General features: G+C 73.1%; 44 protein-coding genes, 2 tRNA genes, 1 pseudogene and 1 riboswitch (2 of these 48 running past the window's edge). Of the genes and pseudogenes, 10 read left to right on the top strand and 37 right to left on the bottom strand.

The window, feature by feature from the left end; translation table 11 throughout:
- Positions 1-2,128: the 3' portion of an ABC transporter permease gene (locus ABT015_RS07865; RefSeq protein ID WP_350877755.1), read on the top strand. Its footprint begins 431 nt before the window's first position; only the last 2,128 of its 2,559 coding nucleotides appear in the window; its start codon lies off the left edge, out of view; its stop codon occupies positions 2,126-2,128.
- 200 nt (positions 2,129-2,328) lie between these two features.
- On the opposite strand, the gene ABT015_RS07860 is transcribed toward ABT015_RS07865, so the two are convergent.
- The 7 genes and pseudogenes from ABT015_RS07860 to ABT015_RS07830 all read right to left on the bottom strand — a co-directional run bounded on the left by ABT015_RS07860 (position 2,329) and on the right by ABT015_RS07830 (position 10,541).
- Positions 2,329-3,696, bottom strand: a complete 1,368-nt coding sequence (locus ABT015_RS07860) for an NAD(P)/FAD-dependent oxidoreductase (RefSeq protein ID WP_063348030.1) — start codon at positions 3,694-3,696, stop codon at positions 2,329-2,331.
- Positions 3,697-4,124: 428 nt separating this feature from the next.
- Positions 4,125-5,060, bottom strand: a complete 936-nt coding sequence (locus ABT015_RS07855) for a Ppx/GppA phosphatase family protein (RefSeq protein WP_350877790.1) — start codon at positions 5,058-5,060, stop codon at positions 4,125-4,127.
- 149 nt (positions 5,061-5,209) lie between these two features.
- Positions 5,210-5,731, bottom strand: a pseudogene (locus tag ABT015_RS07850) (DUF501 domain-containing protein); the annotation flags it as partial.
- Positions 5,703-6,209 carry an FtsB family cell division protein gene (locus ABT015_RS07845; protein WP_350877754.1) on the bottom strand — a complete coding sequence of 169 codons (507 nt, stop codon included), beginning with the start codon at positions 6,207-6,209 and terminating at the stop codon, positions 5,703-5,705. The gene ABT015_RS07845 and the pseudogene ABT015_RS07850, both read right to left, overlap by 29 nt.
- 181 nt (positions 6,210-6,390) lie before the next feature.
- Entirely contained in the window at positions 6,391-7,677 is a 1,287-nt protein-coding gene (gene eno / locus ABT015_RS07840; protein WP_350877753.1) for a phosphopyruvate hydratase, read from the bottom strand.
- A 267-nt stretch (positions 7,678-7,944) separates the two neighbouring features.
- A complete protein-coding gene (locus ABT015_RS07835; protein WP_350877752.1) occupies positions 7,945-8,862 on the bottom strand; it encodes a transglycosylase family protein in 918 nt (305 codons plus the stop codon).
- A gap of 5 nt (positions 8,863-8,867) precedes the next feature.
- Positions 8,868-9,035, bottom strand: a riboswitch (cyclic di-AMP (ydaO/yuaA leader).
- Between the two features lie 210 nt (positions 9,036-9,245).
- Entirely contained in the window at positions 9,246-10,541 is a 1,296-nt protein-coding gene (locus tag ABT015_RS07830; protein ID WP_350877751.1) for a cytochrome P450 family protein, read from the bottom strand.
- 275 nt (positions 10,542-10,816) lie between these two features.
- Between ABT015_RS07830 and ABT015_RS07825 the strand changes: the two genes are divergently transcribed.
- Positions 10,817-11,242, top strand: coding sequence for an SDR family NAD(P)-dependent oxidoreductase (locus tag ABT015_RS07825; RefSeq protein ID WP_350877750.1), 426 nt, complete (start codon positions 10,817-10,819; stop codon positions 11,240-11,242).
- 17 nt (positions 11,243-11,259) lie between these two features.
- Here the strand turns inward: ABT015_RS07825 and ABT015_RS07820 are convergent, their stop codons facing one another.
- The 7 genes from ABT015_RS07820 to ABT015_RS07790 form a co-directional block, all read right to left on the bottom strand.
- Complete coding sequence (locus tag ABT015_RS07820) at positions 11,260-12,288, bottom strand: nucleoside triphosphate pyrophosphohydrolase (RefSeq protein WP_350877749.1); 1,029 nt, start codon at positions 12,286-12,288, stop codon at positions 11,260-11,262.
- Positions 12,289-12,380: 92 nt separating this feature from the next.
- On the bottom strand, positions 12,381-16,010 hold the full coding sequence (gene mfd, locus ABT015_RS07815) for a transcription-repair coupling factor (RefSeq protein ID WP_350877748.1): 3,630 nt from the start codon (positions 16,008-16,010) through the stop codon (positions 12,381-12,383).
- Positions 16,011-16,783: 773 nt separating this feature from the next.
- Entirely contained in the window at positions 16,784-18,148 is a 1,365-nt protein-coding gene (locus ABT015_RS07810) for a coiled-coil domain-containing protein (protein ID WP_350877747.1), read from the bottom strand.
- 266 nt (positions 18,149-18,414) lie between these two features.
- A complete protein-coding gene (locus ABT015_RS07805; protein WP_350877746.1) occupies positions 18,415-20,961 on the bottom strand; it encodes an SUKH-4 family immunity protein in 2,547 nt (848 codons plus the stop codon).
- A gap of 60 nt (positions 20,962-21,021) precedes the next feature.
- On the bottom strand, positions 21,022-22,023 hold the full coding sequence (locus ABT015_RS07800; protein ID WP_350877745.1) for an HNH endonuclease: 1,002 nt from the start codon (positions 22,021-22,023) through the stop codon (positions 21,022-21,024).
- 104 nt (positions 22,024-22,127) lie between these two features.
- Entirely contained in the window at positions 22,128-23,258 is a 1,131-nt protein-coding gene (locus ABT015_RS07795; RefSeq protein ID WP_350877744.1) for a DegT/DnrJ/EryC1/StrS family aminotransferase, read from the bottom strand.
- On the bottom strand, positions 23,255-24,433 hold the full coding sequence (locus ABT015_RS07790; RefSeq protein ID WP_350877743.1) for a Gfo/Idh/MocA family protein: 1,179 nt from the start codon (positions 24,431-24,433) through the stop codon (positions 23,255-23,257). Before ABT015_RS07790 ends, ABT015_RS07795 begins: the two co-directional genes overlap by 4 nt.
- A gap of 380 nt (positions 24,434-24,813) precedes the next feature.
- Between ABT015_RS07790 and ABT015_RS07785 the strand changes: the two genes are divergently transcribed.
- Entirely contained in the window at positions 24,814-25,275 is a 462-nt protein-coding gene (locus tag ABT015_RS07785; protein ID WP_350877742.1) for a YwqJ-related putative deaminase, read from the top strand.
- Between the two features lie 83 nt (positions 25,276-25,358).
- Positions 25,359-25,868: an SUKH-3 domain-containing protein gene (locus ABT015_RS07780; RefSeq protein WP_350877788.1), complete on the top strand. Its 510-nt coding sequence runs from the start codon at positions 25,359-25,361 to the stop codon at positions 25,866-25,868.
- A gap of 66 nt (positions 25,869-25,934) precedes the next feature.
- Here ABT015_RS07780 and ABT015_RS07775 read toward each other — a convergent pair whose 3' ends face one another.
- Positions 25,935-27,203 carry a sensor histidine kinase gene (locus tag ABT015_RS07775; RefSeq protein WP_350877741.1) on the bottom strand — a complete coding sequence of 423 codons (1,269 nt, stop codon included), beginning with the start codon at positions 27,201-27,203 and terminating at the stop codon, positions 25,935-25,937.
- Positions 27,204-27,462: 259 nt separating this feature from the next.
- On the opposite strand from ABT015_RS07775, the gene ppc reads away from it, so the two are divergent.
- Positions 27,463-30,273: a phosphoenolpyruvate carboxylase gene (gene ppc / locus ABT015_RS07770; protein WP_402451493.1), complete on the top strand. Its 2,811-nt coding sequence runs from the start codon at positions 27,463-27,465 to the stop codon at positions 30,271-30,273.
- A gap of 144 nt (positions 30,274-30,417) precedes the next feature.
- On the opposite strand, the gene ABT015_RS07765 is transcribed toward ppc, so the two are convergent.
- From ABT015_RS07765 to ABT015_RS07740, 6 genes are all read right to left on the bottom strand, one after another.
- Complete coding sequence (locus ABT015_RS07765) at positions 30,418-30,741, bottom strand: hypothetical protein (RefSeq protein WP_350877739.1); 324 nt, start codon at positions 30,739-30,741, stop codon at positions 30,418-30,420.
- A gap of 137 nt (positions 30,742-30,878) precedes the next feature.
- Complete coding sequence (gene pth, locus ABT015_RS07760; RefSeq protein ID WP_063348046.1) at positions 30,879-31,457, bottom strand: aminoacyl-tRNA hydrolase; 579 nt, start codon at positions 31,455-31,457, stop codon at positions 30,879-30,881.
- Positions 31,458-31,566: 109 nt separating this feature from the next.
- Positions 31,567-32,154, bottom strand: a complete 588-nt coding sequence (locus ABT015_RS07755; RefSeq protein WP_350877738.1) for a 50S ribosomal protein L25/general stress protein Ctc — start codon at positions 32,152-32,154, stop codon at positions 31,567-31,569.
- Between the two features lie 284 nt (positions 32,155-32,438).
- Positions 32,439-33,416 (bottom strand): ribose-phosphate diphosphokinase, encoded by a 978-nt coding sequence (locus ABT015_RS07750; protein WP_350877737.1) that lies wholly within the window; start codon positions 33,414-33,416, stop codon positions 32,439-32,441.
- Between the two features lie 200 nt (positions 33,417-33,616).
- A complete protein-coding gene (gene glmU / locus ABT015_RS07745; protein WP_350877736.1) occupies positions 33,617-35,071 on the bottom strand; it encodes a bifunctional UDP-N-acetylglucosamine diphosphorylase/glucosamine-1-phosphate N-acetyltransferase GlmU in 1,455 nt (484 codons plus the stop codon).
- Between the two features lie 145 nt (positions 35,072-35,216).
- Positions 35,217-35,287, bottom strand: a tRNA-Gln gene (locus ABT015_RS07740).
- A gap of 248 nt (positions 35,288-35,535) precedes the next feature.
- On the opposite strand from ABT015_RS07740, the gene ABT015_RS07735 reads away from it, so the two are divergent.
- The gene (locus ABT015_RS07735; RefSeq protein ID WP_350877735.1) at positions 35,536-36,537 is read left to right on the top strand and encodes an acyl-CoA desaturase; all 1,002 of its coding nucleotides are present in this window, start codon (positions 35,536-35,538) and stop codon (positions 36,535-36,537) included.
- Between the two features lie 26 nt (positions 36,538-36,563).
- Entirely contained in the window at positions 36,564-37,331 is a 768-nt protein-coding gene (locus ABT015_RS07730) for a TetR family transcriptional regulator (RefSeq protein ID WP_402451488.1), read from the top strand.
- 63 nt (positions 37,332-37,394) lie between these two features.
- On the opposite strand, the gene ABT015_RS07725 is transcribed toward ABT015_RS07730, so the two are convergent.
- The gene (locus ABT015_RS07725; protein WP_350877734.1) at positions 37,395-38,186 is read right to left on the bottom strand and encodes a methyltransferase domain-containing protein; all 792 of its coding nucleotides are present in this window, start codon (positions 38,184-38,186) and stop codon (positions 37,395-37,397) included.
- 110 nt (positions 38,187-38,296) lie between these two features.
- On the opposite strand from ABT015_RS07725, the gene ABT015_RS07720 reads away from it, so the two are divergent.
- Positions 38,297-38,794 carry a MarR family winged helix-turn-helix transcriptional regulator gene (locus tag ABT015_RS07720; RefSeq protein ID WP_350877733.1) on the top strand — a complete coding sequence of 166 codons (498 nt, stop codon included), beginning with the start codon at positions 38,297-38,299 and terminating at the stop codon, positions 38,792-38,794.
- Between the two features lie 15 nt (positions 38,795-38,809).
- Here ABT015_RS07720 and ABT015_RS07715 read toward each other — a convergent pair whose 3' ends face one another.
- The 5 genes from ABT015_RS07715 to ABT015_RS07695 form a co-directional block, all read right to left on the bottom strand.
- On the bottom strand, positions 38,810-39,757 hold the full coding sequence (locus ABT015_RS07715; RefSeq protein WP_350877732.1) for a LuxR C-terminal-related transcriptional regulator: 948 nt from the start codon (positions 39,755-39,757) through the stop codon (positions 38,810-38,812).
- Positions 39,758-40,057: 300 nt separating this feature from the next.
- Complete coding sequence (gene galE / locus ABT015_RS07710) at positions 40,058-41,020, bottom strand: UDP-glucose 4-epimerase GalE (protein WP_350877731.1); 963 nt, start codon at positions 41,018-41,020, stop codon at positions 40,058-40,060.
- 151 nt (positions 41,021-41,171) lie between these two features.
- Positions 41,172-41,840, bottom strand: coding sequence for a helix-turn-helix transcriptional regulator (locus ABT015_RS07705; RefSeq protein WP_350877730.1), 669 nt, complete (start codon positions 41,838-41,840; stop codon positions 41,172-41,174).
- Positions 41,841-42,035: 195 nt separating this feature from the next.
- Positions 42,036-42,111: transfer RNA gene (locus ABT015_RS07700), tRNA-Thr, on the bottom strand.
- 184 nt (positions 42,112-42,295) lie between these two features.
- Positions 42,296-42,745, bottom strand: coding sequence for a winged helix-turn-helix transcriptional regulator (locus ABT015_RS07695; RefSeq protein WP_350877729.1), 450 nt, complete (start codon positions 42,743-42,745; stop codon positions 42,296-42,298).
- Between the two features lie 200 nt (positions 42,746-42,945).
- Here ABT015_RS07695 and ABT015_RS07690 point away from each other — a divergent pair, with 200 nt between their 5' ends.
- Positions 42,946-43,542: a flavodoxin family protein gene (locus ABT015_RS07690; protein WP_063348057.1), complete on the top strand. Its 597-nt coding sequence runs from the start codon at positions 42,946-42,948 to the stop codon at positions 43,540-43,542.
- Positions 43,543-43,562: 20 nt separating this feature from the next.
- On the opposite strand, the gene ABT015_RS07685 is transcribed toward ABT015_RS07690, so the two are convergent.
- From ABT015_RS07685 to ABT015_RS07670, 4 genes are all read right to left on the bottom strand, one after another.
- Positions 43,563-44,897, bottom strand: coding sequence for an MFS transporter (locus ABT015_RS07685; protein WP_350877727.1), 1,335 nt, complete (start codon positions 44,895-44,897; stop codon positions 43,563-43,565).
- Positions 44,898-45,020: 123 nt separating this feature from the next.
- Positions 45,021-46,340, bottom strand: coding sequence for a S8 family serine peptidase (locus ABT015_RS07680; RefSeq protein WP_350877726.1), 1,320 nt, complete (start codon positions 46,338-46,340; stop codon positions 45,021-45,023).
- A gap of 99 nt (positions 46,341-46,439) precedes the next feature.
- A complete protein-coding gene (locus ABT015_RS07675; protein WP_350877724.1) occupies positions 46,440-48,128 on the bottom strand; it encodes a WXG100 family type VII secretion target in 1,689 nt (562 codons plus the stop codon).
- 43 nt (positions 48,129-48,171) lie between these two features.
- Complete coding sequence (locus ABT015_RS07670) at positions 48,172-48,630, bottom strand: DUF2563 family protein (protein ID WP_350877723.1); 459 nt, start codon at positions 48,628-48,630, stop codon at positions 48,172-48,174.
- A 417-nt stretch (positions 48,631-49,047) separates the two neighbouring features.
- Here ABT015_RS07670 and ABT015_RS07665 point away from each other — a divergent pair, with 417 nt between their 5' ends.
- Entirely contained in the window at positions 49,048-50,946 is a 1,899-nt protein-coding gene (locus tag ABT015_RS07665) for an FUSC family protein (RefSeq protein ID WP_350877722.1), read from the top strand.
- 107 nt (positions 50,947-51,053) lie between these two features.
- On the opposite strand, the gene ABT015_RS07660 is transcribed toward ABT015_RS07665, so the two are convergent.
- From ABT015_RS07660 to metG, 6 genes are all read right to left on the bottom strand, one after another.
- The gene (locus ABT015_RS07660; RefSeq protein ID WP_350877721.1) at positions 51,054-52,913 is read right to left on the bottom strand and encodes an ABC-F family ATP-binding cassette domain-containing protein; all 1,860 of its coding nucleotides are present in this window, start codon (positions 52,911-52,913) and stop codon (positions 51,054-51,056) included.
- A 248-nt stretch (positions 52,914-53,161) separates the two neighbouring features.
- Positions 53,162-54,079: a 4-(cytidine 5'-diphospho)-2-C-methyl-D-erythritol kinase gene (locus tag ABT015_RS07655; RefSeq protein WP_350877720.1), complete on the bottom strand. Its 918-nt coding sequence runs from the start codon at positions 54,077-54,079 to the stop codon at positions 53,162-53,164.
- Positions 54,076-55,062, bottom strand: a complete 987-nt coding sequence (gene rsmA, locus ABT015_RS07650) for a 16S rRNA (adenine(1518)-N(6)/adenine(1519)-N(6))-dimethyltransferase RsmA (RefSeq protein ID WP_350877719.1) — start codon at positions 55,060-55,062, stop codon at positions 54,076-54,078. The genes ABT015_RS07655 and rsmA overlap by 4 nt, the downstream gene beginning before the upstream one ends.
- 28 nt (positions 55,063-55,090) lie before the next feature.
- Complete coding sequence (locus ABT015_RS07645; RefSeq protein WP_350877718.1) at positions 55,091-55,690, bottom strand: Uma2 family endonuclease; 600 nt, start codon at positions 55,688-55,690, stop codon at positions 55,091-55,093.
- A 70-nt stretch (positions 55,691-55,760) separates the two neighbouring features.
- Complete coding sequence (locus ABT015_RS07640) at positions 55,761-56,639, bottom strand: TatD family hydrolase (protein WP_350877717.1); 879 nt, start codon at positions 56,637-56,639, stop codon at positions 55,761-55,763.
- Positions 56,639-57,671, bottom strand: the 3' portion of a protein-coding gene (metG, locus tag ABT015_RS07635) for a methionine--tRNA ligase (protein ID WP_350877716.1). Its footprint extends 587 nt past the window's final position; 1,033 of the gene's 1,620 nt are visible here — the last part of the coding sequence; its start codon lies off the right edge, out of view; the stop codon is at positions 56,639-56,641. The genes ABT015_RS07640 and metG overlap by 1 nt, the downstream gene beginning before the upstream one ends.

The following is a 57,671-nucleotide window of genomic DNA, read 5'->3' as shown; positions in this document are numbered from 1 at the left end:
GGGCCCGAAGAACAGCAAGGAGATCGCCCTCGACCGCAAGACCGCCGACAAGGCCGGCTACAAGATCGGCGACACCGTCCGGATCGCCATCAACGGCCCGGTGATCGAGGCGAAGCTCACCGGCGTCTTCACCACCGACGACCCGGTGGTGAACAGCGGCGGCACCCTCACCCTGTTCGACCGCGCCACCGCCCAGCAGCTGCTGCTGGAGCCCGGCCACTTCAGCAGCATCGTGCTCACCGCCAAGCCCGGCACCAGCGAGGACGCGCTGCTCGCCCAGGTCCAGCCCAAGGTGCCGTCCGACCAGCACTTCGACGTCGAGACGGGCGCCAAGCTCAAGGCCGACGAGCAGGAGATGATCACCAAGGCCACCGACGGCATGCGCACCATGCTGCTGGTCTTCGCCGGGATCTCGCTCTTCGTCGGCATCTTCATCATCGCCAACACCTTCACCATGCTGGTCGCCCAGCGCACCAAGGAACTCGCGCTGCTGCGGGCGATCGGCGCCAGCCGCAAGCAGGTCACCCGCTCGGTGCTGGTGGAGGCCCTGGCGATCGGCACCATCGCGGCGCTGGCCGGGCTGCTCGCCGGCATCGGAATCGGCGCCGGCATGCAGTCCCTGATGAGCCGGCTGAACGAGAACATGCCGCACGGCACGCTGGTCATCAAGCCGCTCACCATCGCGGTGACCCTGGCCGTCGGCGTCCTGGTGACGGTGGTGTCCGCCCTGCTGCCGGCCCTGCGCGCCGCCCGGATCGCCCCGGTGGCGGCGATGAGCAGCGGCGACCAGCCGACCAGCCAGAAGAGCCTGCTGGTCCGCAACGCGATCGGCTCGGCGCTCACCGCCGGTGGCCTCGCGCTGATCGGCTTCGGCGCCTCCACCGGCAACGACAGCGGCCGCCTGCCGGTCGGCCTCGGCGCCCTGCTCGCCCTGATCGGCGTGTTCGTCCTGCTGCCGCTGCTCTCCCGCCCGGTGGTCGCGCTGATCGGCCCGCTGCTGCGCGGGCTCGGAGGCACCCCGGGCAAGCTCGCCCAGCAGAACGCGGTCCGCAACCCGCGCCGCACCGCGTCCACCGCCGCCGCGCTCACCATCGGTCTGACCCTGGTCAGCGGCCTCACCGTGATCGGTGCCTCGGTCGGCGGCGCGATCGACAAGGCCGTCACCAGCTCGATGAAGTCCGACTACATCGTCTCGGGCGCCAACCACATGAGCCTGTCCGAGCAGGTGCCCGGGGAGATCGCCAAGGCCCCCGGGGTGGCCGCCTCCTCCGCGGTGACGACCGCCAACTGGAAGTTCGACGGCACCGGCGTGACGATCACCGGCATGGACGCCGGCTCCTTCGAGCAGCTCGTCGAGGTCAAGCTGACCAGCGGCGCCGCCGCCGCGCTCGGCCAGGGCAAGGTCCTGGTGGACCAGGACCTCGCCACGGAGCTCCACCTCACCGCCGGCTCGACGGTGGCGGTCTCCTACCCGGACCAGTCCACCGGTCAGCTCACCGTCGGCGGCGTGTACGAGAAGGGCGGCATGCTCGGCCCGGTCCTGCTGGCCAACAGCGAGGTCGCCAAGCACGAGCCGAAGCCCTACATCACCGACGTCGCGGTCAAGGGCAAGGACGGCGCCACCGCCGCGCTCAAGCGGTCCCTCAAGGACGCCACCGGCGCCAACCCGGTGATCGACGTCAAGTCCAAGCAGGACGTCCGCGACGAGTTCAGCCAGGCCATCACCTTCGCGCTGAACCTGATGTACGGCCTGCTGGCGATGTCCGTGCTGGTCGCGATCCTGGGCGTGATCAACACGCTGGCGATGTCGGTCTTCGAGCGCAAGCGCGAGATCGGGATGCTGCGGGCGATCGGCCTGGACCGCCGGGGCATCAAGCGGATGGTCCGCCTGGAGTCCGTGGTGATCTCGCTGTTCGGCGCCGGCATCGGCCTGCTGCTCGGCTGCTTCATCGCCTGGGCGATCAACGGCACCCTGAAGTCCAGCCTGAGCGGCCTGACCACGGTCCTGCCGTTCGGCCAGCTGGCGCTGTTCCTGGCCCTGGCCGGTGTGGTCGGCCTGGTGGCCGCGATCTGGCCCGCCCGCCGGGCGTCCAAGCTGGACATCCTGGCGAGCATCAAGACCGACTGACCGCCCCTCACGGGCCCGCCCAGCGGGCGGACGACGAGAAAGGGCCCCTGCCGGAGGGTTTCGGCAGGGGCCCTGCTACTTCTGTACTCCGCCCGGTCGCACGGCCGGCTGAGCACCACGGAGGTCGTGGTCCGGCGACACTGCCGGGCGGAGGGCCTCCGACTCATACCCCGGTGCTCCCACACCGGGGTCTCAGTCGCTTACTTGCTGGCGAGTTCCTTCTCGGCGGCCGGCTTGGCGGCCTCCACGGGCTTCGTGGGCGCCGTGACCTCCTGGATCGGCAGGCGCGGCTGCTCCATCTGGGAGAGGCCGACCATCTCGCGCTTCAGGAACATGGCCAGCGTCCAGTCGGTGAAGACCCGGACCTTGCGGTTCATGGTCGGGACCATGGCGCCGTGGTACGCGCGGTGGAACCACCAGGCCAGACGGCCCTTCAGCTTGACCTTGCCGAAGAGGATCGCAACGCCCTTGTGCAGGCCCAGGCCGGCGACCGCACCGAGGTTCTTGTGCTCGTAGTTCTTCTGCGGGAAGCCCCGCATGCCCGAGATGACGTTGTCACCGAGGACGGCGGCCTGGCGCACGGCGTGCTGCGCGTTCGGCGGGCACCAGGCGCCCTCGCCGGAGGCGAGGTCCGGGACCTGGGCGTTGTCGCCGGCGGACCAGACGTAGTCGAAGCCCTGGACCTGGAGGGTCGGCGCGGTGTCGACGTGGCCGCGCGGGCCCAGCGGCAGGCCGAAGTTGGCCAGCACCGGGTTCGGCTTCACGCCGGCCGTCCACACGATGGTGGAGGCGTCCATCTCCAGGCCGTTCTTCAGCACCACGTGCTGGTCGACGCAGGAGTCCATCGAGGTCTCGATGTAGACCTCGATCTTCCGCTCCTCGAGCTTCTCCTTGGTCCACAGACCGAGGTCCGGGCCCATCTCCGGGAGGATGCGGTTGGCCGCCTCCACCAGGACGAAGCGCATGTCGTCACGGCTGACGGTCTTGTAGATCTTGGCGGCGTCGCGCGCCATGTCCTCGACCTCGGCGATCGTCTCGACACCGGCGAAGCCGCCGCCGATGACGACGAAGGTCAGGGCCTTGCGGCGGACCTCCTCGTCGGCGGTGGACTCGGCCTTGTCGAGCTGGGCCATGACGTGGTTGCGGAGGCTGATGGCCTCCTCCACCGTCTTCATGCCGATGCCGTGCTCCGCCAGACCCGGGATCGGGAAGGTGCGGGAGACCGAGCCGGTCGCGACGACCAGGTACTCGAAGGGCAGCTCGTAGCTGTCGCCGGCCGCGGGCTGGATGGTGGCGACCTTGCGGGCGTGGTCCACACCGGTGACCGCACCGGTGAGCACCTCCGCCTTCTTGAGGGCGCTGCGCAGCGGCGCGACGAGGTTGCGGGGCGCGACGTTGCCGCCGGCCGCCTCGGGGAGGAAGGGCAGGTACGTCATGTACGACCGCGGGTCCACGACCGTGACGGTCGCTTCGCCGTAACGCATCTTCTTGAGGATGCGCATCGCGGCATACAGGCCGACGTAACCACCGCCGACAATGAGGATGCGAGGACGCTCCGTGGTGCTCATATCCGAAAGTATCCAGCACCGTCCGGAGCAGCCTTCGTGAGCCCGGTCACAAGCTTCTGGACACCCCGTGCTACACTGCGCGGCCGCAAATCCGGGCCCAGCGCGTCGGCTCACGGTCCCGGGCGCCCCCTCGCGAGCGCACGCCGGAATACCACCCTGCTGAGCAGCAACGATCCGTACGGTGCCCGGGTTCCCGCTCGTGATTTCGATTTTCAAACCTCAACCGAGGCTTGACCTGCGATCCAGGGGTCGTCACGGCGAGCAGACCTTCGGTCCCACATTTCGGACGTAGCGGGCGAGCAGGTGCGGCGAATGACTGGATCGCCATGTGAAGAAATTCACGAACTTTCCCGCACCGGTCCGGGCGCGCCCCGGCCCCGGACCCCCGAAAGGGGTGCCGGGGCCGGTCGGGTAAGGCCCGCAGGAGGTCAGGAGGCCATACTCCAGGCGATGCCGTCCAGGATGTCGTGCTCGCTCACGACCACCTCGGCCGCGCCCGTCCGCTCCATGATCTCCAGCAGCTCCAGCGCGCCGGCCGCGATCACGTCCACCCGGCCCGGGTGCATCGACGGGATGGCCGCGCGCTCGGCGTGGGTGGCGCCCAGCAGCTCGCGGGCGATCCCGGCGACCCGCTCCCGGCCGATCCGCGAGTGGTGGATCGCCGCCGAGTCGTAGGCCGGCAGGTCCTGGGCGATCGCGGACACCGTGGTGACCGTCCCGGCCAGGCCCACCAGGGTGGCCGCGCCGCGCAGCGGGACGACCTCCTCGGCCTTGTCCAGCTCGGCCCGCACGTGCGCCCGGGCCGTCTCGATCTGCTCCGGCGAGGGCAGCTCGGCGCCGCCGAAGTGCCGCTCGGTGAGCCGGACGCAGCCGATGTCCACCGAGCGCGCCGCCTGCACGTCCGCACCGCCCAGCACGAACTCGGTCGAGCCGCCGCCGAGGTCGAACACCAGGTACGGCGCCGGGAACTGGCCGCCGGTCAGCTCCTTGGTGGCGCCCACGAAGGACAGGTGCGCCTCCTCCTCCCCGCTCACCACCTCGGGCTCGACGCCCAGGATCGCGCGCACGCCCTCGACGTACTCGTCGCTGTTCTCGGCATCCCGCGAGGCGCTGGTGGCGACGAAGCGGGTGCGCTCCGGGCCGACTCCGAACCCGGCGATGACCCCCCGGTACTCGCGGCAGGCCGCGAAGGTGCGGGCCAGCGCGTCCGGGTGCAGCCGGCCGGTCTGGTCCACGCCCTGGCCCAGCCGGTTGATGATCATGCGGCGGTCGAGGTCGGTGATCTCCCCGGTGGCCGGGTCCAGATCGGCGACCAGCAGCCGGATCGAGTTGGTGCCGCAGTCGATCGCGGCCACCCGGGTCATGCTCACGCGGACTCCCCGGGGTCGGACTCCTCGGCGGCCCGCTTCTTCGCGGCGCGCTCGGCGGCCTTCTGCTGCTTGGCCTCGATCACGGCCTGGTGGTCATGGTCCTTGGCCCGGTTGCGGGCGACCCGCGCACCGGCGGCCTCGACCTCGGCCGGGGAGACGCAGGGGCCCTTGGCCCACCAGTCCTCCAGCAGGCCGATCGCCTCGTCGCCGAGCGGGTTGACGCCCTCGCCGGCCGCCAGCGAGTGGCCGACCAGCACGTGCAGGCACTTCACCCGGTCCGGCATGCCGCCGGCGCTCGGGAAGCCCTCCAGCACCTCGATGGCGTCGCGCCGGGCGATGTAGTCCTCGTGTGCCTTCTGGTAGGCGGCGGCCAGCTCCGGGTCCTCGGCGAGCCGGGCGGTCTGCTCCTTCATCACGCCGTCCGCCTCCAGGGTGCCGATCAGCGAGGCGGCCTTGGGGCAGGTCAGGTAGTACAGCGTCGGGAACGGCGTGCCGTCCGGCAGTCGGGGGGCCGTCTCCACGACGTCCGGGTTGCCGCAGGGGCAGCGGTGCGCGACGCCGCGCAGGCCACGCGGCACCCGGCCGAGCTGGGCGGCGATGGCGGCGACGTCGGCGTCGGAGACGGCGGGGTGGTTCTCAGTGGTCATGGGGGGAGGTGTCTCCAGCGGGGGACGGTGGGAGCGGACGGGGGGAGGCGGGGGCCGGGGCGGCGGCGTCGGTGGTGTCGGCGGCGTCGACCGAGTCCCAGATGCTGGCGTACCAGGGCTTGGCGGCCCGCGCCGAGCCGCCGGGCGCACCGTCGGAGGCGGCCGGACCGGCGGCGGCAGCGGAGGCGGACGCCGAGGGCCGGGCGGCGGCCGGACCGGCCGGATCCACCGCGATGTACGGGGTCTCCCCCGGCATCGCGTAGTGCAGCCGGGCGCGGGCCTGCGCCTTGACGTACTCGGGGTCCTGCCAGCGGGCCTTCTCCCGGCGCAGCTGCTCGACCTGCTGGCGGGAGCGGTCGGCCTTCGCCTGCTGGGCGGAGATCTCGGCGCGCTGGGAGATGAACTGCCGCGTCGGGTAGGCGAGGATCGCCACCAGCGAGCAGAGCACCAGGACGAGGACGGTCGCCCGGCTCGTGAAGCGAGGCCGGGCCGCCAAGCCCGGGATCCTCCAGCCTGCCATCTCCCGTTCCCCTCCTGGTCGCGACGGTGCCCCGCCGTCCACCCTACGGGGTGAACGGCGGGGCACCGGTCAGGCGTGCTCACCGGTCGGCGGAGCGACCGTGCTCGCCGCTCCGAGGAGCGGCTGTGCTTGCTATTCCGCGGCGCGGCTGTGCTTGCTATTCCGCAGAGCGGAAGCGCGGGAAGGCGCCGCGGCCGGCGTACTCGGCGGCGTCGTCGAGGATCTCCTCGATGCGCAGCAGCTGGTTGTACTTGGCGACGCGCTCGGAGCGGGCCGGGGCACCGGTCTTGATCTGGCCGCAGTTGGTGGCGACGGCCAGGTCGGCGATGGTGACGTCCTCGGTCTCGCCGGAGCGGTGCGACATCATGCAGCGGTAGCCGTTGCGCTGGGCCAGCTCGACGGCGTCCAGGGTCTCGGTCAGCGAGCCGATCTGGTTCACCTTCACCAGCAGCGCGTTGGCGGTGCCGGTCTCGATGCCCCTGGCCAGGCGGGCCGGGTTGGTGACGAACAGGTCGTCGCCGACCAGCTGGACCTTGTCGCCCAGCTTGACGGTCATGGCCTTCCAGCCGTCCCAGTCCGACTCGTCCAGCGGGTCCTCGATGGAGACCAGCGGGTAGGCGTCGACCAGCCCGGCGTAGTACTCGATGAGCTCTGCGGCGGAGATGGCCTTGCCCTCGAACTGGTAGGCGCCGTCCTCGTAGAACTCGGACGCGGCGACGTCCAGGGCGAGCGCGATGTCGCGGCCGGGCACGTAGCCGGCCTTCTGGATGGCCTCGGTGATGAGGTCCAGGGCCTCGCGGTTGCTGTCCAGGTTCGGCGCGAAGCCGCCCTCGTCGCCGAGGCCGGTCGACAGGCCGCGCTCCTTCAGCACGCCCTTGAGGGTGTGGTAGACCTCGACGCCCCAGCGGACGGCCTCGGAGAAGGACTCCGCGCCGATCGGGGCGATCATGAACTCCTGGATGTCGACGTTGGAGTCCGCGTGCGAACCGCCGTTGAGGATGTTCATCATCGGAACGGGCAGCACGTGCGCGTTCGGGCCGCCCAGGTAGCGGAACAGCGGCAGGTCGCTGGCCTCGGAGGCGGCGTGCGCCACGGCCAGCGAGACGCCCAGGATCGCGTTGGCGCCGAGCGAGGACTTGTCCGGGGTGGCGTCCAGGTCGAGCATGGCCTGGTCGATCAGGCGCTGCTCGGTGGCGTCGTAGCCGACCAGCTCCGGGCCGATCTGCTCGATGACGGCCAGGACGGCCTTCTCCACGCCCTTGCCGAAGTAGCGGTTCTTGTCACCGTCGCGCAGCTCCAGCGCCTCGAAGGCGCCGGTGGAGGCACCCGACGGGACAGCGGCACGGCCGGTGCTGCCGTCGTCGAGGCCGACCTCGACCTCGACCGTGGGGTTGCCACGCGAGTCGAGAATCTCACGGGCTACGACGACATCGATGGACGGCACGAGGCATCTCCTTGCGGAAGCAGGGTCCGGCTGACGTTGGGTGCTGCCGGCGGGACGATTGCGGAGTCGTTACGACCAGAGCCTAACCGCCCCGGCCCCCGGGGCCGCGCTGGCCTCGGTCCCGTCTCAGCGTGTGGCCCGGCTACCCGCCAGTAGTTCACCTGCTTGCCCGATCGAAGCGGGCGAATACGGGGGAATGCGGGCGAAGGGGGACGGCACTCGTCCCCCTTCGCCCGCAGGGCGCGGGCCGTTCGGGGCCCGGGCCGCTCAGCCGAGGTGCAGCACCTGGCCGGGCATGATCAGGTTGGGGTTGCCGCCGACGGTGCCGCGGTTGCCGTCGTACACCGACTGCCAGCCGCCGGACACGCCCTGGGCGGCGGCGATCGTCGACAGCGTGTCGCCGGCCCGGACGGTGTAGTCGTGACCGCCCTGCGCGGCGGCGGACTGCGCGACCGGGGCGGACTGCGCGGGCTGCGCGGCGCGGGGCGCGGACTGCGGCTGGGCGGCGGGCTGGCCCGCGTACTGCTGGTAGACGCTCTGGTGGCTGGTCCAGTACCAGGCGCCGTTGTTCTGGTACCAGTACACCTTCGCGTCGGCGTCCCAGCCGGCCTTGCCGGAGAAGCCCTGGGTCTGCGGCTGCGTCTGCTGCGGGGCCTGCTGGACGGGCTGCTGGGCGGCCGGCTTCGGGGCGGCCTGCTTGACCGGCTGCTGGGCGGGCTTCGGGGCCTGCGTCTGCTGGGTCTGCTTGGCGGCGGGCTGCTTGGCGGGCTTGGCGTCCGTGGAGGTGTCCACGGAGGCCGGGGCGCCGCCCTTGGTCAGGCCGGCCTTCTGGGAGCAGACGGGCCAGGCGCCCGGGCCCTGCGAGGCCAGCACCTTCTCGGCGACCGAGATCTGCTGCGCCTTGCTGGCCTGGTTGGCCTGCGGGGCGTAGGAGGTGCCGCCGTACGCCTTCCAGGTGCTGGGCGTGAACTGCAGGCCGCCGGAGAAGCCGTTGCCGGTGTTGATGCTCCAGTTGCCGCCGCTCTCGCACTGGGCGACGGCGTCCCAGGTGGAGGCCGGGGCGGCGGAGGCGCCGGTGGCGGTGAGGAGCGGCATCGCGAGTCCGACGCCGGCCACACCGGCGACGGCGATGGCCTTCTCGGCCTGGGTGCGACGACGGTGACGGCCAGTTCCAACGAACAGCATGAAGAGGTCCCTCTCCGCACGCCTGCGAGGTGAGCTGTCGGGTTCGGACCGGGAGGTGGCCCGGCCGCCGAAAGCGGAAACGATTCCGCTCGGGCGGCTTCACCCCAAGCCGTTGGGGAACGGCAACAAACCTGGTTCCCCCGCCCCTGCCCAGGGTCTGGTCGGTTTCCCGTGGCGCGGCGGGCAGGATTCGGCGTTCCGCGCACGAGGTCCGCAGCTGCGAACTCCAGGGAGAGTAGACAGATCATCAGACCAATAACAAGCTCATATCGCCGATATCACACACAAATTACGGCGCGTGGTCAATCGCCTACCAACGGCGGCGGTATGTCCGGATTGATACGGGTTCAGACCCGGTCCCATGAGCCGCCGGAGACGTGCAGTCAGCGTGTCGAAGCGTCGGTCGGCGTGACCGGAGGCGCGTGCGGAGAGCGGGTCTCCGGAGTGAATTCGACCGGGAGTTCCCGCAGGCCACGCATGATCAGGCCACCTCGCCAGCGCAGGTTCTCCGGGTTTTCCGCGAGCCGCAGGTCCGGCAGCCGGGAAAGCAGCGTGGCCAGTGCGCTCCGTCCCTCCAGGCGGGCCAGCGGGGCCCCGATGCAGTAGTGGATCCCGTGGCCGAAACCCAGGTGCGGATTGTCCGTGCGGGCCAGGTCCAGGGTGTTCTCGTCCGAGAACCTGGCCGGATCGCGATCCGCCGCGGCCAGCACCACCAGCACCGGATCGCCCACCGGGATGTCCACCCCGCCGATCGACAGCGGCCGCGTCGCGAAACGCCACGTCGCCATCTCCACCGGACCGTCGTAGCGCAGGAGTTCCTCGATCCCGGTCTCCAGCAGCGCCGTCTCGCCGCGCACCACCGACTCCTGCAGCAGCCTGCGCTGCTCCGGGTTGCGCAGCAGCGCGTACGTGCCGTTGCCGATCAGGTTGACGGTCGTCTCGAACCCCGCGAACAGAAGGATGAACGCCATCGCGGCGGCCTCGTTCTCGTTCAGGTGCTCGCCGTGGTCGCTCGCCCGGATCAGGCCCGAGATCAGGTCGTCACCCGGATCCGCCCGCTTGCGGTGGATCAGCTCCAGCAGGTACGCCCGCATCCGCTTCACCGCCCGCCCCACGCCGCCGCGTTGGCCGCCGCCGTGCCGGATCATCATCCCGGCCCAGTCCCGGAAGTCGTCCTGGTCCTCGGCCGGCACGCCCAGCATGTCGCAGATCGCGTAGATGGGGAGCGGGAACGCGAACTCGTGGATCAGGTCCGCCGAACCGCGCTGCGCGAAGCCGTCGATCAGCCGGTCCGTGAGCTGCTGCACCCGCGGCTCGAACTCCGCCACCCGGCGCGGCGTGAACGCCTTCGACACCAGCCGGCGCAGCCGGGTGTGGTCCGGCGGGTCGATGTTCAGCAGATGCGTCATCAAGTCCGCCTGGCGCTCCCCCGGAATTCCCACCCGCCCGGTGCGGTGCGCCTGCTCGCTGTGGTGCGCCGGGTTCTTCGACAGCCGGCCGTCCGCCAGCGCCTGCCGCGCGTCCGCGTAGCGGGTCACCAGCCAGGCCTCCACCCCGCTCGGCAGCGTCGTGCGGTGCACCGGGGCGTGCTCGCGCAACCAGGCGTAGGCGGGGTACGGGTCGGTGGCGAACTCCCAGGTGAAGAGCTGCGGGGCGGCGGGGTCGGGCTGCACTGGCATGCGTCGACCGTATCCGGTGGGTCGCGGCCGCACCGCCTCCGGCGACCGCGACCGGCGGGGCCGGATCGTCAACACCCGGCGGACGGCCCGCCAACGCTCCGTGGACGCCCCGTGGACGGTCCGTGGACAGCTCTTGGACAGCTCTTGGCCGGGTGGCGGGCGTGACCCTGGTCACCTGAGGGGTAATCCCTGTTGCGGAGGGTCAGGACCTGCCTACGATCCTCCGCAGAAATCGTGGGCGCCGGTGCGGTGTCGCCCACAGGGAGGAGCAGACCATGCGGGTCAGCGGGGCAGTCGTCGTCATCGCGGTACTCGACGGCGGATCGGGAGCCGAGCTCGCCCGCCGGTTCACCGCCGCCGGCGCCGCCGGAGTGCTGATCGCCGACCAGCGTGCGGGCGTCGCCGAGGACCTCGCCACCGAACTCGACCGGCCGGGCTGCCCCGTCGTCGGCGTCGGCGGCGACATCCGCCGCCCCAGCGACGTCGCCGCCCTCGTCGACACCGCCGAGAAGCACCTCGGCCCCATCGACCTGTTCTGCGTCGCCGGCCCCGACGGCGAGCGGATCGTCTCCCTCGCCGAACTGCCCGCCCGCCTCGACCTCGAACGCCTCGCCGAACTCCTCGCCCTCGTCGGCGAGGCCATCGGCGAAGTCGTCCCCCGGCAGCGGCGGCCGATCGAGAACACCGCCACGGCCGCCTGAGGCCCCGCCCGGGCCCGCTACCCGCCGACCGGCCCGAGGCCCTCGGCCGCGCGCACCGCGTCCCGGTAACCGCGCGCGGCCGAGCGCAGCGCCGCGTCCACGTCCACCCCGGCGTCGTACGCCCGCTGCGCCACCGCCAGCAGCAGCCGGCCCGCCGACTGCGCCGTCAGCTCCGTCGGCAGCGCGTACGGCTCGTCCGGCACGCCCGCGAAGCCCGCCCGGCGCACCCGCGACACCAGCTTCGCCGCGTACGCCAGCGACGGCAGCCCGGCCGGCACGCCGTCCAGCACCGACTCCCGGTCCGCCTTCTCGGCCGCCTTCAGCTGCTCCCAGTTCGCCTCCACCTCGGCGGTGCCCTCCGCCTCGACGTCCCCGAACACGTGCGGGTGCCGGTACATCAGCTTCTCGACGATGTCACCGGCCACGTCGTCGATCGAGAACGCCTCCGCCGGGTGCTCCTCGGCGATCCGGGAGTGGAAGAACACCTGGAGCAGCACGTCGCCCAACTCCTCGCGCAGCGTCTCCCGGTCCCCCTCCTCGATCGCCTCGACCAGCTCGTAGGCCTCCTCGACCAGGTACTTCACCAGGCTCTCGTGCGTCTGCTCGGCGTCCCACGGGCAACCGCCCGGCGAGCGCAGCCGGTCCATCACCGACACCAGGTCCAGCAGCCGCGCCCCCGGCAGGTCGTACGACCCCGGCAGCACCTCGATCTCCGGCACCTCACCGGCGTGCTCCACCGCCAGCCGCGCCAGCGCGTCCGTCAGCCCCGGATCCCCGTCCGGGCTGCCCAGCCACACCGTCGGCCCCGCCCCGCCCGGCTGCCCGGTCAGCAGCCGCGCCAGCGCCGGTGCCGACCCCGCCGCCACGACCTCGACCTCCACCCCGGCCTGCCGCACCGCCGCCACCTGCGGATGCCCCGCGTCCGCCGCCAGCACCCGCCCCGCCGACCGCAGCGCCTCCCACGCCGGCCACGCCAGCAACCCGGGGGCCACCCGGTGGGTGGTCGTCAGCAGGATCAGCTTCGCGTCCGGAACATTCGTCGTCACACCCCGAACCTACCCGCCGCCCGCCCGGGGCGGGGACGGGCCCGACGGAGCCCGCCCCCGCCCCCGGGCCCGTGCGGGCGCCAGGGCACGCCCTACTTCTTCGACCCCGCCAGGTCGTCGAACATCGCCGACAGGAACTCGCTGCACCAGCCCAGCAGCTCCCGCCCGACCAGCGGCTTGCCGCCGATCCGCCCGGTACTCGGCCGCGGCACCAGCAGCTGCTGGGCGGCCGCCTTGACCTGGCTGCGCGGGTAGAGCCGGTTCAGCCGCAGCTGCTGGGACTCCCGCAGCTCCACCGGCCCGAACCGGACGTTGGCCCCCTGGAGGGTGATGTCCGCGATGCCGCACCGCCGGGCGTACAGCCGCAGCGCCGCGACCAGCAGCAGGTTCTCCACCGGCTCGGGCAGCTTGCCGTAGCGGTCGACGAGCTCGTCCCGGACCTGCTGGATGTCCGCCTCCGAGTTGACCGCCGCGATCGAGCGGTACGCCTGCAGCCGCAGCCGCTCGCCGGGCGCGTAGTCGTGCGGCACGTGCGCGTCGACCGGCAGCTCGATCTTCACCTCCAGCGGCTCCTCCTCCGGCTCGCCGCCGTTCGCCAGCGACTCGCGGAACTCGGCCACCGCCTCGCCGACCATCCGCATGTAGAGGTCGAAGCCGACGCCCGCGATGTGCCCGGACTGCTCACCGCCGAGCAGGTTGCCCGCGCCGCGGATCTCCAGGTCCTTCATCGCGACGTACATACCGGCGCCCATCTCGGTGTGCTGGGCGATGGTGGCCAGGCGCTCGTGCGCGGTCTCGGTGAGCGGCTTCTCCGGCGGGTACAGCATGTACGCGTAGCCGCGCTCGCGGCCCCGGCCGACCCGGCCGCGCAGCTGGTGCAGCTGGGAGAGACCGAAGGTGTCCCCGCGCTCGACGATCAGGGTGTTGGCGTTGGAGATGTCGATGCCGGACTCCACGATCGTGGTCGACACCAGGACGTCGAACTCCTTCTCCCAGAAGTCGACGACGACCTTCTCCAGCTGGTTCTCCCCCATCTGCCCGTGCGCGGTGGCGATCCGCGCCTCGGGGACGAGGTCCTTGAGCCGGGCGGCCGCCTTGTCGATCGACTCCACCCGGTTGTGGATGTAGAACACCTGGCCCTCGCGCAGGAGTTCACGCCGGATCGCGGCCGAGATCTGCTTCTCGTCGTAGGGGCCGACGAAGGTCAGCACCGGGTGCCGCTCCTCCGGCGGGGTGGTGATGGTGGACATCTCGCGGATGCCGGTGACGGCCATCTCCAGGGTGCGCGGGATCGGCGTCGCGGACATGGTGAGCACGTCGACGTTGGCGCGCAGCTTCTTCAGCTGCTCCTTGTGCTCGACGCCGAAGCGCTGCTCCTCGTCGACGATGACCAGGCCGAGGTCCTTGAACCTGGTCTCGGAGGAGAACAGCCGGTGGGTGCCGATGACGACGTCCACCGAGCCCTCGAACAGGCCCTCCAGCACGGCCTTGGCCTCGCTGTCGCTCTGGAACCGGGAGAGTGCCTTCACCGACACCGGGAAGTTGGCGTACCGCTCGGCGAAGGTGGAGAAGTGCTGCTGCACCAGCAGCGTGGTCGGCACCAGCACCGCCACCTGCTTGCCGTCCTGCACCGCCTTGAAGGCGGCGCGCACCGCGATCTCGGTCTTGCCGTAGCCGACGTCGCCGCAGATCAGCCGGTCCATCGGGACGGACTTCTCCATGTCGGACTTGACCTCGGCGATGGTGGTCAGCTGGTCCGGCGTCTCCGCGTACGGGAAGGCGTCCTCCAGCTCGCGCTGCCAGGGGGTGTCCGGGCCGAAGGTGTGGCCGGGGGCGGCCATCCGCGCCGAGTACAGCTTGATCAGGTCGGCGGCGATCTCCTTGACCGCCTTCTTGGCCCGCTGCTTGGTCTTCGCCCAGTCCGCGCCGCCGAGCCGGTGCAGCGTCGGGGCCTCGCCGCCGACGTACTTGGTGACCTGGTCGAGCTGGTCGGTCGGCACGAACAGCCGGTCGCCGGGGTGGCCGCGCTTGGCCGGGGCGTACTCCAGCACCAGGTACTCGCGGGTGGCGCCCTGGACGGTTCGCTGCACCATCTCGACGTACCGGCCGACACCGTGCGCCTCGTGGACGACGTAGTCGCCGGTGGCCAGGGCCAGCGGGTCGATCGCGTTGCGGCGCCGGGACGGCATCCGGCGCATGTCCTTGGTGGAGGACTTCTGGCCGGACAGGTCGGTCTCGGTGATGACCGTGAGCTTCAGGGCCTCGTCGACGAAGCCGTGCTCGATCGAGCCGCAGGAGACGTAGACGACGTCCCGGGTGGGCGCCTCGGCGAGGTCGGCGACCAGCCGGGCCGGGATGCCCTCGTTGCCGAGCACCTCGGCGAGCCGGGAGGCGGGCCCGTGGCCCTCCGTCACCATCACGACGCGCCAGTCGGCGGCCAGCCGCTCCTTGGCGTCGGCGATCGCCCGGGCGGTGTCGCCCCGGTAGGCCTCGACGGCGTGCATGCCGAGGGTGAGCGTGTTGGCGTCGAACTCCAGGACCTCGTTCACGGTGGACTCGCTGGTCGCGAACGGGCTGACCGACCACCAGGGCAGGCCGATCTCGGCGGCGTGCTCGCGCACCTCGGCGAGCGAGCGCAGCGAGGCGGCGGAGACGTCGATGGTCTCCAGGTCGATCGGCCGGTCGCCGCCGGCCGCGGCCGCCACCCAGGAGGCGTGCAGGAACTCCTGGCTGGTCGCCACCAGGTCGGCGGCCCGGGTGCGGACCCGCTCGGGGTCGCAGACCACGGCGACCGAGCCGAGCGGCAGCACGTCCATCAGCAGTTCCATGTCGTCCACCAGGACGGGCGCCAGCGACTCCATGCCCTCGACCGCGATGCCCTCGGCGATCTTGTCCAGGATCTCGGCCAGCCCGGGGTGCTCGGCGGCCAGCTCGGCGGCCCGCGCCCGCACCTCGTCGGTGAGCAGCAGCTCACGGCAGGGCGGCGCCCACAGGCCGTGCTCGGCGATCTCCAGCGAGCGCTGGTCGGCGACCTTGAAGTAGCGGATCTCCTCGACGTCGTCGCCCCAGAACTCCACCCGCAGCGGGTGTTCCTCGGTCGGCGGGAAGACGTCCAGGATGCCGCCGCGGACGGCGAACTCACCGCGCTTCTCGACCAGTTCGACGCGCGCGTAGGCGGCGGCGGAGAGCCGTCGGGCGACCTCCTCCAGGTCGTGCGACTCACCGCGCCGGACGGCCACCGGCTCCAGCTCGGCCAGCCCCTTGACCTGCGGCTGGAGCACCGAGCGGACCGGCGCGACGACCACCTGCACCGGGCCTGCCGCCGGGTCGTCCGCCCGCGGGTGCACGATCCGGCGCAGCACGGCCAGCCGGCGCCCGACGGTGTCCGAACGGGGCGACAAGCGCTCGTGCGGCAGGGTCTCCCAGGCCGGGTACTCGGCGACCGCGTCCGGCGGCAGCAGCGAGCGCAGCGAGGCGGCGAGGTCCTCGGCCTCCCGGCCGGTCGCGGTGACGGCGAGCACCGGACGGCCCCGCTCGCCGGCGGCCTGGCCGGCCAGCGCGCGGGCGAGCGCGGCGATGGCGAACGGCCGGGCGGCGGGCGGTCCGACCAGGTCCAGGTGGCGGCGGCCGCCGGCTGCGGCTCCGGTGGCGGTCGCCGCCTCGATGGCCTCGGCGAGCGCCGAGTCCCGCGCGACGACATCGAGCAGTCCGGTCAGACTCATCAGGGTCTCTTCTTCGTCCCGTGGCTGGTGCTGCCTCCGGGCGGCAGAGGCCTGCCGGGGCAACGCGAACGGCCCGGCACGCCGAGCGGCCGGGGGTGTCCAGCCTACGCCGCGGCACGGACGCGCACGCGGTGTACGACCCGGCGGGGCCGGGCGGGAACGAACCACCGTCCGGGGCGACGAACGGCCCCGGACGGAGCCCGGGACCGGACCGCGGACGAACGACTGGACGGAACACCGGACCGGCCGGTGGACGAACCGTCCGGCCCCTGGTCGGATTCGGCTCCGCGATCCGCCACGAACTGGACATACTCCTGTCACTGCCTGTCCATGGAGATCGCGCACCATGGTGAATGTGCCCGCCGCACCCAACCGTGGGGGATGGCTGTGGCGGCACTGTCGCACCCCCGATGGGGGTCGGAGGTGCGAGGCCGGGCGACCCTGGGTGGGGGCGCCCGCCCAAGCGCCGGGAACCGTGGCGCCCTTTCCTGGAGGGCGCCACGGGTCTCGGCCTCACTCATGGCCGCCGCCCCGCCGGACCGCGTTCCGGCCCGCCGTCGCCGCCACGGGTGCATCGACTGCCAGCGCGGCAGGCCGACGTCGTACGTCTTCGAGGACCAACCCGGCCGGCCCCCGGTTCGCCGCCCCGGCCGGCTACCGGCGCCGGCTGGTCGACCGCAACGCGAAGGCCCTGACCGCCCCGGGGGGAGGCGGTCAGGGCCCAGGGCTCGGAGTCCACCCGGCCGATCGCGGACGAGCCGCCGGCGCGGCGGTCAGCGACGCCGGTAGCTCACCGTGTTCGGGGTGGCGTAGCCGGCGCCGTCGTCCACGATGACGATCTTCGGAATGATCCGGGTCTCCTCCTGCGGCTCCTTCTCGACGCCTTCGCCGTCCCCGTCGGCCTCGGCCGACCGGGGCGGGCCGACCGGCTTCGGCGGCGCCGCGGCCGGCGCGACCGGACCGGTCGCCACCGCCCCGGCGGGCGCCTTGCCGGCGGGTGCACCGGACGTACCGGAACCGCTCGCGGCCCCGGCGGCGGCCCCGCCCACGACCGGCATCCGCGGCCCGGCCACCGGCTTCTCCCGCGCCGCCGGTGCGACCGGGGCGACGGGGGCGACGGCCTTCCGCAGGTCGGCCACCGCGATCTCGCCGGTGTCCGCCTCCGAGTCCACCGGCGCCTCGTCCACCGGCGCCTCGTCGGCGACCGACCGAGCGTCCGCCGGCCCGGCGACCGCCGCCGCCAGCCGCTCCGGCTCGATGGCGCCGACCGCTGCGCCGGTGAGCGAGGCCAGGGTGGCCTTGATGTGGTCCAGGTGCTTCTGCACGGTGTCCAGACGGCCGTCGAACTCGCCCTGCTCACGTTCGCTCGCCGCGTTGATCCGCTCGGCTTCCCGGCGGGCCTGCTCGATCAGCTGGTCGGCCTTGGCCTGGGCGTCGGTCTCCAGCTGCTTGATCCGGCCGAGCACGGTCTCCCGGTGCTGCTCGGCCTCCTTGACCCGGCGCTCGGCGGTCGCGGAGACCTGGGCGTCCTCGGCGTCGGCCCTGGTCTGGGCCTGGGCGAACGTCTCGTCGGCCTTGCGGCGCAGTTCGGCGAGCGTGGCCTCGGCCTGCTCGCCGGCCTCGGCGGCGGCCACCCGCACCTTGGCGGCGTAGGAGGTGGCGGCGTCCCGGGCGCTGCGGCTCTCCTGGTCGGCCTCGGCCCGGATGCCCTCGGCCTCGGAGCGGGTGCGCTCGTCGGTGCGCCGGGCGGCCTGGTCGGCCTCGGAGCGGGTGGTGGCGGCGTACTCCTTGGCGGCGTGGCCGAGGGCCTGGCCGGCGTCGTAGACCTCGTCCCGGAGGTCCTCGGAGAAGCGCTCGGCCTTCTCCCGGACGGCGCGCGCCTCGTTCTGGGCCATCACCGCCAGTCCGGCGGCCTGCTCGCTGAGCACCTCGTAGTCGGGCTCCGGGGCGTCCTCGGCGGCCCGGCGGATGTCGGCCAGCCTGGCCTCCATCTGCCGGAGCCCGGCGCCGAGGACGCTCAGCCGCTCCCACGCCTCGTCGCGCTGCGCGGTGAGGGCGGTGAGGGCTCGGTCGACCTGCTCGGGCGCGTAACCGCGCCGGGCAGAGGTGAAGCCGTACTCGGGGACGGCGTCGCTCATGGGCTCTTCCCCTCATGTCGCGGGCTGCGGAGCCCATGATCGGACGGAACGGACGGATCCGGAACCGGTTCGGCGGCCAGGGCCGAAATCGGACGCCTGGCGGACCGGAATACGTCGAGGACCGGACGAATAGACCCATCCTCTTGACCTATTTTGCGCAGATCTGGGCGAAACCCCAACGAGGCACAGCCGGGACGGCATGCCGGAGGGGTCGTCCCAAACACCGGAACGACCCCTCCCCACCTGCGAGGATCCGCGACGACCCGCTACAGCAGGCCGTCCCAGAACTGCTCCAGCAGCACGGCCCACCACGTGTCCGCGGTCTGCAGGGCCGCCGGGTCGATCGCGGCGAGCTGCGCCTGGAAGTCGGTCGTCCAGCGACCGGCCTGGTCCGGGGTCAGCCCGTACCGCAGCCGCCACATCCGGCCCAGCAGGGCCAGCGCGCGGACGAACTCCGGTACACCCGTGTTGACGAACCGGGGTGGCTGGCCGGTTCCGTCGACGTCCACGGCGACCACGTTCGCGGTGCCGTACTGGACGCAGAGCTGGCGGCCGTAGTCGTTGCCGAGCACCAGGTAGCCGCCGAAGTCCGGGGCCGCGGGCAGACCGCGCTCGGCGGCCAGCTCGGCGAGCGTCGGGATCGGCCGGCCCTCCTGCGCCTGCGCCCAGAAGAACGGGCCGAAGTCGCGCGGCAGCCCCGCCCACACCAGGGACTGCGACACCGGCTCGGGCACGCCCTGGCGGGAGACCGCGCGCTGCTCGTAGCGGAACACGTTCTGGCCGAAGGCCGCCCCGAGCTCCTGGGCGAGCTGCTGCGGCGGGAGCGGCGGCAGCGGCTGGACCGTCCCCGGCGCGGGCAGCGGCACCCGGGACGGGCGGACCCGCTGGGCCCCGGAGGCCAGCTGGTGCAGCTCGTCCAGGTGGTCGAGCAGCTCGGCCATGCCGGCCTGCCGGGACGCGTGGTCGCGGCCGTAGGCGGCGGTGTGGGTGAGCCGGACGTTCGGCCAGGACGCGGCGATCATGCGGTTGCAGTAGCCGCCCGGCAGGTCGCACGACTCCAGCTCGGTGTAGAGCTCCAGGACCTGCTCCGGCGGAACGTTCAGCCGCCGCAGGTCCTGGAGGATCTTCCACTCGGGGTGCGGGGTGCCGGGCTCGCTGCGGTGCAGCAGCTTCTGCTCGGAGCCGTCCGGGCCCCGGTAGCTGAGCGCGGCGAAGTAGCCCGGGCCGACCGCCGGCACCCCCGGCGGGACGGCGGCGCCCTGCGGCACGCCGGGCACCGGCGCCGGCGGGACGGCCGGGGCCGCACCGCCCGCGTTCGGGTAGCCGTAACCGGCCGCGGGCGCGGCGGGGGCCGCCGGACCGCCGGGCGGCGGCGGGACGGCGGGGCCTCCGGACGGCGGGGTGCCCGGGTCGGCCGGCACGGCGCCCGGCAGCGCCGGGTCGACCGCCTCGGCCAGCTGGGTCGCCTCGTACGCCGCGCCGGAGGCGGGCGCGGGCGGCGGCACCGGGGCGGGCGACGGCGCGACGGCCCCGCGCAGGCCCGCCGGAGGCGGGGGCGGCGGGGTCGAACCGGCCGCGCGGCCGCCGGGGCCGGCGGCGGGCGCGACGGCACCCGGGGTGTGCCGCAACCCGGCGGGCGGGGGCGGCGGCGGAGCGGAGGCCGGACTGCGGCCGAGCGCGACGCCGTGCGCGCCCGGACCGGACGCGCCACCGCGCAGCGCGGCCGGAGGAGGCGGCGGCGGGGCCGACGCCGGGTTGCGGCCGAGCCCGGCCTGCGGCGCCGGGGCCGGGGCCGCAGGAGCCCCGGGGGCCGGGGCGGCGGGCGGACCGCCCAGGCCGGGCGGGCCGCCGGGCGCGGCGAGCACGGTCGGCGCGTGATCCACCGGCGCGGCCGCAGCGGGGGGCGCGGCCGGCTGCGGGGCGGCGGCGGGCGGTGCCAGGACGGTCGGCGTCTGCTCCACCCCGCCGGGCGGCCCGGACGGCGCACCCGGCAGGCCCATCAGCCCCGGCGCGGCGTCGGGCGACGCGAGCAGCGTCGGCGCCGGCTCGACGGCCGCGGGCGACACGGGCGCGGACACGGGCGCAGGCGGCGGGACGGCGGCGGGCACGGGCGCCTGGGCGGCGGGCGGCGGGACCGGCGGCATGCCGTAGCCGCCCTCCGGCGGCATCAGCACGGTCGCGGCCTCGGCCCCGGCCGGCGCGGGCGCGTCGGGCAGGTCGGAGCCGGTGGTCCGCAGCCCCTCGGGCATCAGGACGGTGGCCGCCTCGCCCCCGGGCGACGGCACCGGCACGGGGGCCGGGGCCTGCGGCGGAACGGCGAAACCAGCAGGACCGGCCGGCACGGCGGGCACGGGCGGCTCGGCCACCGGAGCAACGGCAGCCGGAGCTCCCTGGCTCCCCAGCCGCTCCGCCTCCGCCGCGATCGCCGCGGCCCCCGCCTCCTGCAGCCACTGCGGCGGGCTGAGCAGGAAGGACGTCGCCTCGACCGGCCCGGGCGCGGGCTTCGCCGCCCCCGCCGGGTTGGCCGCGACCGGCCGCCCGTACGCCTCCTCGTACTGCCGGACCACCTCGTTGACGGGCAGCGCGGGCCAGAGCGTGGTCGCGCCGGAGTCCCGGGCGATCACCAGTCGCGCCTCGCCGGCCGACCCGTCCCCCGGACCCGACGGCCCCGCCGTCCCGTCCCCGGGCGCCACCGCCCAGCAGACGAAGCCCAGGTCGAACTCCCGGACCCGCACCTCGCGCTGCTGCGGCTGCGGCACCCCGCCGTTGATCCACTCCTCGGCGAGCTCCTGCGCCTGCGCGTACGTCACCACGCCCGGTTCACCCCTGTCCCCATCCTCGTCGTCCCCGCTCGTCGCACCGCCGCGGCCACGTCAGTCCACCGGGACGGCCCGGGCGAACCCGCCGTCCACCATCAGCTCCGCGACCGTCTCCAGCTCCGGCGGGCTGCCGGCCAGCCGCAGCAGGAACGCGTCGAAGTCCTCGCCGCAGGGCAGCAGCAGCCGGGCGCAGCGGTCCTCCGGGGCCTCCGGCGCGCCGGTGTCGCGGGCGTCGTCGTACAGGTGGAACCAGACCGAACCGACCCGGTCGCCGCGCACCTTGAGCGCGACGATGCCGCCCTGTACGTAGGCGACACCCAGGTAGTCCTTGGTGAGGTGGTCGCGCAGGCACTTGTTGGCGTACACGGCGTCCTGGGTGCCGTACTCCTCGCTGAGGGTGAGGAAGGGCTGGTCGAGCAGCATGCCGAGCTCGGGGTCCAGCGCCACCCCGACCGGGGCGCGGCCGCCGCCCAGCTTGAGGAAGGTGCGGTAGGCGCCGGGCAGCCGGTAGCCGAGGCGCTCCTCGGCGCGCTGCACCAGGTCCTCGGGGACGCCGATCGGGTCGCCGCCGTCCTTGGCCAGCGAGAAGTGCACGGGCCGGCGCTCCTGCAGCGGGCGGGTGCCGCGGCGGGTGTGGTCGGCGGCGGAGGTGGCCAGGCCGGCGTGGTGCCGCAGCAGCGCCTTGACCTCCACCGGGACGAGCTCCATCCGCCGCCAGCCGGGGGCGGCCCGGCCGACCGCGTGGTGCCAGGTCCAGCCGGGCGGGGTGGCGACGGCGGTGTCCAGGTCGGCCCAGAGCGGGTGGCCCTGGGTGAACAGCGCGGCGTTGGCCGACACGTAGTCGGTCAGCCGCAGCTCGTCCACGCCGAAGCCGTCCGGCGGGTCGGCGACCTCGGCCGCGGCGGCGGCGTACGGGCCGAAGGCCGGGTAGCCGTACTCGTCCACCCGGACCCCGGCGGGGTGTCGCTCCGCGCGGACCGGGTCCGGGAACTGCACCACCTGACCTGCGTACGCCGCGTTCGGTGCGGCGGCGACGCCGGGCCGACCTGTCGTCATCTGGGAGCCCCCACTGGCTGCTGCAAATCCTCGAAGCGCTTGCTGGACACCAGCGTAGGGGGTCGTCTCCGGGCCCGGGCCCCCGCCCGGGAGAAGGGGAACGGTCAGAGCCGCTGCCCGAGCGCCCCGGCCAGCACCCCGGCGACCCTGGTCTGCTGCGCCTCGGTGAGATGCGGGTGCAGCGGCAGGCTGAGCAGTTCGCGGGCGGCCCGTTCGGCGACCGGGAACGCCCCCGCGCGGTGGCCGAGGTGACGGAACGCGGGCTGGAGGTGGACCGGGACGGGGTAGTGCACCCCGGCGCCGATCCCGGCGGCGTGCAACGCGGCGAGGACGGCGTCGCGGTCCCGGCCTGGGCCGATCCGCACCGCGTACAGGTGCCAGACGTGCTCGTTGCCGGGCGCGGTGCGCGGCAGGGTCAGGCCGTCGAGACCGCCGAGCAGGGCGTCGTAGCGGGCGGCGGCGGCCCGGCGGGCGGCGTTCCAGGCGGGCAGCCGGCGCAGCTTGGCCCGCAGCACGACGGCCTGCAGCGCGTCCATCCGGGAGTTGAAGCCGAACCGCTCGTGCCGGTACTTCTCGCGCGCGCCGTGGTCGCCGATCAGCCGGACGGCGGCGGCGAGTTCGTCGTCGTCGGTGAGCACCGCCCCGGCGTCGCCGTAGCCGCCGAGGTTCTTGCCCGGGTAGAAGCTGGTGGCCGCGATCCGCCCGTAGCCGGTGCGCCCGTGCTGCCGGGCGCCCTGGGACTGCGCCGCGTCCTCCACCACCGGTCGGCCGTCGGCCAGTTCCAGCAGCGGCCCCATCGGGGCGAGCTGGCCGTTCAGGTGGACGGGCAGCAGTGCGACCGCTGCGGGCAGCGCCCCGGCGGCCCGCTCGGGGTCGATCAGCAGGTGCGCCGGGTCGGCGTCGACCAGTACCGGGCGCAGCCCGGCCCGCTGCACGGCCTCCGCGGTGGCGACGAAGGTGTTGGCGGGCAGGACGACCCCGCCGCCGGGCGGCAGGTCGAGGGCGCGCAGGGCGAGTTCGAGGGCGTCGGTGCCGTTGCCGGCGCCCACGCAGTGCCGGGCGCCGGTGAAGTCGGCGTACTCCCGCTCGAAGCCGTCCACTTCGGGGCCCTTGACGTAGCCGCCGGAGGCGAGCACCCGGTCGAAGCCGGCCCGGACCTCGGCCGCGACCTCGGCGTGCGCGGCCGCCAGGTCGACCAGCAGGACCGGGTCGGCCGGCGGGATGCCGGCGCTCACCGGGCGGCCGCCCGATCCCCGGACCCCACCGGGACGGTGGCGCCGCCGAGTTCGAGGCTGAGCGAGGCCGCCTCCAGCAGTTGGAGCACCCGCACCCCGGCGCGGCCGTCGGTGAGCGGGGCCCGGCGCTCGGTGATCGCGGCGGCGAACTCGGCCATCACGTTGCGCAGCGCCTCCTGCTCGACCAGCGCGGGCGCGACCATCTCGCCGACCCGGTAGGAGATCAGCGCCCGGTGCCGGATCGCGTCGGTCAGCTGGTCGGGCGGGGTGAGGTCGACGCCGCGGTCGTGCACGGCCAGCCGGGCCTGCGGGTTGAGGTCGTCCCAGACCAGGGTGCGCCGGGAGCCGCCGATCAGCGTGGTGCGGACCTTCGTCGGGGAGAGCCAGTTGACGTGACAGTGGGCCAGAGCGCCGTTGCTCAGCCGGACCGTCAGGTACGCCACGCAGGCCCGGCCGGCGCCGATCGGGTCGGCGCCCTGGGCGGACACCCCGACCGGTTCGACGCCGGGCGGCAGCACGAAGTCGAGGATCGACAGGTCGTGCGGGGCGAGGTCCCACAGCACGTCCACGTCGGGCTGCACCAGGCCGAGGTTGATCCGCACCGAGTCGAAGAACTGGACGTCGCCGATCTCGCCGCCGTGCACCAGCTCGCGGATCCGGCGCACCACCGGGGTGTAGCAGAAGGTGTGGTCGCACATCAGCACCAGCCCGCTGCGCTCGGCCAGGTCGACCAGGTCGGCGGCCTCGGCGGCCGAGGTGGTGATCGGCTTCTCCACCAGCACGTGCTTGCCGGCCTCCAGCGCGGCCCGCACCAGCCGGTAGTGCGCGGCCGCGGGCGTGGCCACCGCGACCGCCCCGACCCGTTCGTCGTCGAGCACCCGCCGGTAGGAGCCGGTCGCCCGGACGGTGCTGTACTCCCCCAGCACGGTACGGGCCTTGGCCTCGTCCAGGTCGCACAGCCAGTGCAGCCGCAGTGCCGGGGTGTCCTGCGCGTTGCGGACCAGCTTCGGGCCCCAGTAGCCGGCCCCGACCACGGCGAGACCCACCGGGCGTTCCGGCGCCGGCCGGGGCGGCTCGCCCGGCGTGGGCACGTGCCCGCCGGGCGCCTGGTTGGCGGCCTGCGCGTCCCAGGCCCGCTGCCGTGGTCCGTTCCGACCGGGCTGCTCCGACGTCATCCACGAGCCCCTTCGCTCCGCCGCCGGGGCGGGCGCGGGCCCACCCCGGCGGCCCCAACGTCCGGCGCGGGCACCGGGGGCGGCCCCTGTCCGCGCGTCCGCGGACGGTCGGCCGGATCCCCTTCGGCCTCGCTGCCGGAACGGTACCGGCCGTGCCACCGGCCCGGGGGTGGTTTCGGGAAATCGGCGGACAAGTCGTGACGACGGTGTGCGGATCCGGCCCCGGTCCGGCGAGGATCGGGTGACGGCCCGGCCGGTCCCGCACGGTCGTTCGTCCGCCCCGCACCCCGGTTGTGCGGATGTCGGTGTCGTTTGACAGGCTTGCCCCGGACCGTCCCACCGGTCCTTCCGTCAGCGGGAACAGAGGAGGAGGACGACGCATGACCACCGGTGAGCCCGCGGGCCCGCCCGTGCTGCGCCACCACCGCGACAGCCTGCTGCCCGCCGTCGCCGCCGCGCTGTCGCTCAAGGGCGGCGAGGTGCACACCCTGGCCGGGGACAAGGACGCCCGACGGCCGGTCCTGCACCCGCTGGTCGGCGAGTTCCTGGACACGCTGCCCGTCGAGGCGCGCGAGCGGTTCACCGGTCGCTGCCCGGAGGCCGTCCTGCTCTCCCAGCACCTGGCCGCGGTCGACGGCCGTCGCTCCAAACGCGCCGCCCGCAAGCCGATGACCCTGCACGAGGCCCGCAAGGCGCTCAAGGGCTCCCGGATGACGACCGTTCGCATCCGGGAGGAGGGCGACCCGGCGCACGGCACCCACGCCCCGCCGTGCCGTTCCTGCGCGCCGATGCTGGAGCACTTCACCGTGCAGAGCGTCGCCGTCGGGCCGCCCGCGCCCTGACCGCGCCCTCGTACGCCCCCTGTCCCCGAGCCCTGGAGTCCGCCCTGAACCCGCCCAGCGCGCCCCCGCCACCGCCGGCCACCCTGTCCGCCGCCCCCGCCGGGCGGGTCCGCCCGCGCTTCCCCGCCGACGTCGCCGCCGAGCTCAAGGCGGCCGGCTGGCACCCCGGCCGCTGGCAGATACGGCAGGCCGAGGAGTGGGCCGACGCCCTGGTCGGGTACGGCGGGGCGGCCGGCCTGCGGCACGCGGTGTTCCCGGCGGCGGTGGAGGCCTGGGCGGAGTTCGGCGGCCTCGCCTTCGACCTGGCCGGCCCGGGCCGCCAGCTGGCCCGCACCCCGTTCCTGATCGACCCGCTGTGCGGACTGCACCAGCCGCGCACCCTGCTCGACCTCGGCCGCGCCCTGGGCACCCAGCTCGCCCCGCTCGGCGAGGAGGCGTACGGGCAGGCGCTGCTGGCCGTCGACGAGGAGGGCCGGGTCTACAGCCTGGACCACACCGGCGAGTGGTTCCTCGGGCACGGCATCGACCAGGCCGTCACCACCCTGGTCCTGGGCACCGCCCCGGAGCGGCTGCGCACCGCCGACGGGTCCTGACGGCGGCCCGGGGCGCTCCGCCGACGCGCGCCCGGGCCTGACCTCCGGGCCGGGCCTGACGGCGCGTCACCGCAGCCGTTCGGCCCGGACCGCCAGCCGGGACGGCAGCACCGCCTCGACCCGGAACCCGCCGTCCGCCTCCGGCCCGGAGGAGAAGGTGCCGCCCAGTGCGATCACCCGCTCCCGCATCCCGACCAGCCCGTTGCCGCCGCTGGGCAGCTTCGCCGCGCCCCCGCCGCCGCCCGGGCAGGCGTTCACCACGCTCACCCGCACCCCGTTGGGCGCGTACGCGAGCAGGACGGACACCCGTGCGCCGCCCGCGTGCTTGTGCGCGTTGGTCAGACCCTCCTGGACGACCCGGTAGGCGGTCTGCTCGGCCTCGCCGGTGAACTCCTGCCGGCTGCCGCTGACGGTCAGCGTCACCGCCATGCCGGCCGCCCGGGACTGGTCGACCAGCCGGGGCAGCCCGGCCAGCGAGTCCGGCTCCGGCTGGCGCTCGTCGTCCATCCGCAGCACGCCGAGGATCTCCCGCAGCTCGTTCAGCGCCTGCCGCCCGACCTCGCCCATCAGCTTGGCGCTCTGCGCGGCCTTCTCCGGGTCCTTGGCGACGATCCGCTCCAGCGCCCCGGCGTGCACCACCATCAGGGACACCCGGTGCGCCACCACGTCGTGCATCTCCCGGGCGATCCGGGTGCGCTCCTCCAGCCGGGCCCGGCGGGCGCGCTCCTGGGCCTGCTCGGCCAGCAGGTCCAGCTCGGTCTCCAGGCCGTGCGCGCGGTCCTTGAGCGAGTCGATCAGCCGCCGCCGCGCGCCCACGTACAGTCCGGTGACCACCGGCGGGACGGTCAGGCCGACGGAGACCAGCACCGCGATCAGCACCTGGCCCCAGAGCGGCGGCTGCTCCACCGCCGTGTCGCCGGGCGTCAGCATCGACACCATCATCACGGCGACGGTCTCGGCGAAGGCCAGTGCGGACAGCGCCACCACCCGCCAGCGCCGGGTGGGCCACTCCCAGGTCGCCGCCAGCGTGTACAGCGACACCACCAGCAGCAGGACGCCGAGCATCCCCGGCATCGCCACCAGGGTCACCAGCACGGGTACGGCCGGCCAGCGGCGGCGCAGCACCAGCGAACCGCCCGCCACCACGCCGAGCAGCGAGATGCCGGCCATCCCGGCGGCGCCCAGGTGCACCCGGCCGAAGAGGAAGGCGATCGTGCTGAGCGCGCACTCCAGCGCGGCGAGCGCCGCCAGCCCGATGTCCAGGAAGGCGCTGCGCGGCCGTTCCCACCACCAGAACGGCCGGACCGGCGCGCGCTCCCCAGGCGACTTGCTCATGGCCGACAGCCTAAGCGGCAACCCCCTCCCCTCCCCACCGGGATTGTCCCCGACACCTCGCCGGACCCTCAAGTGGTCCAGACCACATGCGGCCTGCGGCGGCACTGTCCGCCATCCGGCCACCTCGCGGACAGCGACCGCCCCGACACCTATGCTGGTCGCGTCGGACAGCGCGGTCCGCACGCGTCACACCCGCCACACGCGGGCGGACCTGTGACGATGAGCCGTTGCCGAACCCCACCACCACAGGGAGCCAGCCGTGACCGCTCCGGTCCCCACCCCGGCGGACAGCCCCACTGTCCACGCCACCGGCCCAGTTGCCGACAACGCGGCCCTGCGGGCGGACATCCGCCGCCTCGGCGACCTGCTCGGCGAGACGCTCGTCCGCCAGGAAGGCCCCCAGCTGCTGGGCCTGGTCGAACAGGTCCGCCTGCTCAGCCGCACCGACGGCGAGGCCACCGCCGAACTCCTCTCCGACATCGACCTGGACACCGCCGCCAAGCTGGTCCGGGCCTTCTCCACCTACTTCCACCTCGCCAACGTCACCGAACAGGTGCACCGCGGCCGCGAGTTCGCCACCCGCCGCGCCCGGGAGGGCTCGCTGCTCGCCCAGACCGCCGACCAGCTCGCCGAGGCCGACCCCAAGCACCTCGAGAACACCCTGGCCCACCTCGCGGTCCGCCCGGTCTTCACCGCCCACCCCACCGAGGCCGCCCGCCGCAGCGTCCTCAACAAGCTGCGCCGCATCGGTGAACTCCTCGACCGCATCCACCGCGAGGAGATCGCCGCCGGCCTCTCCCAGGCCGACCCGGCCCGCACCAGCAGCGCCCGCCGCCAGGCCGACCGCCGCCTCGCCGAGGTCATCGACCTGCTCTGGCAGACCGACGAGCTGCGCATCGCCCGCCCCGAGCCCACCGACGAGGCCCGCAACGCCGTCTACTACCTGGACGAGCTCTACCGCGACGCCGTCCCCCAGGTCCTGGAGGAACTGCACGAGGAACTCGGCCGGGTCGGCCTCACCCTGCCCGACGGCGTCCGCCCGCTCACCTTCGGCACCTGGATCGGCGGCGACCGCGACGGCAACCCCAACGTGACCCCGCAGGTCACCTGGGACGTCCTCAACCTCCAGCACGAGTACGGCATCAAGGACGCCCTGGCCGCCGTCGACGACCTGCGCAGCACCCTCTCCACCTCCGAGCGGCTGGCCGGCGCCTCGGTCGAACTGCTCGCCTCGCTCAACACCGACCTGCACCAGCTCCCCGAGCTCAGCCCCCGCTACAAGCGGATGAACGCCGAGGAGCCCTACCGCCTCAAGGCCACCTGCGTCCGGCTCAAGCTGGAGAACACCCGCGAGCGGCTCGCCCAGGGCACCCCGCACGTCGAGGGCCGCGACTACCTCGGCACCCGCGAGCTGATCACCGACCTGCGGCTCATCCAGGACTCCCTGCGCGCCCACCGCGGCGAGCTGATCGCCGACGGCCGCCTCGCCCGCGCCATCCGCACCATCGAGGCCTTCGGCCTCCAGCTCGCCACCATGGACGTCCGCGAGCACGCCGAGGCCCACCACCACGCCCTCGGCCAGCTCTTCGACCGCCTCGGCGAGGAGGCCTGGCGCTACGCCGACATGCCCCGCGAGTACCGGCAGAAGCTGCTCGCCAAGGAGCTCCGCTCGCGCCGCCCGCTCGCCCCCACCCCGGCCCCGCTGGACGCCGCCGGCACCAAGACCCTCGGCGTCTTCAACACCATCCGCGAGGGCTTCGAGCGCTTCGGCGACGAGATCGTCGAGAGCTACATCATCTCGATGTGCCAGGGCGCCGACGACGTCTTCGCCGCCACCGTCCTGGCCCGCGAGGCCGGCCTGATCGACCTGCACGGCGGCATCGCCAAGATCGGCATCGTGCCGCTGCTGGAGACCACCGAGGAACTCCAGAAGGCCGACCTCATCCTCGACGAGATGCTGTCCGACCCCTCCTACCGGCTGCTCGTCTCGCTGCGCGGCGACGTCCAGGAGGTCATGCTCGGCTACTCCGACTCCTCCAAGTTCGGCGGCATCACCACCTCCCAGTGGGAGATCCACCGCGCCCAGCGCCGGCTGCGCGACGTCGCCCACCGCTACGGCATCCGGCTGCGCCTGTTCCACGGCCGCGGCGGCACCGTCGGCCGCGGCGGCGGCCCCTCGCACGAGGCCATCCTGGCCCAGCCCTGGGGCACCCTTGAGGGCGAGATCAAGGTCACCGAGCAGGGCGAGGTCATCTCCGACAAGTACCTGCTCCCCTCCCTCGCCCGGGAGAACCTGGAGCTGACCATCTCCGCCACCCTCTCCGCCTCCGCGCTGCACACCGCCCCGCGCCAGGCCCCCGAGGAACTGGCCCGCTGGGACGCCGCGATGGACCAGGTCTCCGCGGCCGCCCACACCGCCTACCGCGCCCTGGTCGAGCAGGAGGACCTGCCGAAGTACTTCTTCGCCGCCACCCCGGTCGACCAGCTCGCCTCGCTGCACCTGGGCTCCCGCCCGTCCCGCCGCCCCGACTCCGGCGCCGGCCTCGACGGCCTGCGGGCCATCCCGTGGGTCTTCGGCTGGACCCAGTCCCGCCAGATCGTCCCCGGCTGGTACGGCGTCGGCTCCGGCCTCGCCGCCGCCCGCGCGGCCGGCCTCGGCGGCGTGCTCGACGAGATGCACGGCCAGTGGCACTTCTTCCGCAACTTCCTGTCCAACGTCGCCATGACACTGGCCAAGACCGACCTGCGGATCGCCCGCCACTACGTCGAGCAGCTGGTGCCCGCCGACCTGCACCACGTCTTCGACCAGATCGTCGCCGAGCACGAGCTCACCCTGCGCGAGGTGCTCCGGCTCACCGGCGAGGGCGAACTGCTGGAGCACAACCCGGTGCTCAAGCAGACCTTCACCGTCCGCGACGCCTACCTCGACCCGATCTCCTACCTCCAGGTCGCGCTGCTGCGCCGCCAGCGCGAGGAGGTCGCCACCGGCCGCCACGAGGACCCGCTGCGCGCCCGCGCGCTGCTGCTGACCGTCAACGGCATCGCCGCCGGCCTGCGCAACACCGGCTGACGCCACCGCGCGTACGGGACGGGGCCGCCGTCCGCCCTCCGGGGTGGGCGGCGGCCCCGTCCCGTACCGGAAGGGCCCGGGGCACGCGAAAGGGCCGGTGCCCGTGGGCACCGGCCCGGTGTCGTGTCACCGCGCGGACAGGACCTACTCGCCCGGCTCGCCCGCGCGCCGGCGCTTCAGCCACAGCGCGGCGCCGCCGGCCGCGACCACCAGGCCGCCGCCGACCGCCAGCAGCCCGGCGTCCGTGCCCATCGAGTCACCGAGCAGCGGCCCGAACTGCGCCGCCGCCGGATCCGCGGAGACGCCCGGATCCGGCTCGGCCACCGCGTCCGCGTGCGCCACCGCGCCGCCCGAGAGCAGCACCCCGGCCGCCCCCAGCGCACCGGCCGTGCCGACCCGCCGTCCGAACTGCTTCAGTCGGACCACCCGGAGCCGCCGCAGTCGGCGGACCGGACGAAAACCCCGCATCGAGAACTCCCCAGGACTCGTTCGCGTACCAGGCCGACGCTATCCGATCCCGCACAGGCTTCTCACACGGATTCAGGTTTGGACCGGCAAGCGTTGTACGACTGTTGCGTAACACCACTCCCGGACTTGATGCAGCGTCAGGAGTTGTAGGTGCCCTGCGCCCGCTCCAGCCCCTCGGACAGCAGCGCCTCCACCGCGTCCGCCGAGCGGTCCACGAACCACTCCAGTTCCTTGCGCTCGGCGCCGGAGAAGTCCTTCAGCACGAAGTCCGCGACCTCCATCCGGCCCGGTGGCCGGCCGATCCCGCACCGCACCCGGTAGTAGTCCGGCCCCAGCGACTTGGTGATCGACTTCAGCCCGTTGTGGCCGTTGTCCCCGCCGCCCAGCTTGAGGCGCAGCGCCGCGTAGTCGATGTCCAGCTCGTCGTGGACGGCGACCAGCGCCGAGGCCGGCGCCTTGTAGAAGTCCCGCAGCGCCGTCACCGGCCCGCCGGAGAGGTTCATGAACGACATCGGCTTGGCCAGCACCACCCGGCGGCCGGAGAGCCGTCCTTCGGCCACCTGCGCCCGGCTCTTGTGCGCCTTGAACTTCGCGCCCATCCGCTGCGCCAGCAGGTCCACCACCATGAACCCGATGTTGTGCCGGTTCCGGGCGTACTGCTCGCCCGGGTTGCCCAGCCCCACCACCAGCCAGGGGCCCTCGTACTCGTCCGCCATGCCCTCTCTCCTCCTGTGCGCGCTCTACGTCATCTTCCCGGACACACCGCTGCCCCGGCCGCTCCGAGGGGAGCGACCGGGGCAGCGGTCACAGCTGGTGGGGCGAGGCTCAGGCCTCGGTGCCCTCGGCCTCGACGGCCTCGTCCTCGGCCGGGGCGGCCTGGGCGCCGATGACCTGCAGCACGACGGCGTCGGCGTCGACGGCCAGGGTGACGCCGGCCGGCAGGACGATGTCCTTGGCGAGGACGGAGGCACCGGACTCCAGGCCCTCGACCGAGACGGTGACGGCCTCGGGCAGGTGGGTGGCCTCGGCCTCGATCGGCAGCGCGTTGAGGACGTGCTCCAGCAGGTTGCCGCCGGGGGCCAGCTCGCCCTCGGTCAGGACCGGGATCTCGACGGTGACCTTCTCGCCGCGCTTGACCAGCAGCAGGTCGACGTGCTCGATGGTGCGCTTGATGGCCTCGCGCTGGACGGCCTTGGGCAGCACGTACTCGTCCTTGCCCTCGATCGGCACGACCAGCAGGGCGTTCGGGGTCTTGAGCGCCATCATCAGGTCGTGGCTCGGCAGGTTCAGGTGAACCGGGGCGTGGCCGTGGCCGTAGACGACACCGGGGACGAAGCCGGCACGGCGGGCGCGACGGGCGGCACCCTTGCCGAACTCGGAACGGGTCTCAGCGGCGATGCGGATCTCGGACACGACTGCACTCCTCGGGAAGAACTGGCGCGGGGGTGCAGGCAACGCGAAAAACCGCCGGGGCCACACCCTCAGTACGTTCGGGGGTCACTCGGCGGTAACGGCCTCTGCCGACGGACGGAAATCCGACACCGGCAGCGCGTCGATCACGGAGCGGGCACCCGGCAAGCAGGCGCACGGCATCCCTCGCCGAGCAGTTTCACGAGTCTAACCGCATGAACGGCCTCCCGTGAAATCGGCGGCGGCCCCGGTCCGATCCGGACCGGGGCCGCCGCCGTCGGGCTTCGTCAGTGCACGCCCTCGAAGAGGCTCGTGACCGAACCCTCCTCGAACACCTCGCGGATCGCGGCCGCGATCGAGGGGGCGATGGACAGCGTGGTGATCTTGTCCAGCTGGATCTGCGCCGGGGTCGGCAGCGTGTTGGTGAACACGAACTCGCTGACCCGCGAGTTCTTCAGCCGGTCCGCGGCCGGGCCGGAGAGCACGCCGTGGGTGGCCGCCACCAGGACGTCCGCGGCACCGTTGTCGAACAGCGCGTCGGCCGCGGCGCAGATCGTGCCGGCGGTGTCGATCATGTCGTCGACCAGGACGCAGACCCGGTCCTTGACGTCACCGACGACCTCGGCCGACAGGATGGTGTTGGCCTGGGTCATGTCGCGGCGCTTGTGGATGATCGCCAGCGGCGCGTCCAGCCGGTCGCACCACTGGTCGGCCACCTTCACCCGGCCGGCGTCCGGCGACACGATGGTCAGCTTGGAGCGGTCCACCCTCCCGCCGACGTAGTCCGCCAGCATCGGCAGCGCGAACAGGTGGTCCACCGGACCGTCGAAGAAGCCCTGGATCTGCGCGGTGTGCAGGTCCACGGCCATCAGCCGGTCGGCGCCCGCCTGGCGCAGCAGGTCGGCGACCAGGCGCGCCGAGATGGGCTCGCGGCCCAGGTGCTTCTTGTCCTGGCGGGCGTACCCGTAGAACGGCAGGATCGCGGTGATGCTCTTGGCGGAGGCCCGCTTCAGCGCATCGATCATGATCAGCTGTTCCATGATCCACTGGTTGATGGGAGCCGTGTGGCTCTGCATCACGAAGCAGTCCGCGCCGCGGGCCGAGTCCAGGAAGCGGACGTAGATCTCGCCGTTGGCGAAGTCCAGGGCCTTGGTCGGGACGAGCTCGGTCCCGAGCGCCTCGGCCACCTCCCTCGCCAGTTCCGGGTGGGCACGGCCGGAGAAGAGCTTGAGTTTCTTCTCACCCGACGTCGTGATCCCGCTCACTGCACCGTCTCCTCGCGTTGCTGACGCTGAACCCCGTCATCCCGTGCGGGCAGGCGCAGCCGGCTCGCACGGGGTCGGGGGAATTGTCGGTACGCCTGGACACGGGCCGTAAGCCCAGTGGCGCACGTATGACCCCAAGGTTACGCGCCCACGCAGAAACCGTCCGCCCCGGGACCGTCCTCGGGCTCCCGCCCGCCCCGTCAGGCGTCCGCGGCCCCGTCCGCCGCGGCCTTCGCGGCCTTCGCGGAGGTGGTCCCCGGGCGCTTGCGCTCCACCCAGCCGTCGATGTTGCGCTGGTGCGCCCGGCTCACTCCGAGCGCGCCCGGCGGGACGTCGGTGGTGATCACCGAACCGGCCGCGGTGTAGGCGCCGTCCCCGATCGTCACCGGGGCGATGAACATGTTGTCGGAGCCGGTGCGGCAGTGCGCACCGATCACCGTGCGGTGCTTGTTGACGCCGTCGTAGTTCACGGTGACCGAGGCCGCGCCGACGTTGGTGCCCTCGCCGATCGTGGTGTCCCCGATGTAGGAGAGGTGCGGCACCTTGGCGCCCTCGCCCAGCTCGGAGTTCTTCACCTCGACGTAGGTGCCGACCTTCGCCTTGCGGGCCAGCTTGGCCCCCGGCCGCAGGTAGGCGTACGGGCCGGCGGTGGCCAGCTCGCCCACCTCGGCGCGGTCCGCCGTGGTGTTGCTCACACGGGCGCCGGCGCCGATCAGGGTGTCGGTCAGGGTCGAGTTCGGGCCGACCTCGCAGCCCTCGCCCAGGTGGGTGGCGCCCTGCAGCTGGGTGTTCGGCAGCACGAGGGCGTCCGGCTCGTACGTCACCTGCACGTCGATCCAGGTGGTCGCCGGGTCCACCACGGTGACGCCGGCCCGCATCGCCCGCTCCAGCAGGCGGTCGTTCAGCAGCCGGCGGGCCTGCGCGAGCTGCACCCGGTCGTTGATGCCCAGGATGTCCCGGTGGTCCTCCGCGACCACGGCGCCCACCCGGTGCCCGGCGGTGCGCAGGATCTCCAGGGTGTCGGTGAGGTACTCCTCGCCCTGCGAGTTGTCCGTGGTGAGCTCGGCCAGCGCCTCGACCAGCAGCTTGGCGTCGAAGGCGAAGACGCCCGAGTTGATCTCGGCGATCGAGCGCTGGACGGCGGTGGCGTCCCGCTCCTCGACGATCGCGGCGACGGTGCCGTCCTCGTCCCGCAGGATCCGGCCGTAGCCGAAGGGCTCGGGGACGACGGCGGTCAGCACGGTGACCCCGTTGTCCTGGGCGGCGTGGGCCTTCGCCAGGCGGCGCAGCGTGTCCCCGGTCAGCAGCGGGGAGTCCCCGGCGGTGACGATCACCGTGCCGTCCAGCACCACACCGTCGGCGGCCAGCGCCTCCAGCGCCGTGCGCACCGCGTGCCCGGTGCCCTTCTGGTCCTCCTGCACCACCGGGCGGGCCGCCGGGTAGTGCGCCGCGAGGTGCTCCTGGACCTGGTCCCGCTGGTGTCCGACCACCACGACGAGCTGTTCCGGCGTCAGTTCGCGGGCCGCCGAGACGGCATGACCCACCAACGACCGGCCGCAGACCTCGTGCAGCACCTTGGGCAGCTTGTTCGACTTCATCCGGGTCCCGCCACCGGCGGCGAGCACGACAACGGCGGCAAGCGAATTGGCACCCATGCGGGGAGGCTCCTCGGTCGGTTCACAAGAGCGGGCAGAACGGGCCCGGACCGGACCGAGGCCGGTCGCCATTCGCACAGTCCGCCGAGCAGCACCGACAATACCGGCGGTTCGGCGGTACGCCCGAACCTGAGGCGTGCAGAGGCTCCGCCGCTAGGATTCGAACCCAGACAAAGGCCTCCAAAGGGCCCTGTGCTGCCATTACACCACGGCGGATGGTTGCTCAGACCCTACCCGAGTCGACCCTGCCATGGGTATCAACTGCCGCGATCCGCAGGCCCCGATCCGCCGGGAACGGTCGAACAAGCCGGGCCGCCGGTTCATCCATCCAGTCGGGTGAATTCACTCAAGCGCCGTGCGGCGGCGTGTTCCCTTCGCCACGGAGCGCAACCTACGATGCCGTAGGTTACGCCAACGTAGCCTCCGCTCTCCCTCCCGCACAGGGATGCCGCAAAGGGACGCCCATGACCACCAAGGCCGGCGAGCCGAGCGCGGGGAACGCCGCGCTTCCCACCGAATCCCCCGATTCCACCGATCCCACCGACACCGCCGCCACCCGGCTGTCCGCCACCCGCGGCGGGGAGAAGCAGGGCTTCGCCGAACGGCTGGCGCTCGGGCTGTTCATCCTCGTGCCGTTCGCCGCGCTGGTGGCCGCCGTGCCGGTGGCCTGGGGGTGGGGACTGGGGTGGACGGACGCGGCGATCACCGTCGCCATGTACTTCCTCACCTGCCACGGCATCACCGTCGGCTACCACCGCTACTTCACCCACAGCGCGTTCAAGGCCAACCGCCCGATGCGGCTCGCCCTCGCGGTCGCCGGCAGCCTGGCGGTCGAGGGCCCGCTGGTGCGCTGGGTGGCCGACCACCGCAAACACCACCGGTTCAGCGACAAGGACGGCGACCCGCACTCGCCGTGGCGCTACGGGGAGAGCCTCCCGGCCCTGCTCAAGGGCCTGTGGTGGGCGCACATGGGCTGGATGTTCGACGAGGAGCAGACCCCGCAGCTCACGTACGCGCCGGACCTCGTCCGCGATCCGGCCATACGGCGGATCTCCCGGCTGTTCTGGCTCTGGACCATGATCTCGCTGCTGCTCCCCCCGCTGGTCGGCGGGCTGGTGACGCTGTCCTGGTCGGGCGCGCTGTCCGCCTTCTTCTGGGGATCGCTGGTCCGGGTGGCCCTGCTGCACCACGTCACCTGGTCGATCAACTCGATCTGCCACGCCGTCGGCCGCCGCCCGTTCCGCTCCCGGGACCGCTCGGGCAACGTCTGGTGGCTGGCGGTGCTCTCCTGCGGCGAGTCCTGGCACAACCTGCACCACGCGGACCCGACGGCCGCCCGGCACGGGGTGCTGCGCGGGCAGATCGACTCCTCGGCCCGGCTGATCCGCTGGTTCGAGCTGGCCGGCTGGGTCCGGGACGTCCGTTGGCCGGACGCGCAGCGGATCGCCGCCCGCCGCGCCGCATGAGTCGTCGCTTCCAGCATGATGTAGGGGTGAACGGGAGCAGCGCAGACAGCACAGGCGGCCACCAGAGCACGCGGACGGACGCGGCGCCCGACGCGGCGCCGGCCCGTCCGCGAACCGCTGCACCGGCGGGCGGGGGCGCCTCGGGGGGTGCGCCCGCCCCGACGCCGCGCCGCCGGGGCGGGCGGGTGCGGATGACCGGCAAACAGCGGCGGGAGCAGCTGCTGGAGATCGGCCGGACGGTGTTCGCGGAGCGCGGCTACGACGGCACCTCGGTCGAGGAGATCGCCGAGCGGGCCGGGGTGTCGAAGCCGGTGGTGTACGAGCACTTCGGCGGCAAGGAGGGGCTGTACGCGGTGGTGGTGGACCGCGAGATGCAGTTGCTGCTGGACATGGTCACGGGGGCACTGACCGGCGGGCACTCGCGGGAGCTGCTGGAGCAGGCCGCGTTCGCGCTGATGGACTACATCGACACCTCGACGGACGGCTTCCGGATCCTGGTCCGGGACTCCCCGGTGGCCCAGTCGACCGGCACCTTCGCGTCACTGATCAGCGACATCGCGACGCAGGTGGAGGACATCCTCGGCCTGGAGTTCAAGTCCCGGGGCTTCGACGCGCGACTGGCCCCGATGTACTCGCAGATGCTGGTCGGCATGGTCGCGCTGACCGGGCAGTGGTGGCTGGAGGTCCGCAAGCCGGACAAGGCGCAGGTCGCGGCGCACCTGGTGAACCTGGCCTGGCACGGGCTGGAGGGCCTGGAGCGGCACCCGAGGCTGGTCGGCGGGCGCAAGGACTGACCTGCGGGGGGAAGGAGCGACCGACGGGCGGGCGGAAGGGCCGGCGGCCCTCCCGCCCCGGGTTCAGGCCCTGGTCCCGACGGCGAAGATCCGCCGGAACGGGAAGACGGTGCCGTGCGGCCCGGCCGGGTAGGCCTCGCGCAGGAGCGCCCCGTACTCGGCGAGGAAGGCGGCCTGGCGGGCGGGATCGGTCAGCCGGGTGAGGACGGGGCGCAGGGCGGTGCCCTTGACCCAGGCGAGGACCGGGTCCGGGCCCGGGAGCAGGGTGCGGTAGGTGGTCTCCCAGACGTCGGGCGCGCAGCCGGCGGCGGTGAGGGCGTCCAGGTAGCGCTCGGGCGGGTGGACGCCGGCCCTGGTGTCGTCGTCGCCGAGGAGGCCGCGCCAGCGGGGGCCGCGCCGGAGTTCGGCGAGCAGGGTGTGGCTGGGGGCGTCGAAGTTGCCGGGGCCCTGGAAGGCGACGGTGCCGCCGGGCCGCAGGGCGCCGGCCCAGCGCGGGACGAGGTCGAGGTGGCCGTCGATCCACTGCAGCGTGGCGTTGGAGACGATCAGGTCGGGTCCGGCCGGGGCCGGGTCGTAGTCGCGGGCGTCGGCGAGCAGGTAGTCGGCGGTGGGCTCACCGTCGGTGCGGGCGGTGGCGAGCATCGGGGCGGAGTTGTCGACGCCGGTGAGCCGGGCGTGCGGCCAGCGTGCGCGCAGCACGGCGGTGGAGTTGCCGGGGCCGCAGCCGATGTCGAGGATCACGGGATCGCTCGGGTTCGGGAGGGCGGGGACGCGGGCGAGCAGGTCGCGCAGCGGACGGGTGCGTTCGTCCACGAAGCGCAGGTACTGCGCCGGGTCCCAGACGGGACTGGTCATGGTCCACCTCGCAAGTATCTCGACATCAAGATATCCCAGGTAGCCTTGCTGGCACATTTCTCGACGTCAAGAGACTTCACATCGACACATCCACCGATACACTGATCGTCATGGAGGACGAGGTCGACAGGCTGGTCGCAGCGTGGCGCCGAGAGCGCCCCGACCTCGACGTGCAGCCGCTGGAGGTACTCAGCCGGGTCAGCAGACTCGCCCGGCACCTCGACCGCGCCCGCCGCACCGCCTTCGCCGAGCACGGGCTGGAGCCCTGGGAGTTCGACGTCCTGACCGCCCTGCGCCGGGCCGGCTCCCCCTACCAGCTCTCCCCCGGCCAGCTGCTCACCCAGACCCTGGTCACCTCCGGCACCATGACCAACCGCATCGACCGCCTCACCGGCAAGGGCCTGGTCAAGCGCCTGCCCGACCCGGACGACCGGCGCGGCGTGCTCGTCCGGCTCACCGACGACGGCCGCGACCGCGCCGACCAGGCGCTCGCCGGACTGCTCTCGCACGAACGCGAACTGCTCGCCCAGCTCAGCTCCGGCCAGCAGGGCGAACTCGCCGCGCTCCTGCGGCAGCTGGTCGCCCCGTTCGACAACATCCCGGGCTGACCCGCGCCCCGGAGCTCACGTCCGGTCCACCGCGGTCGCGACCGACGGCGGCGCCGGCAGGGCCGGCTCGGCCGGGCTGACCCCGGCCCGGCGGGCCACCGCGACCGCGGCCAGCGTGGAGTGCACCCCGAGCTTGCCGAGCACGTTCTGCATGTGCGTCCGGACGGTGTGCGGCGACAGGTAGAGCCGCTCCGCGACCGCCTGCCGGCCCAGGCCCGCGACCATGCACCGCAGGATCTGCTTCTCCCGCGGAGTGAGGGTGTCGACCAGCCGCTCGCTCTCGGTGCGGTCCCGCCGGGCGGTGGTCAGCTCGCGGATCACCCCGGTCAGCAGCGCGGGCGGCAGGTGCGTCTCGTCCCGCAGCACCCCCCGGACCACGGAGAGCAGCCGGGCCAGCGAACTCTCCTTGGCCACCCAGCCAGTGGCGCCCGCGTGCAGGGCCCGGGCGGCGCGGTGCGGGTCGTCGGCGGCGGCCAGCACGACCGCCCGCAGCCCCGGATGGGCGCGGCGGACCCGGGCGAGCAGGGTGATGCCGTCCGGTGCCGGAGGCGCGGCCCTGAGCTGGTCGGCCCGGTACACGTCGGAGCGGGCCGGCTCCGTACCGCGCCCGCCCGGGCGCAGCAGGTCCACCTGGCGTCCGCCGGACTGCGCCACCGGTGGGCCGACCGGGTGGCGGGGCGGCGGCACCGCCGGGGCCGGCCGCCGCCGGGCCGCGTCGGCCGCGTCCGGGCCGGGCCGGGCCCGGACACCCGCCGAAGCGGCGCCCTCGGCCCCCAGGTCGGCGTCGATCAGGACCACGTCGAAGGCCCGCCCCTCGACCGCGGCGCGCTCCAGCGCCCGCTCGGCGGCGGCACCGCTGCCGGCCGCCCCCACCTCGACGTCGGGCTCGGCGGCGAGCGCCGCGGCCAGTGCCTCGGCGAAGATCCGGTGGTCGTCGACCACCAGGACGCGGATCCGCCCCATCGTCACTACCCCCCTGCTCAGACCGACCCGAGCCCGGGGGCGGGGACCGGCCCCGGCACCCGCGGTCTGGGCCCGTCAATCCGCCCGCCCACCGGTGGCCGGTGAGGCCGAAAAAAGGGCGCCGACCCCCACCGGTACCGCACTCAGCGTACGGGCCGGGAAACCCCCTCGTGGCGGTTTGGTGAAGTTTCGTCAGGAGGTGCGCGAGTGGCGGGATTTCACGCCATCACCGGTCGAAGCGGGCAACGCCGAGGCGCCGCCCCCGAACCTCCGGGAGCGGCGCCTGCGGGGCCCTGCGGCCTACTTGCCGTGCTTCTCCAGGGCGAACTTCCAGGCGTCGGCGACGATGTCGTCCAGGTTCGGGCGGCGCGGCGTCCAGCCCAGCGCCTCGTGGGCGCGGGCCGCCGAGGCCACCAGCACGGCCGGGTCGCCGGCCCGGCGGCCGGCCGCCTGCACCGGGATCTCCCGGCCGGTGACGCGTCGGACCGACTCGATCACCTCGCGCACCGAGAAGCCGCTGCCGTTGCCCAGGTTGCAGATCAGGTGCTCGCCCGGCTTGGCCGCGTCCAGCGCCAGCAGGTGCGCGTCGGCCAGGTCCGCGACGTGGATGTAGTCGCGGATGCAGGTGCCGTCCGGGGTCGGGTAGTCCTCGCCGTACACCGCGATGTGCGGGCGCTGACCCAGCGCAGCCTGGAACACCAGCGGGATCAGGTGCGACTCGGGGTCGTGGCGCTCCCCGTAGGCGCCATACGCACCGGCCACGTTGAAGTAGCGCAGCGAGACGGCGGCCAGGCCGTGCGCGACGGCCTCGCTGGTGATCAGGTGGTCCACGGCGAGCTTGGTGGCGCCGTAGGCGTTGGTCGGCGAGGTGCGGGCGGTCTCCGCGATCGGCACGACCTCCGGCTCGCCGTAGACGGCGGCGGTGGACGAGAACACCAGCTTGCGCACACCCGCCGCGCGCATCGCCGCGACCAGCTCCAGCGAACCCGCCACGTTGTTGCGCCAGTACTTCTCCGGGTCCACGACCGACTCGCCGACCTGCGAGGAGGCGGCGAAGTGCAGCACGCCGTCGAAGGAACCGTCCAGCACCCGGCCGGCCTCCTGGACCCGACCCTCGACGAACTCGGCACCGACCGGGACGCCCTCACGGAAACCGGTGGAGAGATCGTCCAGGACGGTCACCTGGTGCCCCGCCTCCAGCAGGTGGGCGGCCACCACGCTGCCGACATAGCCGGCGCCACCCGTGACCAGGTACTTACTCATGATGAGACCTCCAGCGGGCGACGGTCCGCCGGATCAGCGGCGGCCGTCGATGACGTGTGTACGACTGAGGCTATTCTCCCTGCCCGCCGGAGTGCCCAGGACCATGTGAACGGGCCGCCCCGGAGCCGGTTTCACGGAACCCGAGGCCCCCTCAGCCCCCGGCCATCCGCTCCAGCAGCCCGGTACGGGCCGCCACCGCGGCCGCCTCCAGCCTGGTCCGCGCACCGAGCTTCATCAGCACCCGCTGGACGTGCGTCCGGGCGGTGCTCGCGGCGATCCGCATCCCGGCGGCGATCGCCGCCGTGTCCTCCCCGTCCGCGATCCGGGCCAGCACCTGCACCTCACGGCGGGTCAGCAGCCGCAGCAGCCGCACCGCCTCGTCGTCCGGCTCGGCGACCGGCCGCAGCAACTGGTCGAAGGCCCCGCGCAGCACGTCCACGGCCACCGCCGCCTCGCCCGCCCGGGCCCGCCCGATCGCCCGCTCGACCACCCCGATCCGCTCGTCGCTCGGCACGTAACCCGCCGCCCCGGCCGCGAACGCCCCCGCCACACCGCGCAGTTCACCCACCGGCCCGAGCACGATCACGGCCACCTCGGGGCGCTCCCGGCGGATCCGGCGCAGCCCGTCGAAAGCCGTCGGCTCACTCGGTGCGGCCACCCCCAGCAGACACACCTCCGGCCGCCGGCCGACCACCAGATCGGCCGCGACCCCGGCCGGGCAGCCGACCGCGAGCACCCGGTGGCCGCGCAGTTGCAACGCCGTGGCCAGCGCCTCGGCCAACAGCCGGTGATCGTCGACCACCACGAGTCGAACGCCCATGACGCCCTCCCGGTCGGGGTTCGGCTCGCGCCCGCACCCCACGGGCGGGCGGCCGATGACGCACCATCACAGCGCATTCCGTACCCGACCCGCTAGGCCACCGTGTTCGGCCGCCGCAGCGGGCCGCCGCACTGCGCCCGACAGCCTGATCAGGGAACGGCAAAAGGCCCTCGCCATGAAGCGAGGGCCTTCGAGTGGAGCCCCCATGCGGAATCGAACCGCAGACCTTCTCCTTACCATGGAGACGCTCTACCGACTGAGCTATAGGGGCTTGCCGGGCTTTCACCGGGCCGGTCGAACAAGGAAGACATTACACGGCTGGCGCCCCGGAAGGGAAATCGGGTCCGCGACCCCGGCGCATGCCGGACCGACCCCCGGCGGGCGGGCACCCACCCCTCGGCGCGGGCCCGGTCGGCCCTCGATACGCCCTCGGCGCGCCTTCGGTGCGCGCCTGGTCAGCCTTCGGCGTGCGCCTCGTCGAACTCCTCACGGGCGGCCAGCATCTGCCCGGTCCGCTGCTCCGTCCACCGGCCGAGCGGCGCCAGCAGTACGGCCAGCTCCCGGCCGAGCGGCAGCAGGTCGTAGACCACCCGCGGCGGCGTCTCCGGGAACACGGTGCGGCGCACCAGTCCGCTGCGCTCCAGGCTGCGCAGCGACTGGGTGAGCATCTTGCGGCTGACCCCGCCGACGCCGCGCTGCAGTTCGGAGAACCGCTGCTGCCCGCAGGCGGCGAGGCTCATCAGGATCAACATCGACCACTTGTCGGCCAGTTCGGCGAACATCGCGCGGCTGGGACAGAGCTGGGCGAAGACGTCGAGCTCCTGCTCCCCGCCCTGCCCACCCTCCCGTTCCTGCCCCTGCCGCCCGGTGCCGCTCTCCGCCCGGGCCGCTTCCTCCGTCGTCATGCTGTCCAGGGTAGCCCTACGGTCTCCAATCCATCCTTGGTAACCGATAGAGACTTGGTCTATATTGGAGACCAGTCGACGGGCCGGGTGCGACAGCACGCGCCCGCCGCCCCTTGCCTTCCCCCTGCCTTGCCTGCGTTGCCTGCGTTGCCCTGCCCCTGCCCGTACCCGTTTCCGTTTCCGTACAGGAGTGCCCCCGCATGACCGCCATCCGCCCGACCGTCGCCCTCGCCTACCACTCCGGCTACGGCCACACCGCCGTCATCGCCGAGGCCGTCGCCCGCGGCGCCGCCGCCGCCGGCGCCGAGGTCGTCTCGATCGCCGTCGACACCATCACCGACGAGCAGTGGGCCCAGCTCGACGCCGCGGACGCGATCGTCTTCGGCTCCCCCACCTACATGGGCACCGCCTCCGGCGCCTTCCACGTCTTCGCCGAGGCCACCAGCAAGCGCTGGTTCTCCGACGCCTGGCGGGACAAGGTCGCCGCCGGCTTCACCAACTCCGCCTCCAAGAGCGGCGACAAGGCCGGCACCCTCGGCTTCTTCCAGACCCTCGCCGCCCAGCACGCCATGAGCTGGGTCAACCTCGGCCTCAAGCCCGGCTGGAACGCCACCACCGCCACCGAGAACGACCTCAACCGCCTCGGCTTCTTCAACGGCGCCGCCGCCTCCAGCCCGTCCGACGCCGGCCCCGAGGCCGTGCACAAGGCCGACATCGCGACCGCCGAGTACCTCGGCGAGCGAGTCGCCCAGCACACCGCCGTCGTGCTGGCCGGCCGCGCCGCCCTCGCCGGCTGACCGCACCGCACGGTCGGCACCTACGCCGCCGGGTCCGCCCCCAGGAGGGGCGCCCGGCGGCGTCCGCCGTCCACCGCCCCCAACTCCGCGCCACCGGTCTCCGGCAGCAGCCACAGGCACCCCAGCGCCACCACGCCCAACGCCACCAGGTACCAGCCGACCGGCTCCGCCGTCCCGTACGCCTCCGTCAGCCGCGTCGCCACCAGCGGCGTCGTCGCCCCGCCCACCACGCCGCCCAGGTTGTACGTCAACGCGGCACCCGTGTACCGCACCCGGGTCGGGAACAACTCCGGCAGGAACGCCGCCACCGGCCCCATCAGGCACCCCAGCACCACCAGCGCACCCGCCAGCGCCACGAACATCAACGGCCGGCGCACCGTCTCCAGCAGCGGGAACAGCACCAGCGACCACCCCGCCGCCAGCGCCGTCGCCCAGCACAGCGTCCGCCGCCGCCCCCAACCGTCACTGCGCGACGCGCTCACCCACACCGTCACGCCCATGCCCAGCGCGCCCACCAGCAGCATCACCAGCACCAGCGAACTCGCCACCCCGAGCCCGGACGTCGCGTACGCCAACGCGTACGTCGTGGTCAGGTAGAACAGCGCGTACCCCACGGTGATCGCCCCACAGCCCAGCAGCACCGTGCGCCAGTGCCCGCGCAACACCTCCACCACCGGCGCCCGGTCCCTCGGCTCGTCCGGCCGGAACAGCGGCGTCTCCTCCAACCGCAGCCGCACGAACAGCCCCACCGCCACCAGCCCCAACGACGCCAGGAACGGCACCCGCCAGCCCCACTCACGGAACGCCCGCTCGTCCAGGCCGAGTTGGACCGCCAGGAACACCCCGTTCGCCAACACGAACCCGCTCGTCGGCCCCAACTGCAGGAACGCCCCGTACCGCCCCCGCCGCCCGGCCGGCGCGTTCTCCGCGATCAGCAGCGCCGCGCCGCCCCACTCCCCGCCCAGCCCCACGCCCTGACACACCCGCAACGCCACCAGGGCCACCGGCGCCCACCACCCCCAAGACCCGAACCCCGGCAGCACCCCCACCGCCGCCGTCGACAGCCCCATCAACAACAGCGACACCACCAGCGTCGCCTTCCGCCCCACCCGGTCCCCGAAATGCCCGAACACCACCGCCCCCAGCGGCCGGGCCAGGAACGCCACCGCGTACACCGAGAACGCCGCCAACAGCGCCCCCACCGTGCCCAGTTCAGGAAAGAACACCGACCCGAACACCAGGGCCGCCGCCGTCCCGTACAAAAAGAAGTCGTAGAACTCGATCGCCGTACCGATCAGCGCCGCAGCCGCCGCACGCCTCAACTGCCCCGCCCGCCAGGCTTCCTCCGCATCCATACCACCACCCTGGACACCAGCCCACCGCGCCACCAGCCCCCACCCGGGTGACCACCGCGCACACCCCCACCCCACGCGCCCCCGGCTCAACACCGGAGGCGCGCACCGGCGCAGGCCCCCAGATCACCGCACGTACGGGTCCTCCCCCGGCGCCACTGCAGGCTGCCCACTGGCCTTCCGCCGCCGCAGCACGACGAACACCACACCGGCGACCAGCACCAACCCACCCACCACACCGGCCACAACCGGCAAGGCACCACCCGAACCGGAGGACTTCTCCGCCGTCGGCTTCACCGGCGGCGCCCCCACCGCCACATCACTCGGGCTCGGGGCGACCGAACTCGGCGAGGGCGTCGAAGTGGCCGACGGGCTCGCCGAGGGCGACGGGGCGGCCGGTGCCGAAGCCTCTGGAACCGGGATCGGCGACACGTCCGCTGGCCCCGGGTCGCCAGGACTCGTCAGCGCGATCCGCGGCCTAACCGCTCCATAACCGGCATCGTCCGTACGGGCGGAACCATCCTTTGGCTTACCCGCTGTATTGATAAGCACCCGCAGTATCTGGTTCGCCGTCCAGTTCGGGTGCACCGACCAAACCAAAGCAGCCGAAGCGGAAACCAGAGCCGCCGAGTCCGATGTTCCGTGACTCTTGCAGTACTCAGTCGATGAGGTGCAAGCCGCAAAAATGTCCGCACCAGGTGCAACAAGAGCGACCTGCGGGCCGTACTCCGATTCATCCGTCACAGTGCCGTTTCGGTCAACGGCCCCGACGCCGACCACATTGGGCAATCCACCCGGATACGACACCAAATTCCCGGACTTCGCTTCATTTCCCACGCTGGCCACAACTAGAACACCCTTGGCTCGCGCGGTCGCGAGCACTCGGTCCAGCTTGGCCACATCGTCCGGAGACGTCCTCGCCGCCGCCATACCCTGCGAGATGTTGACAACCTTTGCCCCCTGGTCGACCGCATAGTTCACGGCCTGCCCGATCTCACTTAGGAAATCGGCCGAAGTGACAGATCCGGCAGATCCATTGTTGATCTTGAGCGGCAGGACCTTGACCCCGGGCGCCAAACCGTAGGCACCCGTCCCACCAACACCCCTACCGGTTCCCGCGATCAAGCTTGACATCTCTGTGCCGTGTCCGTCATTGAACGACCCGACACCACCAGGGCTGTCACTGAAGTCCTTACCCGGAAGGAACTGCCCCACCAGGTCGGGGTGATCCAGTCTGAAGCCACCGTCAATCACCGCGACGGTAATCCCTTGGCCCTTGGTGATCTGCCACATCTCCGGCGCATGCATGGCATCCAGATGCCATTGCCGCTCACGGACTGTGTCATCCGCAACTGCCGGTGCTGCAACTGGGCCAACCACGACTCCCACTGCCAGAAGCGCAGCAGCAACTACCCGCCGACGCGCTCGCACGCTCGTCTGCCCCATCGCAACTCCTCGTCAATCTCTCCGTCGACCGGGGAGCGTGCCCCGAACAGGTCTGCCCGGCCACCGGGAGAGCCCAGTGGCCGGGCAGTCGTTGCCGTCCTACTCAATCACGTCCGGGTTGCTGTGCGGCGTACCGCTGGTCCAGGTTTCCTCGTCCTCGTGGAGGTAGTCGGCCCGCTTGCGGCGATCGTGCTCGTTCCGCCCGGAGCGACCCGTCGTTCCGGGGGCCATCATGCCGTTCTGCCCCGAGCGGGCTTCGCCCTCGACGGCTCCCGCAGCAGCCGCCCGGTTACGCAGACCCGTACCACCCGGCGTGAACTCCCCGCCAGCAGCCGGGCCCTTGCGGCCGCCGACCGCTCCTCCTCCGGTCGAGGTCAGGCCTCGGCCCCGCGAGCTGCCGCCCGAACCGACGGCTCCGGAACCACCACCCATCCCCGGATGCATGCCGCCACCCACCCCGCCCGCGCCGCCGGCCGCTCCCGCCCGACCCGCCTGGGCCTCGCGGGCGCCGAAGACCGTCCCGCTGGGCAAACCCGGGCTGCCACCGGACTTTTCCGGTACCGAGCCGCCGCCGAACGGAGCCGTACGGGCGGGGATCGAGCCCCCGCCCTTGCCCGAGATGGAACCGCCACCACCGCCCTTGGCCGGGATCGAGCCACCCCCACCACCGGTCGGGAAAGCTGTCACCGAGCCGCTACCCGCGAAACCCGGGTAGCCGGGGGTGCCACTAGGCCCACCGGGGTAACCGGGGGTACCACTCGGACCGCCCGGCGGGAAGCTGCCACCACCGCCAGGACCGAGCGGCCCGGTCTGGCCAGGAAGCGTCGGCACGGTAGGCAGGCTGTCGAGCCCGGTACCGGGACGGTGAATGGGGTCCGATGGAATAGATGGAGAGATCGAGGGACCCGGGTCCGCGGGCGGCGCTGGCACCTGCCCGCCGCCGTGCGATGGAATCGCTTCAGTGCGACCCGGAACAGGCGGTCCCCACGAACCCGCTTCCGGGCTGCGGGGCGTGACGGAACCGCCGCCATAGTTGCCACCGGACAGACGGTAGCTCCCATTCGAGCTACCACCACTCGTACGGGGGCTTCGGAGAGCACCGCCGTAACCTCCACCACCTCCGCCCCCTCCACCTCGAGACGCTCCGGAAGAGTCGTTCTGGTTGGTCGGCGTCGGCGTACCCGGCAGAGCCACGTCCCCGAGCCCGGCCAGCTTCGTCGTCGCTGCCTCGTACGCCTGCCCCAGCTTCTCCATCTGGTGGATGGCTTCCTGGTGAGCCTTGTAGACCCGCTGGGAGGCGGCCACAGCCTCCGTCTCGGTGACCCAGGAGCAGTTCTGCTTCTTCATCATGGCGTCGACGGTGGCGGTGGTCGGCCCGGTCGGGGTGAAGTTGGCGCTCGTGAGCGCCAACTGGTTGGGCACCCCCTGGGTCGAGCGCGCCTTGACGATGTCGACATCGTCGTGTGGCACGTCCGGCACGGCCACCTTGGCGGTACTGAGTGCCTCACCGGCCTGGTGCATGGCGTCGCCGGCTGTTGTGGAGTAGTCACCGAGCAACGCGGCCGACTGCTGCAGGTTGCCTGCCCAGGTCTTGAAGCTCTCGGCGGCCGGCCCTTCCCAGCTGACGTTGCCGATGTGCGATTTGAGTGCCGCGCCGAGTTCCTTCAGGACACGGCCGGCCGACTTCAGCTGGGTGCCGCGGCTCAGCACCGTCGTGGGGTCGGTGCTCTGGACCATTTTCTTGAGCTGGGCGTGTCCGACGCCCTCGAAGTTCGTTCCGTCTGCCACTACTTACTCCCCGATTCCCCGAATGCCTTTCCCCGGACCGCCATCAGAGGTCGACGTCGGTCCGCTTCGGTGAGGTCCCCGCCGGCGCGGGGCCGCCCGCGTTCTTCGCGACGGCGTTCTGCGCCGCCGTCGTGTCGTCCTCGTTGGCCGAGTAGTTGCCCGCCGTCGCTGCGACCGCGGTCTTCATCGCCTCGATCTGCGACACGAAGTCCTTGTGCAGCTTGACGAGCTGGGTGTGCACCTTGTCGTAGGCCGCGGTCAGGGCTGTCGCTTCGGCGAACTCCGCGCTGGCGAAGCTTCCGCCGGTCAGCTTCTGTTCCTGGAGTTTGTACGGGGCCGCCGGGGAGCCTTCCATGGCCTGGAGCAGGGCTTCGATCTTCTTGGCGAACGCGGTGAGCGTGTCGAGCTCGACCTTGACGTCCTTCTTGCCGAAGGCGGAGACCAGGTCGGCGGCGCTGACGTTCGTCTGTACGGTGCTGACGAGGGGGCCGAACCCCATCATGTGGCTGAGCATAAATGGCGTGACGTCACCGGACGTGTCCGGACTGGCCCCCGTGTTCGGTGGAACCTCTCCTGCCACAGCAGTTCACCTCTCCCCCGTACGGTCGGCGGTTCGGGGTGATCCCGGTGCCGCCGATCCGCAACATACCGTCAACTTCTCGGTCGTACAGTGCTGGTCGGTGCGCCGCCCGCCCTGGGGGCGGTTTCCGCCTCCGCAATCGTAGCCACCGCCCCTGTCGGGTCGGCAGGGCCCTTGGCCCGCCTGTGCGGGATCGGTACGAACTTGACACGTGCGGCCCTCGGGGGTGCCGCGCCGGGCCCCGGTAGACTGGCCTCGCCCGGTTGGACCGGGTACGCCCCCATCTGCCGCGCAATGTCGCACAGCAGCGACCCCTGGCCGCAGAACGGACGTGACCTGATGCCTGCAGACGAGTCCGCCCCCTCCTGGTGGGCCCGCGCCGCCCGTCCTTCCCGACCGCCGTTGCCGCTGGCGCTGATGGCCCGCGCGGCGGTGGGCATGGCGGTGCCGCTGGCCGCGGGGCTGCTGGCGCACCGGCTGGATCTGGGGGTGTTCGCCGGTCTGGGCGCGATGCACGCGACGATGAACGACCGCGCGGAGCCGAGTGGCCTGCGGGTGCCCCGGATCGCGTCGGCGGTGCTGGCTTCGGCGCTCGGCATGCTGATCGGCACTTCTCTCCAGCACGTGCACGTTTCGGCGGTGGTGCTCGGTGCGGCGCTCACGTTCACGGCGTTCGCTTCCGGCGCGCTGAGTGCGACGGGCCCGCGGGGTTCGGCGGCGGGGATGCTGCTGCTGGTGTCGGCGGCGTTGGGCAGCGGGATGCCGTTGCCGGATCCGTGGTGGGCGGCGGCGCCGATGATGCTGGCGGGTGCCGCGTTCGTGGTGGTGCTGGGTCTGCCGGGGGGCGCGCACCGCCGCCCGGCCTCGGATCCGCGCAACCGTGCGCTGGCGGCCGCGTACGAGGCGTTCGGCCGGACGCTGGCCGATCTGGGCACGCCGCAGGGCGCGGCTTCGCGCCAGGTGTTGACGGCCCGGTTGAACCAGTTGCAGGACCTCCTCCCGCGACCGCACCGCCCGGGGTCGGAGTCCGCCCGTACGGTTCGGTTGCGCCGGATGTACGAGGCGGCGTTGGCCGCCACCGAGGCGGCGACGGGCCTGTTGTGGGCGTGGCGGCCGGTGCCGCCCGAGGTGGCGGAGGTGCCGCTGCGGTTGGCGGAGGCGGTCCGGCGGGGCGGCGGCGAGGTCACTGTCCCGCAGTGGCAGCCGGACACGCCGTCCCGGCAGGCCCTGGACGTGGCGTTGCGTGCGGCGGCCGACACCGTGGCCGGCCGGGAGGCGGAGGTCGGTACCGCCCCGGCGCCGCCGCCCGATCCGTGGCGGCTGCGGGTGCGGCTGCTGTCGCGCGGTTCGGTCCGGTACGGGCTGCGGGTGGCGTTGTGCATCGCGGTGGGTTCGGCGGTGACGGCCAGCTATCCGCTCAGCAAGAGCTACTGGGTGCCGATGACGATCGCCTTCGTGTTGAAGCCGGATCTCGGTTCGGTGTTCCTGCGGGCGGTGAGCCGCTCGATCGGCACGGTGCTCGGGGTGGCGGTCACGGCGGCCGTGGTGTCGCTGACGACCGACGCGTGGGTGCTGACGGCGATCGCCGCGTTCTGCGTCGCCTTGTTGCCGTACGTGACGGCGGCGCACTACGGGCTGAACACGGTGGCGATGACGCCGATGGCGTTGATCCTGCTCCAGTTGGGCGGGCAGAGCAGCGCGGCCGAGTTCTGGCCGCGGGTGCTGGACACGGTGCTCGCGAGCGCGATCGTGCTGCTCTTCGGTTATCTGCTGTGGCCGGAGCGTCCGCGGCACCGGATCGAGCCCCGGCTGGTGGACGCGGCCACCGCGCTGCGGGCCTATCTGGACGCGGTCACCGGGGACGCGGGCCGGGCCGAGGTGTGGCTGCGCCGTACGGCGTACCGGGCGTTGGAGGACGCCCGCCAGGAGGTGCGGCAGGGGCTGGCCGAGCCGCCGCCGACGGGGCGGCTGGCGGAGCAGTGGCTGCCGGCGACGGCGGCGCTGGAGCGGCTGGGCGGCGCGGTGGCGGCGTTCGCGGCGCAGCTGCGGTACGGCGGCCGGGTGCCGGATCCGGCGGAGGTGGGGCGGGTGCGCCGGGCGCTGGACGAGCTGACGGCCGCGGCCCGGGAGCACCGCCCGCCGACCGGGGCGGCGGCCCGCCCGACGGCGCCGCACGACCCGGCGCGCAGTGCGCTGGGGCGTGCGGCGGACGAGCTGGAGGCCCTGCTGGCCCGGTAGGGCCCGAACGGAGCCCCCGTCCCGGCCAGGAATCCGGCCAGGACTCCGGCCGGGCTCCGACCAGAACTCAGACGAAAGAACCCCGACGAAAGAACTCCGACCAGAACTCAGACCTGCTCGGCCAGCTCCAGCCAGCTCAGCTCCAGCTCCTCCTTCTCCTCCCGGACGGCGCGCAGCTGCGCGTCCAGCTCCGCGACCTTGGAGAAGTCGGCGGCGTGCTCGGCGAGTTGGGCGTGCAGCTTGGACTCCTTCTGGTCCAGCTTGGCGATCTGCCGCTCCATCTTCTGCATCTCCTTCTTCGCCGCCCGCAGGTCGCCACCCGACAGGGCCGACGCGGCGGTCCCGGCGTCCGAGCCGCCGGACGCCGCGGCCGAAGCAGCCGAGGCGGTCGAAGCACCCGACGCGGCCGAAGCGGCGGCGGCGATCGAGGCGGCCATCCGCGCCCGCCGCTCCAGGTACTCGTCGACGCCGCCCGGCAGCATCCGCATCTTCTGGTCGCCGAGCAGCGCGTGGACGACGTCGGTGGTCCGCTCGATGAAGAACCGGTCGTGGCTGATGACGATCATCGAGCCGGGCCAGCCGTCGAGCAGGTCCTCCAGCTGGTTGAGGGTCTCGATGTCGAGGTCGTTGGTGGGCTCGTCGAGGAAGAGCACGTTGGGCTCGTCCATCAGCAGGCGCAGCAGCTGGAGCCGCCGCCGCTCGCCGCCGGACAGGTCGCCGACGGGCGTCCACTGCTTGTCCTTGCCGAAGCCGAACTGCTCGCACAGCTGGCCGGCGCTCATCTCCCGGCCCTTGCCGAGGTCGACGCGCGAGCGGACCTGCTCGACGGCCTGGAGCACCCGGATGGCCGGGTCCAGTTCGGCGACCTCCTGCGACAGGTAGGCGAGCCGCACCGTCTTGCCGACCTTGATCAGACCCGACGCGGGCTGCACGTCGCCCTCGGAGGCGTACGCGTCGCGCAGGGCGCGCAGCAGCGAGGTCTTGCCGGCGCCGTTGACGCCGAGCAGGCCGATCCGCTCGCCGGGGCCGAGCTGCCAGGTGAGGTCCTCCAGCAGCAGCTTGGGGCCGGCCTTGACGGTGACGCCTTCCAGGTCGAAGACGGTCCTGCCCAGTCGCGCGTTGGCGAACTTCATCAGCTCGGACCGGTCCCGGGGCTCCGGCACGTCGGCGATCAGGGCGTTGGCGGCCTCGATCCGGTAGCGCGGCTTGGAGGTGCGGGCGGGGGCGCCGCGGCGCAGCCAGGCGAGTTCCTTGCGGGCGAGGTTCTGGCGCTTCTGCTCCTCGACGGCCTCGATCCGGGAGCGCTCGGCGCGGGCGAAGACGTAGTCGGAGTAGCCGCCCTCGTACTCGTGCACGGCGCCGCCCTGGACGTCCCACATCCGGGTGCAGACCTGGTCGAGGAACCAGCGGTCGTGGGTGACGCAGACCAGCGCGGAGCGGCGCTTCTGCAGGTGCTGGGCGAGCCAGTTGATGCCCTCGACGTCGAGGTGGTTGGTGGGCTCGTCGAGGACGATCAGGTCGGGAGAGCCGAGGAGCAGCTTGGCGAGGGCGATCCGGCGGCGCTCGCCGCCGGAGAGCGGGCCGATGACGGTGTCGAGGCCGTCGGCGAAGCCGGGCAGGTCGAGACCGCCGAAGAGGCCTTCGACGATGTCGCGGATGCGGGCGTCGCCGAGCCACTCGTGGTCGGCCCGGTCGGCGATCACCTCGTGCCGGATGGTGGCCGTCGGGTCGAGCGAGTCGTGCTGGGTGAGGACGGCCAGCTGGAGGCCGCCGTTCCAGGTGATCCGGCCGCTGTCGGCCTCCTCCAGCTTGGCGAGCATCCGGATCAGGGTGGTCTTGCCGTCGCCGTTGCGTCCGACGACGCCGATCCGGTCGCCTTCGCTGACGCCGAGGCTGACTCCGTCCAGGAGGGCGCGGGTGCCGTAGACCTTCGTGACGGACTCGATGGTGGCGAGGTTGACGGCCACGTCTGCTGCGCTCCTGGGATTGGCGGTCTCGGGGCGGTCCGCCGGTCGCGGCCGGGCACCCCTGTCGGGGACGCCCCGATCTCCCCAGCCTAATGGGCCCGCCGAAGCGCCCTCACCGCCTGCGGCGGCGGGGGCCCCGAAAGCGGCGGGCCCCGAACCGGCGAAGCCCCTACGGCACGGGCGAGGGCCCTACGGCACGGGCGAGGGCCCTACGGCACGGGAGCGCCCCCTACGTCACCGGCGGGGCCTTACGGCACGAGCGCCGCCCCCGGCACCGGCCCGTACGTGGCGTGCGCGGTCCGGCAGGTGCCGGAGGCCCGCAGCGCCTCGGCGACGGCGGCGGCCGCGTCGGCGTCCTTGGCGAGGAACGCGCAGGTCGGCCCCGAGCCGGAGACGAGGGCGCCGAGCGCACCGGCCTCGGTGCCGGCCCGCAGGGTGGCGGCGAGCGCGGGCCGCAGCGAGAGGGCGGCGGGCTGGAGGTCGTTGGCGAGGGCGGCGGCCAGCGCGACGGCATCGCCCTGGGCGAGGGCGGCGAGCAGTGCGGGGTCGGCGTCGGGGGTGCGGACGTCGGTGTCGCTGGAGCCGGTGCCGGCCTCCTCGCGCAGACGGTCGCACTCGCGGAAGACGGCGGGGGTGGAGAGGCCGCCGTCGGCGACCGCGAACACCCAGTGGAAGGTGCCGTCGACGGTGAGCGGCTGCAGGATCTCGCCCCGGCCGAGGCCCAGCGCGACGCCGCCGAGCAGGGCGAACGGCACGTCGGAGCCGAGTTCGGCGGCCAGCTCCAGGAGGGTGTCGAGGGGGGTGTCGAGCTGCCAGAGCGCGTCGCAGGCGACCAGCGCGGCGGCCCCGTCGGCGCTGCCGCCGGCCATGCCGCCGGCGACCGGGATGGCCTTGGCGATGTGCAGGTGCACGCCGGGGTCGGCGATGCCGTGGTGGGCGGCGAGCAGGCGGGCGGCGCGGGCGGCGAGGTTGCCGTCGTCGAGGGGTACGACGTGGGCGTCCGGCCCGGTGCAGGAGAGCGTGACGCCCTCCCCCGCCGTGGCGGTGACCTCGTCGCCGAGGGCGACGGCGAAGAACACGTTGGCCAGGTCGTGGAACCCGTCGGCGCGCAGTCCGCCCACCCCGAGCTGGACGTTGACCTTGGCCGGAACCCGCACGGTGATCACTGGGAGTCCGCCTCCGGCTCGTGCCCGACGATCCCCGGCTCGTGCCCGGCGATCCCCGGCTCCTGCCCGGCGATCCCCGGCTCCTGCCCGGCGATCCCCGGCTCCTGCCCGGCGATCCCCGGCTTGTGCTCGGCGATCGCGGCGAACTGCTCCACCGTGAGCATCTCGCCGCGCAGCTTGTGGTCGATCCCGGCGGCGGCGAGCGCCTGCTCGGCCCCGGCGGCGGAGCCGGCCCAGCCGGCCAGCGCGGCGCGCAGGGTCTTGCGCCGCTGGGCGAACGCGGCGTCGACGACGGCGAACACCTCCCTGCGGCTGGCGGTGGTCTTCGGCGGCTCGCGGCGGATCAGCGAGACCAGCCCGGAGTCGACGTTGGGGGCGGGCCAGAACACGTTCCGGCCGATGGCACCGGACCGCTTCACGTCCGCGTACCAGTTGGCCTTGACGGACGGGACGCCGTACACCTTGTTGCCGGGCTTGGCGGCGAGCCGGTCGGCGACCTCGGCCTGCACCATCACCAGGGTGCGCTCGATGCTGGGGAAGGTCGCCAGCATGTGCAGCAGGACGGGCACGGCCACGTTGTACGGCAGGTTGGCGACCAGCGCGGTGGGCGCCGGCCCGGGCAGCTCGGTGACCTCCATGGCGTCGCTGAACACCAGGTCGAAGCTGTCGACCTTGCCGGGCATCCGGGCCGCGACGGTCGCCGGCAGGTGCTGTGCCAGCACCGGGTCGATCTCCACCGCCGTGACGTGCGCGGCCACCTCCAGCAGCGCCAGCGTCAGCGACCCGAGCCCGGGCCCGACCTCGACCACCGCGTCCTCGGCCGTCACCCCGCCTGCCCGGACGATCCGCCGCACGGTGTTGCCGTCGATGACGAAGTTCTGCCCGCGCTGCTTGGTCGGCTTCACGCCGAACGCGGCCGCCAGCTCCCGAATGTCGGCGGCGCCCAGCAGGTGGCTGTCAGGGGTGGGGTCGGTGGTGCTCACGCGCCAAGGATACGGGCGCGCGGGGCCCTCAGAGTTCGACGACCTCGGCGAGGTCGATCTCGACGGGGTACGGCACCGAGGTGCGGAGCACGCCTTCGTGCTGGGCGACGGGCAGGTAGACGCCCTTCTCGTCGTCCCGGTGGAACTCGTGCACGATCGGCAGGTTGTCCAGGCCGCGCTCGACCCGCCAGTAGTACGGGATCTTCTTCTCGGCGTACTGGCCGGGCTTGCGGAAACGGTCGTCCGCGCGGGAGCCGTTGGAGACCACCTCGACCGTCAGCACCACGGACTCGACCGGCTGGCAGTCCAACGCAAAGGGGTCGATGCCGGTCTTGTCGAAAACCACCACGTCCGGCTTGGTCGTGTTGGCCTCGTCGACCAGCACGCACCGCTCCGGCAGGACCGCGTACGGCACGACACACGCACTGTGCAGCGCTCGCTCCAGTCCCGAACGCACGAGGTCATGCCAGAAATTCGTCTGCCCCCGGACCACGATGACTCCGTCCACCAGATCCCATTCGAACGGCAGGTCGAATTTCTGAGCCTGCTCGTACGTCCAGCCCTGGGACGGCGGATGCATCCAGTCGATCGGCTCGGCGGTCATCGCCACCTCCCTCACTGCACTCATGCTAGCCAGCCTAAGAAGCAGCCGGGAGTGCCGAATCGTTCCGCCGGAATCCGACTTTCGTTCGACCGGCTCAGTACCCGAAGGCCCGGGCCGTGTTCTCCGCGATCGCCGTGGCCAGCTCGTCCTCGTGCAGCCCCAGCGTGCCGGCCATCGAGCGGACGGTGACCGGGATGAGGTACGGGGCGTTGGGCCTGCCGCGGTAGGGGTGGGGGGTGAGGAAGGGCGCGTCGGTCTCGACCAGGACCCGGTCGAGGGGGGTGGCGGCGAGGGCGTCGCGCAGCGGCTGGTTGGCCTTGAAGGTGACCGGGCCGGCGAAGGACAGGTACCAGCCGTGTTCGGCACAGACCTTGGCCATCTCGGCGTCGCCGGAGTAGCAGTGGAAGACCGTCCGCTCGGGGGCGCCTTCCGCCAGCAGGACGGCGATGACGTCCTCGTGGGCGTCGCGGTCGTGGATGACCAGGGCCTTGTCGTGCCGCTTGGCCATCTCGATGTGGCGGCGGAACGACTCCTTCTGGATCTCGACGCCCTCGGGGCCGGTGCGGAAGTAGTCGAGGCCGGTCTCGCCGACGGCGCGGACCTGCGGGAGGGCGGCGAGCCGGTCGATCTCGGCGAGGGCCTCCTCCAGCGCGGCCCCGCCGCCCGCCTTCCGCTGCTGGCCGGACCAGCCGTCCGCGTCGCCGAGGAAGATCCGCGGCGCCTCGTTGGGGTGCAGGGCGACGGCCGCGTGCACCTGCTCGTACTGGGCCGCCAGTTCGGCGGCCCAGCGCGAGCCGGGCACGTCGCAGCCCACCTGGACGACCGTGGTGACCCCGACCGAGGCGGCCCGGGCCAGTCCCTCGGCCGGGGTGCCGGCCTGCATGTCGAGGTGGGTGTGCGAGTCGGCCACCGCCACGGCCAGGGGTTCCGGCAGTGGCGGCGGGGTCGACCGGGCGTCGTCCTTGGCAGACATCAGGAGGCGGGCTTCTCTTCGAGGCGCGGGAACAGGATCTCGCCCTTGGTGACGGTGCTGCCGGCGGGCAGCCGGCCCCAGTCGGCGGTGGTGGCGATGGTCTGCGCGGCGAGCGCGCCGAGGCCGGCCTCGGCGCCGAGCGAGGTCCACAGCTTCTCGGCGGTGGACGGCATCACCGGGTTGAGCATGACGGCGGTGCCGCGCAGCGCCTCGGCGGCGGTGTAGAGGATGGTGGCGAGGCGGGCCCGGCCCTGCTCCGAGTCGTCCTTGGCGACCTTCCACGGCTCCTGCTCGGTGAGGTAGCCGTTGACCTGCTTGACGAACTCGAAGATCGCCGCGAGGCCGCCGGCGAAGTCCAGCTCCTCGCCGATCTTCCGGTCGGCGGTGGCGAGGGCCGTGGCGAGGCCGTCCGCGATGGCCTGCTCGGCGTCACCGGGGGCGGCGGCGGCCGGCAGCGCGCCGTCGAAGTACTTGCCGACCATGGCGGCGACCCGGGAGGCCAGGTTGCCGAAGTCGTTGGCGAGTTCGGAGGTGTACCGGGCGGTGAAGTCCTCCCAGGAGAACGAGCCGTCGGTGCCGAAGGGGATCGCCCGCAGGAAGTAGTAGCGGTAGGCGTCCACGCCGAAGTGCGAGGTGAGGTCGGTGGGCGAGATGCCGGTCAGGTTGGACTTGGACATCTTCTCGCCGCCGACCATCAGCCAGCCGTTGGCGACGACCCGCTTGGGCAGCGGCAGGCCCGCGGCCATCAGCATGGCGGGCCAGATCACCGCGTGGAAGCGCAGGATGTCCTTGCCGACCAGGTGGACGGAGGCCGGCCACAGCTCGGCGAAGCGCTCCGGGTCGCTGCCGTAGCCGGCCGCGGTGATGTAGTTCTGCAGCGCGTCCACCCACACGTACAGGACGTGCTTCTCGTCCCAGGGCAGCGGGACGCCCCAGTTGAAGGTGGAGCGGGAGATCGAGAGGTCCTTCAGGTCCTGCTCGACGAAGCGCAGCACCTCGTTGCGGGCCGAGGCCGGCTGGATGAAGTCCGGG

It is taken from the genome of Kitasatospora sp. NPDC094016, assembly GCF_040304045.1.
Lineage (GTDB): Bacteria > Actinomycetota > Actinomycetes > Streptomycetales > Streptomycetaceae > Kitasatospora.
Note: the sequence above shows the minus strand (reverse complement) of the source record. Positions and strands in the feature narration are given on the sequence as shown.

Coding starts and splice junctions, on each gene's coding strand:
- ABT015_RS07860 (WP_063348030.1), bottom strand. CDS start 3,696: ATGAGCACCACGGAGCGTCCTCGCATCCTCATTGTCGGCGGTGGTTAC.
- ABT015_RS07855 (WP_350877790.1), bottom strand. CDS start 5,060: ATGACCCGGGTGGCCGCGATCGACTGCGGCACCAACTCGATCCGGCTG.
- ABT015_RS07835 (WP_350877752.1), bottom strand. CDS start 8,862: ATGCTGTTCGTTGGAACTGGCCGTCACCGTCGTCGCACCCAGGCCGAG.
- ABT015_RS07830 (WP_350877751.1), bottom strand. CDS start 10,541: ATGCCAGTGCAGCCCGACCCCGCCGCCCCGCAGCTCTTCACCTGGGAG.
- ABT015_RS07825 (WP_350877750.1), top strand. CDS start 10,817: ATGCGGGTCAGCGGGGCAGTCGTCGTCATCGCGGTACTCGACGGCGGA.
- mfd (WP_350877748.1), bottom strand. CDS start 16,010: ATGAGTCTGACCGGACTGCTCGATGTCGTCGCGCGGGACTCGGCGCTC.
- ABT015_RS07810 (WP_350877747.1), bottom strand. CDS start 18,148: ATGAGCGACGCCGTCCCCGAGTACGGCTTCACCTCTGCCCGGCGCGGT.
- ABT015_RS07800 (WP_350877745.1), bottom strand. CDS start 22,023: ATGACGACAGGTCGGCCCGGCGTCGCCGCCGCACCGAACGCGGCGTAC.
- ABT015_RS07790 (WP_350877743.1), bottom strand. CDS start 24,433: ATGACGTCGGAGCAGCCCGGTCGGAACGGACCACGGCAGCGGGCCTGG.
- ABT015_RS07785 (WP_350877742.1), top strand. CDS start 24,814: ATGACCACCGGTGAGCCCGCGGGCCCGCCCGTGCTGCGCCACCACCGC.
- ABT015_RS07775 (WP_350877741.1), bottom strand. CDS start 27,203: ATGAGCAAGTCGCCTGGGGAGCGCGCGCCGGTCCGGCCGTTCTGGTGG.
- ABT015_RS07765 (WP_350877739.1), bottom strand. CDS start 30,741: ATGCGGGGTTTTCGTCCGGTCCGCCGACTGCGGCGGCTCCGGGTGGTC.
- pth (WP_063348046.1), bottom strand. CDS start 31,457: ATGGCGGACGAGTACGAGGGCCCCTGGCTGGTGGTGGGGCTGGGCAAC.
- glmU (WP_350877736.1), bottom strand. CDS start 35,071: ATGGGTGCCAATTCGCTTGCCGCCGTTGTCGTGCTCGCCGCCGGTGGC.
- ABT015_RS07735 (WP_350877735.1), top strand. CDS start 35,536: ATGACCACCAAGGCCGGCGAGCCGAGCGCGGGGAACGCCGCGCTTCCC.
- ABT015_RS07725 (WP_350877734.1), bottom strand. CDS start 38,186: ATGACCAGTCCCGTCTGGGACCCGGCGCAGTACCTGCGCTTCGTGGAC.
- ABT015_RS07720 (WP_350877733.1), top strand. CDS start 38,297: ATGGAGGACGAGGTCGACAGGCTGGTCGCAGCGTGGCGCCGAGAGCGC.
- ABT015_RS07715 (WP_350877732.1), bottom strand. CDS start 39,757: ATGGGGCGGATCCGCGTCCTGGTGGTCGACGACCACCGGATCTTCGCC.
- galE (WP_350877731.1), bottom strand. CDS start 41,020: ATGAGTAAGTACCTGGTCACGGGTGGCGCCGGCTATGTCGGCAGCGTG.
- ABT015_RS07705 (WP_350877730.1), bottom strand. CDS start 41,840: ATGGGCGTTCGACTCGTGGTGGTCGACGATCACCGGCTGTTGGCCGAG.
- ABT015_RS07695 (WP_350877729.1), bottom strand. CDS start 42,745: ATGACGACGGAGGAAGCGGCCCGGGCGGAGAGCGGCACCGGGCGGCAG.
- ABT015_RS07690 (WP_063348057.1), top strand. CDS start 42,946: ATGACCGCCATCCGCCCGACCGTCGCCCTCGCCTACCACTCCGGCTAC.
- ABT015_RS07685 (WP_350877727.1), bottom strand. CDS start 44,897: ATGGATGCGGAGGAAGCCTGGCGGGCGGGGCAGTTGAGGCGTGCGGCG.
- ABT015_RS07680 (WP_350877726.1), bottom strand. CDS start 46,340: ATGGGGCAGACGAGCGTGCGAGCGCGTCGGCGGGTAGTTGCTGCTGCG.
- ABT015_RS07670 (WP_350877723.1), bottom strand. CDS start 48,630: ATGATGGGGTTCGGCCCCCTCGTCAGCACCGTACAGACGAACGTCAGC.
- ABT015_RS07665 (WP_350877722.1), top strand. CDS start 49,048: ATGCCTGCAGACGAGTCCGCCCCCTCCTGGTGGGCCCGCGCCGCCCGT.
- ABT015_RS07645 (WP_350877718.1), bottom strand. CDS start 55,690: ATGAGTGCAGTGAGGGAGGTGGCGATGACCGCCGAGCCGATCGACTGG.
- ABT015_RS07640 (WP_350877717.1), bottom strand. CDS start 56,639: ATGTCTGCCAAGGACGACGCCCGGTCGACCCCGCCGCCACTGCCGGAA.